Source organism: Ruminococcus sp. AF17-1AC, assembly GCF_003461385.1.
Classification (GTDB): domain Bacteria; phylum Bacillota; class Clostridia; order Oscillospirales; family Ruminococcaceae; genus Hominimerdicola; species Hominimerdicola aceti.
Genome location: NZ_QTWZ01000006.1, coordinates 1 through 57671, shown reverse-complemented (window position 1 = coordinate 57671; position 57671 = coordinate 1). Strand labels below are relative to the sequence as shown.

Genomic DNA, 57671 nt, shown 5'->3' with positions numbered 1-57671 from the left:
ATTGACTCTTATCTCTCCATATCCTTTGAGACAGGCTTATACGGCTTTGCTTCAATACCGTCCAAGGACTTATAAAATCTCTCCGGGTATTTGAACTTTTCCTCGTACTTACGAGCCAGTTCTTTCGGCATACTGAGGAACTTTTCCGACTCAATCGGTGCGTATGCAATGAAGAACTTGCCGGCAATAATGTCGAGCATTTCACGGTTGCTGTCGTCTTTCACATAACATTTTTCAATCTTCCAACCATCCTTGCCGCCGTGTTCATCAGCCATATACGCTTCCAGTCGCACACATTTATCCGAGCCGTCAAGGGAAGAAGCATAGATAGAATATCCTCCCATACCCTCAATGAAAGCCTTATTGTTACTGCTGACAACATAGGTTCTTTGTTCCTCTGTGTAAGGCTTGTCAAAGCTGTCATCCGTAAAAACAATATATCCGGTCGTGTGGTTTCTTTCTTTTTCTGCCTGCCGGAAATGAGCTTTCAACTGCGGATAACTCATCTCAACATTCTCAGGCTCGGAATAAACTGCCCTGTTCAACGGCAAGCCGTTCATCTTTCCTTCATCGTTGCAGATGATGGCAACTTCGTCCTCAAAGGGCATATATTCTTCAATATCTCCCTCCACAAGAGACTGCATTGCTTCAAGCGTATCCTCGATTTCAATGAGCTTCGGATACCTGCCCGGCTCAACAAGAATGACGGAAATCTTCTCAGGTGCTTCTACCTTTTCAAAGGTATCCTCGTTAATATTCAAGGCGAGGGAGCTTCCGTTTTCCCAACTCATATGAATCTGTCCGGCGTCGTCAACGAATTTAACCGTTCCTTTCAGACCGTAGGGCATTTGACTTTCGCCAGCCATTTCAGTGAGTACAATCTGCGTTCCCTCCGGGTACATTTCTCTGATTTCTTTTAGTTTCATCGTGCAAAACTCCTTTCGGTTTTATCTTTTATTCCCAAGCGTTTACAAAGAAAGTCGTTGACATCTTTCCCATATTGGGGAGGGTCGTCAACGACTTCATACTTATCTGAAAGAATCGTCTGCAACGCTTTGGTCGCTTTTCTTCCGGCAATATCATTGTCCAAATGAAGAACAATTCGCCTGATTGTTTTGTCCTTTTCAAGCAGCCTGCCGAGTGTAACAGGCACTTTCGAGTCCTCGATTTTCTGCTTTGGGGAATACACTCCCGCAAGAGAAACAAGGTTAAACTGTCGCCAGTCTTTGCCCTCCAGCTTCATCAAAGTTGCATAGGAAAGCAGGTCAATGGCACACTCAAAAAGATGAACCTCTCCGGTGTTCTCGGCAGTCAGGCGGAAAGAATATTGCTTTTTGCTTCCGGTGCAGTCGCCCATAATTCTTGATTGATTTGTTGCTCTGTATGCGGCGTATTTAGGTTCTTTGTTCTCGTCATAGCCGATAAAAACAGCATTATGATATGGGAGCGACTCGATGATTAGCTTCTGTTCCAAGCAGTAGTTGATAATTTCATAATCAATCCCACGCCCGAAAAGATAATCAAATACCACATCGGTAGTGGGGCTTTTTTCAGGCAGAAGCAAAGGCTGGTTCTCATAACTTTTGATGTTTTCACAAGTCGGAAAGCTGACTGAACCGTTTCCCATAATGGTCTGAACCGCCTCCACAAAATCCATTCCACGGACTTTGATAAGGTAATCGAGGGCAGATTTGCCCCCGATACCTCTCGACCACCACATCCATTTGCCGTTGGAAATCTTCAAGCTGTCGTGGGTTCTTGTGGTGTAGGTGTTACTTGAAAATTTAACAAGCTCGCCCGGTTCATACTCTCTAAGATAGGTTAATAAATCCATTCGTTTGGCTTCGGTTATGACTTCCGGTGCAATATACGGCATAATTATCACCGCCGTTCTACATCAGCAAATCGGCAACCGCTTTCTGTATCGGTTCGTTGATACTGAGCTTTGCAATGATAATGAGTATCTTATCAACAGGGCAGCCGATGTCATTCCAAACAGTCCAAGCACCTCCCGCAAGGTCGTCGTTTTCATACAAAGCAATGATTTCTTCCGGCGAAAACACCGTTTCAATGCTCTGTCGAACCAACTCTCCGTAGAAAGAAAGCTTTGCATTTCTAAGGGCAAATTCTGCTTCCTTTGCGGGCGGTTTGCTTCTTTTCAATTCGAGATATGCTTTATCAAGTCTTCTGACCACAACCATCATCATTGCGTCAAAAGGGTTAATGATTGCTTTTCTGCAAGGGCAGTTTTCTCTTTCCTTATCGGGTGTCATTTTATCGTTCATAGGTTTTCTCCTTTCGTGTGTTCGGCACTTCGCCCTCATCGGGTTCGCCGCCGACAATTTCGTTTTCTCGCTTATCCATATTGAGCAAGATATTCAGCTCGTCCAAGCGGGCAAGCTTTGTCTTTAGTTCTTCCTCTTGGATAAACGGTTTTTGGACTTCTTTCTTTGCGGTTTCCAACTGATTTGTGGTGTTCTCAAGGTCATTTTCCGCAAGCGACAAGCTCTCGGCAAATCTCTCAATGCCGTTATCAAGACGGATAATATTGCCGTGTGCGTCATCACCGAGAGGAACATTTCTGCTTGTCGCACCTTTCAGTCGAACCTCATAATTTCGCTCTGCGGTATTAAAAAGCAGTTCCGTTTCAAACCCTCGGTACTTGCCGAGAGGAATAGGGTCGGGGCTGTTCATCTGCTTGCAGGCTTCAATGATTGCTTTACCGGCGTCGGCTTTTTCGGAATAAAAAACACCCTTAACCTCCATACCGACAAATCGGTCGTCCGTTGGTTTCGGGTGCTGTTTCGCAGTTTCTACATCTTGCTTCAATCCTTCAATACGGTTTTCCAAAGCTGTAATTCGCTGCGGATAATATTTGATTATCTTATCTTCCAAAGCGTATTTTTCAGATAGAAAGTTGGATTTTAAGAGCTTCAGCTTTTGAACTTGAATGTCCAAATCCATCTTCTCCTTAATATACGGGTTGCCGGTGGCAAGCATTTTAATCTCTGCATAGGAAAGGGCGGTTTCATCAATATCCTCGGCAGAACGCACCGGGGATTTGCTCGTCATAATCTGACTGGCGAACTTTTGCTTTCCCTCTACAAGCTGATAGAGATATGCGTCAAAGGTCTGCTCCGTTACATAGCGGTAAATATCTACATCAGGATTTGAGTTACCCTGACGGATAATTCGACCGGAACGCTGCTCCAAGTCTGACGGTCTCCACGGGCAATCCACATCGTGAAGTGCGATAAGTCTGTCCTGAACATTCGTGCCGGCTCCCATCTTTTGCGTAGAGCCGAGAAGCACTCTGACCTCGCCTTTACGGGTCTTTTGGAACAGTTCTTTTTTCTTCACATCGGTATCTGCTTCGTGGATAAAGCGGACTTCGCTTTCGGGGACACCACGCTCTATGAGCTTCTTTCTGATGTCGTTATATACCGAGAATGTTCCGTCATTCTTTGGAGTTGAGAGGTCGCAGAACACAAGCTGTGCCGATTTTTTATCGGCTGTTTCCTCCCAAATACGGTAGATGTTATCGACGCAGGCGTTGATTTTACTGCCCTCAAAATCAGGCAGCATATCGTTAAGCATACGCTGGTCAAGTGCTAACTTCCTGCCGTCGTTTGTAATTTTAAGCATATTATCTACACTCGAATCTACACCGCCGCCACGGACTTTCTCGGCTCGTTCCGCAAGGGAAGCAACCATCTCTTTCTGCATTTCCGAAGGCTTGACCGCAACATTGTGGAAGTGTGCTTCCGGCACAGGCAGTTCCAGCATATCCGCCGTCTTGATGTCGGCGACCTCCTTAAACATCGCCATAAGCTCCGGTAGGTTGTAGAATTTCGCAAAGCGGGTTTTCGCTCTGTAACCCGTTCCCTCCGGGGTAAGCTCAACGGCTGTTACAGTCTCTCCAAAGGTACTTGCCCACGAGTCGAAGTGCTGCAAGTTGTTTTTGACAAGCGTGTTGTACTGCAAGTATCGCTGAATGGTATATAGCTCCACCATACTGTTTGAGATAGGAGTACCGGTTGCAAATACCGTTCCTCGACCGCCTGTAAGCTCGTCAAGGTATCGGCACTTCATAAACAGGTCGGAGGATTTCTGTGCTTCCGTTTGAGCGATACCGCCCACATTACGCATTTTGGTGTAAAGATAGAGGTTCTTGTAATAATGACTCTCGTCAATAAAAAGCCTGTCCACACCGAGTTCTTCAAAGGTAACAACATCGTCCTTTCGGCTTTGGTCGTTGAGCTTTTCCAGCTTTTGTTTCACGGACTTTTTAGACTTTTCAAGCTGTTTAATGGAGAAGTTTTCTCCACGGTTTCGCTTCAAATCCATAATACCGTCTGTCAGTTCTTCAAGCTGCTGCTCAAGAATTGCCCTCTGTCTTTCAATGGACATCGGGATTTTCTCAAACTGAGAATGACCGATGATTACGGCGTCATAATCTCCCGTGGCAATTCGACCGCAGAACTTTTTGCGGTTCTTTGTCTCAAAATCTCGCTTTGTCGCTACGAGAATATTCGCCGCCGGATAGAGTTGTAAGAACTCCGCCGCCCATTGCTCGGTTAAGTGATTTGGCACTACGAACAGCGACTTATTGCAAAGTCCCAGTCGTTTGGACTCCATAGCGGCGGCTACCATTTCAAAGGTCTTGCCCGCACCGACTGCGTGTGCTAACAGCGTATTACCGCCGTACAGAATGTGTGCAACCGCATTTTTCTGATGTTCACGGAGTTCGATTTCCGGGTTCATACCGTTGAAAACAATGTGGCTTCCGTCGTACTCACGGGGTCTTATACTGTTGAACTTTTCGTTATACATCTTCGTGAGTTTTTCTCGGCGGGCAGGGTCAGCCCATATCCAGTCCTGAAAGCCCTGCTTTATGAGTTCCTGCTTTGCCTGTGCGATTGCCGTCTCTTTTTTATTGAGAACGGCTTTCTTTCTGCCTTCCTCATCTTCGATATAGTCAAAGATTCGGACATCTTTCAGGTTCAGTGTTTCCTCAATTATCTTATATGCGTTGATGCGGGAAGTACCGTATGTGCTGTACGCTTTTACATTGGAACGGTCGTAGCTCTTTCCCTCAATGTTCCATTCGCCGGTAAACTGAGAGTAGTGAACCTTGATATTCCATTGTGCATAGCGTGGGGTGTCGAGAAACTCAAACATAAACTGTTGGAATATTTCGGGCGGTATCCAAGTCGCACCGAGCCTTACGGAAATCTCGCTTGCCGTCAAATCCTTTGGCTGCACCTTTTCAAGTGCCTGCACATTGACGGTGTAATCTTCGGGATACAGTGCCGCAGACCTTTTGGCTGTCGCCAGCTTCTCACGAACATTGCCCGACAGATATTCGTCTGCCATCAGATACTTCGGCTCATAGGAATTACCGTACTCATAAAGGGGATTTAAGAAGATTACACCCTTTAAGTCAGCGAATAATTCCTCCTCACTTTTGCCGGACAACTCCATCATATATTCCATATCAATGGCTGCTTTTTCGCCCATAGAGACAGCGAGAGCCTCGTCTGCGGTGTCAACCTCCGTTACCGGCTTGTGCGGTTTAATCGTCCTTTTGAAGAACATATCCGCCTTGCGTTCCAGTTCGCCATCTTCATTGATAACCTCAAGAGCGGAGAGCAGAGCATAGGAGCTGTCGTCGGAAAAGGCAGAAGTATTGGCACGGCTGTTAATCAGTCCGTACTTCTTTGTAAAGCTGTCATACAGTGTGTTCAGCTTATCCTGTGCCTGTTTGATTTCGCTGTCCGGGTAATCCTCGGTTTGCAGTTCAATCAAGTTACGGACGCAATCTCTTATCCCAATCATACCCTTAATGCGGTTCTCAGCGGTTGCAGATACCTCCACCGGGGACATACGGGAGTTCTCACGGAAATAGATTTTATCGTCTAAAACAGTGTAAGAGAAGTTCCTTACCATAGGGTCTGCCGGGATAGAATTATCTTCTTCCTCCAGTTCGTCGGCAACCTCGTATTCGGAGATTTCTCCGTGAATGTTTGAGACTGCTTCGTTCAAAAGCTCCGAAAGGTCGGCATTTTCAAACGGTTCACAGGTTGCTTCCGGTCCGAAGCGACCGCTTACCATTTTCATTTCGCCGAGTATCATTTCCGGGTGCTGAACAAAATATGAGTTCATCCTTATACCGTTTTCGTCGGTGTCAAGATGAACCCAATCCGGCTCAATATCTATGAGTCTGTCTCGCTTTTGCAGAAACAGAATATCGGATACGACCTCTGTCCCGGCATTACCTTTGAAGGTGTCGTTCGGAAGTCTGATTGCTCCGAGAAGCTCCGCCCTCTGTGCGATATATTTACGCACATTGGAGTTTTCCTTGTCCATAGTTCCTTTGCTTGTCACAAGAGCCATCACACCGCCGGGGCGTAACTTATCAAGCGATTTTGCAAAGAAATAATCGTGGATTAAGAAATTGTACTTGTCGTATCGTTTATCGGAGACTTTGAAATCTCCGAAAGGCACATTGCCGATAATGCCGTCAAAGAAGCTGTCGGGGACATTTACTTCCTCAAAGCCCTGTGCCGCAATGGAAGATTTCTGATAAAGCTGCTGAGCGATACCGGCTGAAATGGTATCAAGCTCAACACCGTAAACCTTTGCGTTTTCCATTGACTTGGGCAGCATACCGATGAAATTACCGATACCGCAGGACGGCTCAAGCAGGTTGCCCTCCTGAAATCCCATCTGTTCCAACACCTTGTAAATGGCGGTAGATACTTCGGGCGGAGTGTAAAATGCAGTCAGTGTGCTTTCTCTTGCCGACGCATATTCCTCCGGCGTCAGGATGTTTTTCAGCATTGCATACTCTGTATGCCAAGCTCCTGCTCGTTCGTCGAAGGCTTCGGGAATACCGCCCCAACCGACATATCTCGACAAGATTTTCTGCTCGTCAGGTGTTGCAAAACGGTTTTCGTTTTGACAATCTCTCAGGACTTTTATTGCTGCATAGTTTCGGTGGAAGCGTTCTTTCTTGTTCACTTCTTCAACCTGATTATTGGCAAGGTCAAAGTTGTGTCGTTCGGACATAGGAATATCCGGGTGGAGGTCAAAGCTCTTTACTTTTGACTTTTTCTTTTGCTCCCAAGCGGGGACAATCGGTTCAGGCTCTTTGTCGTAACCGTTGCCGATACGAACACCCTCGTTATACATTTCCTCATCGCTGTCAAAACCGTTTTGAGTAGCAACGATTTCTCTGTAATCCTCAATCGGTACATTCCCGATATTTGTTGCCACCATATCAGCTCTTTCAGTGTTTTCAATAAGAGCTTCCATTGTGGCAGAGGTACAGTCGGTCAAATCCGGTGTCCTGTGAAATTCTCGGTCTGCGTCCACAAACCATTCCGTACCTACATCGGCAAGCTCCTGATTTGCAATGCTACCGAGATAATCAAAGAAATCCTCTGCCGAGTCATACTCCCGTGCGACTTGCTGTATCTCGTCAAAAGAAAGAGTATTTGTAACATACTGACCTCCGGCATTGCTGTCGGGGTTATAGTACATCCAAGTTACACTTTCATTGTCCCGGTCAATAAAGAAGGCGTCGTCATAACCGGTTTTCGGACTGAAATCCGGTACGGTTTCAGTATCGTTTTGAGCTTTATTTTCGCCTGTAACGGTTTTTTCTTCCGCCGGTAATACACTGACCTTCAAGTGGTTGTTCATCGGATTTTCACGCACTTTGCGGTCAAATTCTTCCCTTGAAAGTTCCTTGTTGAATAAGGGCATATCGAAGTCATAGAGCATTACACGGTTTTCATCAAAGGACAAAATCTCATACTGAGAAGCCCCAATATACACGCTGTCGCCGAGATGATATTCATACTGCGCTTCCGGCTCGTCCTCTTTGTTTTCAGGTTCAGGCGGTGCGGTAGAAAGTATCTCACGGTTTTTTCTCTGCTCTGCAAGCTCGGCTCGCCGTTCTTCCTGCTTTTCAAGCCATTCAGGGTACTTTTCTTTTTCCTTTGGGTTTAGGTATCTGTCCATACGGATAAGGTCTCCGATACGCTTTTCCACCTGAGACCAAGAAAGAGTAATGTGCGGCTTGTCGCTTCCGATACCTTTTGAAATTGTGATACCTTTTCCGTCGTGCTGTTCGTCAATGCCTGCACCGATGATGACCGGATAAGAGCCGCCCCAACCGTATTCGTTTTTCAAGAAGTCGGCGTTCTCTTTTGCGGAAATGCTCTTTTCAAACTGCTCATAGATACGCATTTTACCCTCGGAAACTCCGCTTCCACGGGTCAATACAGCGTCTATGATTTCCTGAGAAAAAGTAAAGGCAGAGGTTTTTTGTTCCTCTGCCTGATTTCCCATAATGAGAGTCAACTGACCGTCCATAGACGGAATCGGTTTCATTGTATCGGTCAATTCTCCCAAAAGTCTCATTGCTTCAAAATGCTGTGCGATAACGCCCCAGTCGTAGAAACTCTGAGCGGTTCTGTTTTCGTATTCACCCTCCCACAAGTGGAGGACATTCTGAAATGTTTTGTATCCCACAAGCCTGCCGTCGTTTAAGGTAAGCCGGGTGTAGTCGTTATTGAAGATACCCTTGATATATTCGGTACGGGTCGCATTGTCCGTATTTCTCTCATAGAAGTCTTTGATTTCTTCCTTTGAAGCGGACAAATGCGGGGTAGTACCGAGTATCTCTCGGATAGTATCATCGCCACCGAAAAACGGCAGGCTCTTGTCCTCGTGGTTTCTGTCGTAATACTCTAAGCGAATATTACCTGATTCTTCACGATTTCCTGTGCCGAGTTCCTGATGTTGTTCATCAGGCGAACCCACTTCATCATATCTTCCGCTTTCATCTGCTCCGTCAGCCCGGCTTTCTGTGCCATCTGCTTCACGAGAGTTTCCTCCAGTTCGCTGGCTCTCTGCTGAACCTCCGCCAAGTGACTGTTCAGAATCCCTTTCGTCAGAAGATTGTAGTACAGGATTTTGTGATGTTCCTTCAGATAAGTTCTCCTCATCTGCGACCATCTGCCGAGAGTCACTTCCGTCTGCTCCGGCAGTTTCAGGTTCGGAAGATTGTAATCTCCCACCATCGTGTATGTGATTTCGCTCATCGCTTTGACTCCTTTCGTCTTTGATGTCTTTATTGTATTCGGATTGCTCCTGTTCATCAATTATGCGATTTTCCTTGCTGAGCGTGCTGATTGTTCTGCTGACAGGGAGCAACGCCATTTCTGCAATGTCGCTTGTAGCAATACCCACCGCATTGAGAACTTCCTGTGAATTAAAACTTGAAATACCGGCAAAGTCATCGGGAGAATAGACCTTGTCTGCGTTCAGTCCCAATCGTGCCATAACCATATATGATACGCTGTTTCTGACAAGCTCCAAATACAAGGCATTTGCTTCGTCGGCAGACAAATACTCAATATCGCTTCCTGCACCCAAACTCATAAAGTCGGAGATATAGTCTGCGATGTTATCCTCAACGGCATTGGCAATGCTCTCTTTGACGACATTTTCAATACTCGTTGTATCGTTTACCGCACCGAAAGTATTTTCAAGTGTTTCAATAACTTCTGCTTCATATTCGGGTCTCATCTCCCAAATCGGAACAGGGCGGGAATGTCGACTTTCGTGGGTGTCCGATATATCAAAGTAATGAATCAGCCTTTGACGGCTTCTGTCTGTGTCCTCAAATACGGCAATACCCTTTGCTCCTCGGTTTACCCAGCGACCGAAAGTACCGTTCCATCGTTCGATTTCAAGCACGGCTGTTGCGTCGGGTCTTTGGGCATAAATGAGAAGCTGTTCATCAAATCGGAGCCTGAAATTTCTGCCTGCTGTTTTCAGAAACGATTGCCAGTTTACCGGATTGTCTGTAACTGCAAAACAGGTTCTTTCATACAGCTCTGAAATCAGGTCAAATTTTCTTGCCACCTCGTCTGCACCTCCTTATCGTGTTTTTTCTTTGTCCTTTGCGGATTTCGTGTTTTCTTTTGCGGCTGGTTCTACGGTATGACCGTTTCTCTCGCAAAGCTCGGCAAATTCGCAGATATGGTAGAGATTTGTGCCGACCTCCAAATGGTAGTCGTCGATATATCTGCAAGTTCTCTCCATTGTTTTGCCGTCGCCGAGCTTGATTGAGATTTTTTCTCCGTCCGCAATGCGAAACTGCTCCTGATAGTGCGGGTTGATAAATCGGATACCTCGCTCAGCGTTTTTCAAGTGGGCATTTAGCCACTCTTTCTGATAGCAATAGCAGTACAGATTGTACTCGCCCCTGTTGGGGTTAAATCTCATAAGATAGCTGTACTTTCCCGTATCAAGACGGATGCCGTAGTGGTTGCAGTCATCATTAAAGGAGCTGTCGGGAGTGGAATAACAGTAAGAGGACATAGCCTTTCTGCCGGACAAAACATCGCCGTCACGCAATCCGTTTATGACTTCATCAAATTCAGCCTTAAATTCATCGGTTTTCAAGTCTTTTCTGAAATCGTTCCAAGTCGTCCAAAACTCGTTCCCGTTAGAACCGAAGTCGGCTCTCAAATATCCGATAAGACCGGTCTGCATAGAGAGCTGCTGACTTTGGCTGAAGGTGTATTTACGCTCTGCTTCGGTCAATACTCTGTAATCCATTTTCATCACCTCGCTTGTTCGTTTGTTTGTCTTTGCTTTGGAATAGGAAAACCATAAACTCCGGCAATGTCATCGCCGAGCCTTTTGGTAACTCGTGTGATGTCGGCTCTTGTGGCTTTTCCGTTATAGATTTTATCTTGCAGATTTTCAATCTGCGTATCGGTAACACCGTCTTTGAATACACGGTAAAGATAATGGTTTGTACCGTCGTGATGAACGGCGTCGGCACGAAGGTCGCCGTACTTATCCACATACCATTCGTTGTAATCGGTATCGGAATAAAGGCAGTCCTTAATGTTGCCGGAATCAATCATCTTGTAGCCCGACACTCTGCCGTTCCATCTGCCGAGGTCGCCGATAACAATAATCGGCTGTGAAAGCTGAATATTGAGATTTACTCGTTCATCATAAAGATTTTCGGCATTGGATTTTACCATAATGTCGTAAAGCTCATCATCGGAATATCCGGGATACAGTTCCTCCAAAGACTCTCGCCAATCATCAAGGTCAAGGCTAATGTCGCTCCAAATGATATGGCGGTCATTCTGTTCCTGCCTGCTCATCAGTGCCACCTCCCAAATAAGAGAACAGCTTATTGGCTTTGGTCTGCTTCTGAAACTCGATAATCAGACTCATATCCGGAATAGTGATACCCGGAATTTTCAAAATGCTCTCCATGTCGAGCTGCTGCAATTTCTTTTCGGTATTGCAGCCTGCGTCAAACAGTTTCGTCAGAAGCTTTGTCTTTTGCTGAAAAGTGAAATTTTCCTTCATTGCTTTGTCCTCCTTATCGTTCTTTGTCTTTATTTCGCTTCTTGTTTGAAAGCTCTTGTGCCTTTTCCTTTGCCCATTCAGGCAGACGCTCAGGCTTTATTTCGCCCATAACATCCATTCTTTCATATCGGGTTGATTTGCCGGTGTGAAGATTGGTACAAAACACGGCACTTCCACGGCTGTTTGCCGACGCACCGAAACCACCTGTAACATAGTAGAGCTGTCTGTCGGCTCTCTGAAATTCAGGCTTTAATACCTTGGGGTCAATGGCTATGATTTTGCCGTTGATGTCTTTGGAATAGTGGTCGGGGATACAGTCGGCTTCTGTTATGAGTGTGATTGGAATATCCAGTTTTTCGACCTGTTCCTTGAAAAGCTCCGCTTCATTTGCCACACGGCTTCCGAAAAGGTGTACGATTTCGATATAGTCATCGCTTACCATACATTCCGAACACAGTTCAAACAGGTCGTTTCGCTCTGCAAAGCCGCACATAAATTTATCGCCGTTTGTACTTTGCTCATTGGAAGCCAAGATAACTTCCTTTTCGCCCACATTGACCGAGCAAAGAACAGTGTATTCACCGATTTTTCTTTTTCCCTCGTTCATATCCACACCTCAGCTTACTTCAATCACAATTCTGATGTTTCCGCAGTCGCAGCCACTGCACTGCCTTGACAGTTCGGGAAATAGGGATTGCACTCTCTGTCTTGCTCTGCGGATAGTCTCAAAGCACGGCAAGCCGTAGCCTTTATAGTTGTTGACTATATCCTCAAGCGGTAAATCTCCGACTCTCATATAGCTGTATCGGTTGTAATAGCAAAGGATAAGCTGCATATCGTCATACCTCGTTTCGGGGCATTCTCTGAGTATTGCAAGCACCTTGCTGTCAACCGTCTTTTGCTTATTCATAATGCACCTCCGTAAAAGAACGGTGGGCGAAGTTTTCACTCCGCCCACACAAGCGTTCCTTATTTCTTTCTGTTCTTAATCTGCAAGAAGATAAAGCCGCCGATAATAAAGGCGACTAATACAACTGCTACGATTGTTTTAGCGTCCATTACTCATTGTCCTCCTTCTTCTTTTTTCTGTACGCAACAACGGCTGTGCCGACAATACCGAGGGCAGAAAGTCCCGCAAGTGCCGTCCACAAGCCCACATTGCTGTTATCTCCGGTCTTTGGTGTATCTCTCAGCTCATTGTGCATTTCCACAACGGTAGTAGAACCGACCTTTACGGTTGCAATCTTATCCGCAGGAAGCACATAGGAAGCAGAAACACTATCCTGAACCTCGGAAATGGTGTAATCGCCGATACGAAGTCCCTCGATAATGATTTCGCCGTTCTTATCGGTCGTGAAGCTTCGGTCGTAACCGTTTACTCCTGTAACTCTGAAAGTGAAGCCTTCAACCTTACCGTCAGAGGAAGTTTTAACGATTTTCAGGTTTCCTTTCATAGCTGTGTTAATAAAGCCGACGCCGGCTTTGTTTTCTACCTCGTAGGTGGTTTCATCTTTTTCAATGAAAACAGAGTACACACCCTTATCAAGCTCAAAGCCATCCGGTGCTTTGGTTTCTCTTACAAGGTATTTTCCGTAAAGAAGTTCCTTCATCTCGTAAATACCGGTAGAGGTTTCGGAGAGAGTTCCGATAAGCTCGTCGGCGTCATCCAGTTTACCGTCGCCGTTTACATCTTTGTAAACCTCAAAGGTCGCTCCTGTCAGCTTGTTGTCCGGGTAATCTTCATCGACCTTAGTCAACTTGATATTGCCGTGAACATACTCATTGACGATTTCGACCTCAATGACCTGAGCGACCTCGGAGATTTTAACTTCATAAGAAGTTTCATCAAGCACGAAGCCCTCCGGCTGCTCGATTTCTCTTACAAGCCAGTTGCCATACGGTACTTTCTCAAAAGAAAAGCTACCGTCTTTTTGGGAGGTAGCAGTCATCAAAGCATTTTCTTTTGTAAATTCGGTTTCATCAGCCTTAAACAGACCGATTACAGCACCTCCCAGTGCTTCGCCGTTTTCGGTAATCTTCTTACCGGAAACAGAACCGTAAATGAGCTTGTTTTCAATCGGCTTGCCGTCATTGACCGCAATCTCAACATTTGCGGTATCCTGACCGGCATAGCTGAAAGTGAACGGATACTTGGCGTCGGTAAGGATATAATGCTCATCGGTGGCAAGTTCCTTTACATAGTAGCTTCCGAAAGGAAGGTCGGTTTTGATAACAGCCTTGCCGTTCTCGGAAAGTGAGATAATCTCAATCAGTCCGTCTGCCGGAATAGAAGTACCGCTTGCAGAAACAAGTTCTTCTGCGGCGAAAAGTCCGAAGCTGATATTCTTCATTTCATCGCCGTTGCCGATATTGAAGATGTCGTTCTTTTCAATAGTCTTTTCAAGACTTACCGCTACTTTCTGCCTGTCGTTTACAAAGCTTGTGGCGGTTTCGGTTACAGACACTTCCTGACCGGCATAAGTCAGCTCAACATCGTGAGCTTCTTTGTTGATGACCATACCCTCCGGTGCAGTAATTTCAACCACCGTATATTTTCCGAGATAAAGCTCCTTACTCTTGGCAAGTCCGTTTTCATCTGTGGTAACAGTATCTACTACCTCGCCCTTTGCATAACGGAGTGTACCGTCGGGAGTGATAATATCTTCTGCTGCGCTAATCTCATAAACTGCACCTGCAAGACCTTTCACTTCATAGACAGGCTGATAAATCACATCGGCGTTTTCCACGCCGGAGATATTTACCCCTGAAAACACCTCGCCGGTCTTTTCAATGCTGACTGTACCTTTCTGTGCCATATTAGGCTTATCGACCTTAATCACGGTAATACCACCCTCATCGGAAGAATGTTCCTCTGCCACATCAAAGTACACCGGTGTGCTGTCAAGCACATATCCGTAAGGAGCCTGAACTTCTACAAGAGAATATCCCTTGCCGTATTCCAGTTTTTCCGGTGTCACAAGCTGTCCGTTTGCGTCGGTGTAGAAAGTATCAATCGTTGTCGGAGTAGGATAAGTGAAGGTCATTGTTACCTGATTGCCGTCAGGGTCAAAGATTTTGAAGCCTGCACCGGCATAAGGAATGTTTTTACCGCTTTCTGCGTCCACCTTGACAACCTTGATATAGCTTTCAAAGTTTGCGTTGTTGATAAGATAGCGGTAGGTCTGTCCGTCCTGAGCAATGAACACATCAAAGTTCTTCATCAGCTCACGACCTTCCCAACCGGAGGTCTGATGAACGGTATATACGCCGTAAGGCATATCCTTTGTCTGCCCGAAACCGTTTTCATCACAGACAATGACATCTCTTTCATCTTCTTCTGATGCGTCAAAACTGCCGGAAGATTTGAGATAGATTTCAAAGGTTGCTCCGTTTTCCGGTGTTTCAATCTGAGTTTCGCCGTCATCGGTGTGCTTGATAATGGCGATATTGCCTTTCATAACCTGTTCGGTAACATCATTTGCTGTCTGATTGTGTTCCACCGTATAAAGCTGCGGTTCAGCACCGACCTTGTGAACAGTCGTATCAAGCAGATAACCCTCGGACGGCGTGATTTCACGGATTGTCCAGTCATTATCACAGACATATTCCTTTGTGGTAAACTGCCCGTTCTTATCCGTCACATACTTGTCCACAAGGGTTTCGCCTTTATAGATACCGTAAACTGCTCCGGCAAGGGTAGCGTCGCCCTGCGGTGTGCCTTCCTCTCGGTCGCTCTTTGTTACGGTTACGCTGAACTTTTTGAGAATGTTCGTGAAGTTTCTTGTGGTTACTTCTTTCCAGTTAATCGGTGCGGTCTGATTTGCAGGCACAACATAACGGATTGCGGTATCCACTTCCTCAATGGTGTATGGGGTAGTGCCGCTGATAAGCACATCATCAAAAGAAGCAACACCGTTCTTATCTGTCACGGCATACTCATCGACAGCAATACCGGAAAGAGATGTGCCGTAAAGATGGAAGGTAACGCCCTCAACCAAGTTATCCTCAGAAGATTTGATGACCTGAAGATTACCTCTTTTGAGAACATTATTGAAATTGACCTTTGACACCTGACCGGCAACAACAGTTACTCTGTGAACCTCCTGCGGAACATATTTGTCGATAGACTGTTCTGTTACCGTGTAAACACCGGGCATAAGGTTATCCAGTTGGAATTTACCGCCGTTTGCGGTTGTTACAGTCTGATTGACACCGTTACCGCTTATGGTAAACTGAATGCCGTCAACCTTTCCGTCCTCACTTGTCTTTACAATCTGACAAGAGCCGTAGCTTACCTTCATTTTGACAAAGCCGCTGACAGGGTCACTGACCTCCTGAGCATAAGTGACCACATCCTGAATGCCGTTTCCGTTCTGATGGATACCGTCAGACCATACGACAACACCTCTGCGGACACCGTTCTTTTTTGCGGCTGTGATGGTAAATTCCTTGCTCGGAGCTTTCTCCATCGAAACAGTCAATTTGTTTCCGCTGACAGAGAAAGAAACCCCGTCAATGTTTGCCGAGAAGTTGTAATTGCCAAGCACACCGTTTGTATCGGTGAGAGTAGCAACATACTTGCTTCCGTTCCATTCAAGCTCGTTTACCTTTGCAGAACCGCTTGACCTTGTGCAGAAGCTCGGCACTTTGGTGTGATTCTGAACACTTGTTACCATACTGTTGTAGTACGACAAGATTTTACTGCGGAGTGGGTGTGCAGTGCTTACACATTCAAGCACGGCATTGTATCCGCTGGTAGAAACGTGATTAAAGCCTGCGTCTCTTTCTCCGACAATCGTTTCCCAAATCAAAATCTGAGTGGCATAAGCGTGTGCGATGCAGTTTGCGTCGCTTTCATTCTGCGACTTCCAGCTTGTCGAAATACCTCCACGGTAGCCGTACTGCAAGATACGACCGATAAGCAGGCGAATGTCATCGCCGGAAATCGTTCCGTTCGGGCTGATGTTATTAAAGAAGTTCTCGTCCTTTTCGGTGAGAGTATCTCCAGTCCGCTGACCTGTACCCGGTTCAATACAGTAGGCAATATTGCCCGAATACGAACCCATTGCACGAAGTCCTGTATATTTTGTGGACAAGCCTTTCCAACCGTTCATATAGTTGAGATTGCCGTGTCCCCATTCGCCGTTGTTATTGGTATCTCCGCTTCGGGGATAATCGACGAGGTACACATCGGCTTTTTCTCCTACGGCTGCAAAGGCTGTCGTTGCCCCAATGCCCGTAAAAGCAGTAAGGCTCATAACCGCCGCCAACATAAGCGAGACGGCTTTCTTGAATTTTGTTTTAACCATTGCGTTTTCCTCCTTGAAATGCAAAAACGCACCGATTTTACTCAGTGCGTCCGCTTAAAATTATTTTGTTTTAGCAGTAGCCGATATAGATGTTGTAATCCGTATCGGATAGCTTTTCTGTCCATATCCACACAGCGGTAAAACCCTCGCTGTTCTTGTATCGGTTCAGTCTGCTTTCAATATCAGACTTGATACCGCTTCGGTTAGGATTTGCGGATATGGGGTTGTCCCAACATTCTGTCGCCGTGATGTCAAGAGAAAGCCCTATGCTTACCGAATACTCTTTTGCGTAACTAACATAAGGGCTGACATCGAATGTCTGCTTGTGCGGCTCTGTCGGTTTCGGTTCTGCCGGCTTTTCAGTCGGTTTTTCAACCGGCTTTTGTTCGGCAGTTGTCTGTTCTTTTGGCTGTTCCGTTTGTTTTTCGGGTTCAGCCTGCGTGGTTGTCTGCTTCGGTGGCTCTGCCTTTGGCTTTTCGGTTGCAGGAGTATCAGCCGTTTTTTCTTCCGCCGGTTTTGTCTGAACAGTCGCAACCGTCTGCCTTTCAGCGGTTGATTGGCTTTCTTCTGCCGTAATCGGTGTTTCTTCCTGAACTGTCGTGCTTTCCGGTTCTTCTGCCGTTTCTTCCTGAGAATCTGTTTCGGTATTACCAGCCGGAAAAGAAGTCTCTGTTTTCGTAATCTCCTGTGCAGCTTCTTTGGCTGTGTTACCGTTACAACCTACGAGGAAAATCATCAGGCAGGCAAGAACACAAGGTATCAGCCTGTTTTTCATATCCATCGCTCCTTTCTGCCTTAATCGTAATCAAAACCGGTCAAAACATCAAAGGTGCGATTGGCTGAACTTTTTATCGTAGCAGACATTTTGCTTTTGCTCCAAATGTGCGAACCCTTTTATAGACAGCTATATGTTATTAGAGATAGATATACTCAAGGGAGATAGAGTATATTTTTCAGCAGGTTAATAGCCGGTATATATAGGGGTTAGAGTGTGAGAAAGGGGGAAGGCTATCGGCTGTCACGGTCGGCTCTGCTTCGCAGAAACTTGTTGTAATGCTCCAATGCCTTGCACACAAAATCCTCCGTTTGGCTTATGGGAATATTCTTCGGGATAAGCTGTCGAACCCTATCGCCCCTCAAAACAATTTTCTCCCTTTGGTTTGGTTTTTCCTCCGACATAATCGCTTGGATTGCTTCGGTTGTGAGCTTGCCCTCCTCAAAGAACTTTCGCATACGGATTGTTTGGTCGTGGGACGGGGTTGCGTCGTTCAGGTCGATTTCATCAACCACATCACGCTGACTGTCCTCATCGAGAAAAGACAATTCAACCGCCGGTCGCATTTTAATTCGCCCCTCATCAACATATTCCAAAAGTTCGGGAACAAGGTTTGTAAGGCGAATATATCTGCGAACTTGGGTTTGACTGTCACCCGACTGCTCTCCAATTAGTTGTGCTGTTTCTTTTCCGCTTGACTTCCAACCCACTGGGTCGGAAGTTAGGTCTGTTCTTTTGCCTTGTCTGCTCAATGCTTCCAAACGCATTTTGTAGGCATAGGCTTTTTCCGAGGGAAGTATCTGCGACCTTTGGTAGTTGCTCTCAACCATTAAAATCGTGGCTTCGTCTCGGTTCAGTTCAACGACCTCACAACGGAGAGTATCAAACCCGGCAAGCTCACAGGCTCGCTTTCGTCTGTGTCCCGATATGAGTTCGTATCTGCCGTCCTCTTTCTGCCTTACCGTCGCCGGAGTGATTACCCCTCGTTCCTTAATACTCTCAATGAGCTGTGCCATATCCTCGTCATCACGCACCTTAAAAGGGTGGTCGGGGAAATCGTCAATCTCAGTCAAGGGAATATCTCGGATTTTTGAAAGTTTTTCTTCATCTCTCTGTTCCTGCGTCGAGAATAAGTCATCGAGCTTCGTGAGAGTGAAGTCGCTCTTTCTTCCTGCCATCGGCTAACACCTCCTTTGTAAATTCGGTGTACGCTTTTGACACCGTGCTGCCCGGTTCGTAGGCAAAAATGCTCTTGCCTTTGGAAGAAGTCTCTGCGGCTTTTACGGCAATCGGGATATATGTTCGATACATCTTGATTTGACTACCGAAGTTCTCTCTCAGAGCTTCTACCGTGCTTTTGGCGAGGTTGGTACGGCTATCCACCAAAGTGAGAAGCATACCGTCAATCTTTAAGCCCGGATTGATACGCTTCTTAACTCGTGAAATGGTCTGAACAAGCTGCGTCATACCTTTTGCCGGTAAATACTGAGCCTGAACAGGAATTATTACGCTGTCTGCCGCAGATAGAGCATTGATTGTTACCATTCCGAGGGAAGGCATACAATCTATTAAGATATAGTCGTATTTCTCCTTCACTTCGCTGAGATAGTTTCTCAATGCCGTCTCTCTGCTCATTGCGTTGACAAGGTTAAACTCCATTGCTGAAAGCTCAAGGTTTGCCGGAATAAGGTCAACACCTTCGTCGTGGTGCAGAATACCGACCGTAGGGTCATTCATCGTTTCATTTATGACATCTGTGAGTTTCGTTGCAAGCGTGATACCCAAGTTGTCTGTATCCTGCCAACCGAGACAAGTGGTTAAGTCGCCCTGTGGGTCTGCGTCTATGAGCAGCACTTTCTTTCCCTGCATTGCAAGACCGACGCCGAGGTTTACCGTAGTGGTCGTCTTTCCAACTCCGCCTTTTTGATTGCATATCGCAATCGTTTTGCAGTTCGACACTTTGTGCGTCCTCCTTTCGTGAAATTCATAGCCATCGCAGTATGGCTATGTACTTGACCGGCTCATTTCCTAACCGGTCGGGCAATATTTGTTCTCAACACCCCTTGCCGAGCAATAAGCTCACGGGAAGTCACTAAGGAACAGACTGCTAATCTGTATCATAGGAATTTCACCTCTGCCGGGTACTCCGCCAGCTCCGTAGAGAAGTATCATTATCCTTCTGACTGTCATCGCCGTAACAGGGGCAACCTGTTACCTATACCGGGAGTTCTCGCTGTTCTGCAATGCAGAAGTCACGGCGTACCCGATAAGGTGGCTAAAATCATCAGAATTAAAGTCTTAGTGAATGGTTTATTCAGTTGTCAAAATACAAGTGAAAGGGCTGACCTTTTCGTGGCTCGGAATTAACCCCTTCACTTGTTTGAAATGGGAGAGCGTTTTTGGGGGGTGTTTTTTCAAAATTTCTTGAAAATTTTTTTGCTAACAAAAAAAGCCACCTACTTTCCTCTTAATTGAGGTCAATAGACGGCGGGTAGAAATATTCATAATTTTGGTGTATAATAGGAAATTAAGAGAAAGACAAATTTGAATTTTTTGTGGAGGTGTTTATATGATATTCCTAAAGGTATTGGCTGTAGTTCTGGGATTGGCATTCCTTCTGTTTGGATACTTCATTTACTTTAAAAAGAAATACAATCTTATCAACGGTTTTGAGGCGGATTTCAAAGCCGGTCGGAAGAAAGAAGAATACGCAAAGAAAGTGGGAATGATAGAGTTTGTTGTTGGTATAGTTCTGCTTATCACAGGTGTTGCACTTATTCTGTTTGCCTAATAAATTCCAGTTTGTCTAACTTACTCTAAATTAGCAAAGACCGCTTACAAAAGTGTAGGCGGTCTTTATTCGTGTTCAGATATATTTGATTTTGAACTTTCTTTTCTTGGCTGAAAGCACCTTGCAAAGAATATCATCTGCTGCGTCCGTGTATCTGCCTTGTGCTATCAGGCTGTTCTTCAAACGGATAAGTGATTGCAGCACTTCGCTGTATTCGTCCTTGGAAAGGTATAAATGATATTTTTGTTCTTTCAAAACAACCACCTCCTGTTACCGCAATTATATAATAAGAAATGGCATAGAAGTAGTGTGCGATTGTCGCTTGACCACCCCTAAATGAACGAATTAACAGGGTAACGAACGCCTTATTCATTAGCAGGAATTTTGCTCGAATTTTTCTGCCATTAGCAGAGAGGGCATTTTCATTAGCAAAATAGCGAAAATCCTGCTAATTTTTATTAGCAAGTCGTTCACCTGAAAGGCGGACGACATTCGTCCTAATTTCCATTAGCTGACGGAGATTTTGCTAATGAAAATCTGTGAATTTTACGATTTTTCACTTTTTCCGTAAAAATGAAAAAACGCCGGAAACCCTTGATTTTACTGGGTTTTCCGGCGGAGTTTTTGGCGTTCCCGAGGTGATTCGAACACCCGACCTACCGCTTAGGAGGCGGTCGCTCTATCCAGCTGAGCTACGGAAACATCTTTAAAATCTATTCAATTTTAGTCTTAAACTTACTCAATGTCAATCGCCTTTGCCCGAAAGGCGGTCGTTATAACATATTCTTAGGAGGCGGTCGCTCTATCCAGCTGAGCTACGGAAACACATTACAATCGTTATTATATCACAGTTTTGCAATTTTGTCAAATGTTTATTTGACAAAAAAAGTTGACTCGCCATAGCAACAAGTTCGGCTCAAAATATAAGAGCAAGGCAGAAACAGCAGGCGGCATTATACTCGTTTTGATCGTGCTGAAGATCTTTCTTGAGGAAGTTGGCATACTCAAATAGCATAAAAACAAGGGCGGAAGTTTTCAAACTATCCGCCCTCTTGTTATGTCTGTTAGTCCCGCCGACTATGATGTTTACGCTTTTGCGTGTACATCTCACGATCTGACGCTTTCATAAGATCGTCGATCTCTTTCAATGTTTTCGGCTTTCCCACCTTGTAGCCACAGCTTATCGACACATCATATGGCGACTTGCTTCTGCGATTGTACTCTGCAATGCTGCGGGATATCTTTTCGTAAAAGCTGTCTGCACCGTCTGTTTCAGCGATAACAGCCACAAATTCATCACCGCCGAAGCGTGAGCATATCCCACCTTCTGCAGTGCATTTTGTCATCAGCGACGCCACTGCCTTTATCGCCTTGTCACCCTCGTTGTGACCATAGAGGTCATTTATCTTTTTAAGGTTGTCCATGTCAATGGAGAATACCCATACGCCTACGCCCTGTTTCTCAGCCTTTGAAATAAGCTTTCTTACGTTCTTGTAAAAGCCCCTGCGATTATATATCCCCGTCATGGGGTCAAGCATATGTATCCGTGCAAGCTCTGCATTTGCCCTTTCAAGCCGCTGGCGGTTTTTAAAGCTCTCCATTATCTGATTGGTGTTGTTTATAAAACGCCTTGTGTTCTGGAAAAGAAAATATATAGGATTATATGAATTTGCCGCATATCCTATGACCTCGTCCTGAAAATGGAGCGGTGAGAACATTAAGCAGTTATGGCGTCCAAGGACTTGCTCCATATCAGGCAAAAGATCCTTGGTGTCAAATACTTCACCGGTCTTGTATTTGTTGTCAAAAGTCTGCATGAAAACTCTCATCTGCTTTGTAAAGCTGTTATTAAAGCGTTCTCTCTGCCTCGTGTTTGACAGAAAATCAGAGTTTGTGCATACCCAGCTATAATAATCTCCCGAACGTGCCATTACCTTTGCCATTTCTTCTACAGTGTGACATTCCACTGTTTTTGCAAGATAAGAGAACATATGCTGTTCGTGACCATCAGAATTGTTCATTCTGTGGTAAAGCTCAAGGATCTTGTCGCCTACTTCTCTCGGGTCTATTTTCTTACAGCCGCAAGACTGGGATATCCTCATGGTGTAGTTGACCTCTATTTTTTCAGGAAGAGGAATTCCGTTCATCATATGGTCTATGGCGTTTATTATCTTTTCGCCAAGCACATCATTGTCTACAGCCGCCGTTGTAAGACGAGGGCTGTTATACTGTTCAAGCTCGATGCCGTCAAAGCCCGTTACAATAACGTCTTCAGGCACTTTTATGCCGCGTTCTCTCAGTATGCTGCAAGCTGTTATCGCCATAGCGTCGTTTGCACATATTATCGCCTGCGGAAATTCTAAATCGCTTTCCAAAAATTTCTGCAATACTCCTTTTGTTGGCATATCCCAGAAGTCACCATAGCCAAGACGCTCAGGCTCAAATTCTATGCCGTTTTCTGCAAGCACCTTTTTGTATGCTTCTATACGCTCTTCTGAGAAAGCATTGCCCTTTACGCCAGCGATGAAATTAACTCTTCTGCAGCCGTGAAATTCGATCACATGGCGAACTATCTTTTCAAAAACGTCAGAGTAATTGAATGTCACACTGCAGCAATTATCCATTGTGCTGTCAACGCATATGACAGGAACACCGTGTTCATGGGCACGCTTGCTTATCTCGTTGGAAATGCTGTCTCTTTTTATTGCCTCGGGCATTATTATAAGTACGTCAAGAATGTCATAATTTATAAGGTCAAAAATGCTTGCTTCACCATGGTTGTAGGAGCTGTTGTTATAAAGGTCGCAAAAGGTGTTGAAAAGAAGCACCTTGTAGCCCTCTTTTACACCTTTTCGGCTTATGGAAGATACTATCTCTCTCACATAGTCAGATTGTACGCATGAAGTGCAGATACCTATTATTTTATATTTCGCTGTATCGCTTGTAAACATAGCTTGCTCCTTCGTCAGGGTCATGACGACCCACCACTATCTATATAAAATAATTGCTTTTTGCTTTGATATGTGACTGCTATTAGAAAATATTCACACACCGTTAATTTTACCATATCCGCATTCTAATGTCAATAGAAAACCCACAAAATTCACAAAAATCTTCTTTTTGAAAGCATTTATTCTGTTGCAAAAAATAACAGACTGACTTCCGGCGAAAAAAGCCGGAAGTCGGTCTTTGTTTATCGTAAAACATATCGAGCAAGGGGCGCCAGAGGCCGCCCCTACACAAAATAGCGTATTTTATGGGCTTTTTTATTCAGCTACCCACTGTTTTAAAGCCGCAGAAAGTCGTCTGTCGATATCCTTTCTTGTCTGCTCGCACTCCTTAGGATAGTCCTTTGCAGCCTTGAAAATAAATTTCATTACGAATTTAAGTCCCACAGGAAGTGCTTTTCTGAGCATTGTCTCAGGAAGCACAAAGTGCGTTCCATGCTCGTAAGTCAGGGCTTCGTAATCGCACTCGTGAGGGCGTTCTTTCAAGCGCTTATCCATGCGGCGGACGTATTTTCCTGCCTCCCAGAAGCTGTCGTCATCAGCACCCACCATTATAAGCTTGCCCTTGATGTTCTCAACCTTTATCATTTCTTCCTCTGTATGTTCTCTTGACTTTTCAGAGTCGATAAAAAGGTGCGTGCTTCGTGTTATATCTCCCGAGCCTTTGGTTTCTTCTTCTATTTTGTGATAGTATTCAGGGTGGGCATAAACGAACGGCATATAGGCAAGCGGCTTGCCCTGCCATGAAAGTGTGGAAGCGTCAGGGATAGGCCATTCCTTGCAGCCGTCTTTTTCGCCCTGCTCAAAGCCCTGCCATACAAAGTCGCTTGGCGTAAGACCGAAAGTGAGTGTTATGTCAGGGAAATATGAAGCTGCCACAATGGAATCCATTCCTGCCGTACTCATTCCCATTATGCCTATTTTCTTGTTTCCATGGCTTTTGAGCCACTTTATAGCGGTCTCTATCCTTTCAAGCGGGAAGTTCACATGGCCGTAGTTCTTCACGTCAGGTGACATACACATAACGTTCACGCCATTTTTGTGAAGCCATTTTGCTCCGCACTTTGCCATAAAGTCATTAGGATCGTCGCCGAACAGACCTATCATTGCGCAGTTTGCACCCTTTGGATTTTCATAATATGTACCATAAAAACCGTCTTTCTCATTGCTAAAAAATTGTTTCTTCATAATACCGACCTTTCTAAGTTGGTTTTCTTTATAAAGTTAGACCGAACTAACCATATCTCAAAAAACAAGGTAGATAACTTCACCCTAAGCTATATTATATCACATTTTTGCTTATTTGTCAGGTGTATTAACGAAAAAAGTCAGATGTATTGTAAATTTTTGATTTTCTTAGTGTTGCTTATATATTAATAAAATGGCGGAGAACGCATTTTATTTGCAGTTCTCCGCTATTTTTATGCCTTATTTTTTTCCGCATCTGCTGTTACAGTGTGAACAACAGCCGCAGCATTTACCTTTTTTCTTTTGCTTTGATATACTTATTGCCGCCGCCACTGCCCATAAAAGCAGAAGTATCACCACTATCCAGTCGGCTGTATTCATAATAACGCTCCTATCTGATATACCGCACAGCCGCAAAGCCATGCCACCATGCACTGCATTATCACAACGCCTACTGTCTGTATCCTTGAATCAAGTTCTCTCTTTATGGTCGCCACCGCCGCAACACATGGGGTGTAAAGCAGGGTGAATACGAGAAAGCTCAGTGCGGAAAGGGTGGAGAATGCTCCAGAAAGAGCAGTGCCAAGGTTTGCAGTGCTTGTGTTCATCAGTACCGCCATTGTGCTTACTACCGCCTCTTTCGCAGTGAAGCCCGATATAAGCGAGGTGGTCACTCTCCAATCTGCAAAGCCCAAAGGCTTGAATATTGGCGATATAGCCTGACCGATAAGAGCGAGCAGGCTGTCGGAGGAGTCTTTCACAACGTTGAGCTTTGCGTCAAAGGTCTCCAAAAACCATATTATGATAGTCGCAAAGAATATAACTGTGAAAGCTCTTTGTATAAAGTCCTTTGCCTTGTCCCAAAGAAGAAGTCCTACGCTTTTTGCCGAAGGAAGACGATAGTTTGGAAGCTCCATTACAAACGGCACAGGCTTGCCACGGAAAGCTGTATTTTTCAGTATCAGTGCAACTATTATCCCAAGCACTATGCCCGTTATGTATAAGCCTATCATCACAAGCGCCTGATATTTTTTGAAAAATGCTGCACAGAAAACTGCGTAAATAGGTATCTTTGCCGAACAGCTCATGTAAGGGGTAAGAAGTATGGTCATTTTTCTGTCACGGTCTGATACAAGCGTTCTCGTCGCCATTATGGCAGGCACTGAACAGCCGAAGCCTATGAGCATAGGCACAAAGCTTCGTCCCGAAAGACCGATCTTTCTAAGAAGCTTGTCCATTACGAATGCCACTCGTGCCATGTAGCCCGTGTCCTCCAGTATGGAAAGGAAAAAGAACAGCGTCACTATTATAGGCAAAAAGCTTAGAACGCTTCCAACGCCTGCAAAAACTCCGTCTATTATAAGGCTGTGCACAACAGGGTTTATGCCGTAGGCTGTAAGCCCTTTGTCTGCTAGGTCGGTGAGCTTGTCTATACCAAGGGAAAGCCAATCGGAAAGGGTCGAGCCGATAACATTGAATGTGAGGAAAAATACAAGAAACATTATCCCGAAAAATACAGGCAGTGCAGTGTATTTTCCCGTTAGTATGCGGTCTATTTTTACGCTCCGCTTGTGTTCTCGGCTCTCGTGGCATTTCACAACGCTTATGGCAACGACTTTCTCGATAAAGTCGTATCGCATATCTGCAAGCGCCGCATTTCTGTCAAGCTTTGATTCGTCCTCCATTTCCACTATGCAGTGTTCGAGAAGCTCCAGCTCGTTTTGATTAAGCTCAAGCTGATCCTCGATATTCTTATCACCCTCAATAAGCTTTGAAGCACAAAATCTCGGCGGTATGCCCACTCGATTAGCGTGATCCATGATGAGATGAACAACTGCGTGTATACATCTGTGAACAGGGGAGTCGTCAGCACAAAAGTCTGTGACAACAGGCTTTGTCTTGTTTCGGGCAGTTTCTACAGCCTTATCGATAAGGTCTGAGATACCCTCGCCCTTTGCCGCACTTACCGGTATAACAGGTATGCCAAGTGCGTCGCTCATCATTTTTACGTCTATCGTTCCACCGTTGGCTCTTACCTCGTCCATCATGTTTAAGGCAAGCACCATTGGCACACGCAGTTCAAGAAGCTGTAAAGTGAGATACAGATTTCGTTCTATATTGGTGGCGTCAACAATGTTTATAATGCCGTCAGGCTTTTCATTTATTATGTAGTCACGGGTGACGATCTCTTCCTGCGTGTAAGGGCGCAGTGAGTATATTCCCGGCAGATCCACCACAGTGCAGTTTTTCTGCCCCTTTATGTCACCGACCTTCTGCTCGACTGTTACACCGGGAAAGTTTCCAACGTGCTGATTAGACCCTGTAAGGGCGTTAAAAAGCGTGGTCTTTCCACAGTTCTGATTTCCTGCAAGGGCAAATCTCATATATGGTCATTCTCCTCTGTTTTTTCTATCTCTATGTTTTTTGCGTCCTCTATCCTGAGCGTCAGCTCGTAGCCTCTCAGCACGATATCAAGAGGGTCGCCCATTGGCGCACGCTTTAGCATTTTCACCTTTGTTTTGGGTATAAGTCCCATGTCGAGAAAACGCAGCCTAAGCGCACCCTCGCCGCCTACCGCTTTTATTACGGCAGACTCACCCGTTTTAAGCTTATCAAGAGTCATTGTCTTTTCCTCCATAGCTATATTTTATTCTTATGTTTCATCTAAAAGAACTTCACAAAATAAGTTTACCATGGCTAACTCTACTTGTCAATAGTATATGTCATATATTTTATTCGATTGTTATCTAAAAATTTTATTCAAATAGATAACTTCCAATTGACAACGCCAACAAATCGTGCTATCATAAAGTAAGACAAAGTACACTTTTACATTACGGGGGTGTTTTATGGATACCCGTGTGGCAATACTTGCAATAATCGCACACGATAACGGTTCTGCGCAGGAGATAAACGCAATTCTTCATGAGCATGCCGAGTATATAATAGGACGAATGGGTCTGCCATACCGAGAGCGTGGCATGAACATAATAAGCGTGGCAGTTGACGCTCCGCAGGACGTTATAAATTCACTTGCAGGCAAGATAGGCAGGCTTGAGGGAGTGACCGCCAAGACCCTTTATTCGCCACAGTAAAAATCTAATAAATATTTGTGACCCTGACGCCGAAAACGAGTTTTCTCCTTTAAGGCGAAAGAATACACATCAAGCAGAAAACTGCACTATCGTGTGGTCTTGTTTTGCTATAGAAAAGCTGTATCCATAGGGGTATGGCTTATTTTTTTGAGAGGAGCTTTTGCAATGGGACTTAATGACGCACCAAGCGGAGAACGTATACATATAGGATTTTTCGGCAGACGAAACGCAGGAAAATCAAGCGTTGTGAATGCAGTAACAAATCAGGATCTTGCAGTGGTATCCGATACGAAAGGCACTACCACCGACCCTGTTACAAAGGCAATGGAGCTTTTGCCCCTTGGCCCTGTTGTGATAATAGATACCCCAGGCTTTGACGACGAGGGCAAGCTTGGAGAGCTTCGTGTTAAGAAAACTAAGCAGATACTAAACAGAACAGATTGCGCAGTTCTTGTTACCGATTGCACCTTGCCCCTTGGCGACTGCGAAAAACAGCTTATCTCAATATTTAAAGAGAAAAACATACCTTTTATCATAGCCAAAAACAAAGCCGACCTGCTCACTGATATCCCAAAAGAGGAGGGCGCAGTGTACGTCAGCGCAAAAGAGAAAACAGGCATAGAGGAGCTTAAAAACGCCGTTGCAAAGCTCACTGAAACAGACACCATGACAATGAAGCTTGTGGGCGACCTTATAAAGCCTGACGATATGGTGGTGCTTGTCACCCCTATCGACAGTGCCGCACCAAAGGGTAGGCTTATCCTGCCACAACAGCAGGCCATAAGAGATGTTCTTGAAGCAAACGCCTGTGCAGTGGTGGTAAGAGAAACTGAGCTTTCAGGAGTGCTTGGCAGGATAGAGAAGCCTGCGCTTGTTATAACGGATAGTCAGGCTTTCGCAAGAGTTTCAAAGGATGCTCCCGAGGATATCCCTCTCACCTCGTTTTCTATCCTTATGGCTAGATATAAGGGCTTTCTTGACGCCGCAGTAAAGGGCGTGAAAGCTATCGACGATCTTAAAGACGGTGACAAGGTGCTTATTTCAGAGGGCTGTACACATCACAGACAGTGCGGTGATATAGGCTCTGTGAAGCTTCCGAACTGGCTGAAAGAATATACAGGCAAGAATCTTGAGATAGTGCTGTCATCAGGTCACGGCTTTCCAGAGGAGCTTTCAGACTTTGCGCTTTGCATACACTGTGGCGGCTGTATGCTCGGCTCAAAAGAGCTTACCTACAGAATGAAATGTGCTTGTGACGCAGACGTGCCGTTCACAAATTATGGCATTGCAATTGCCTATATGAAGGGTATTCTCAAACGGAGCATCGAAGTGTTTCCACATCTTGTAAAGGAGCTTGAAGATCACAATGGCGGTCAGAGAACTTATTGATAAACTAAACTGCGAGAAAAAGCTTTCCCACGATGAATGGGTGAAGCTTATAAAAGAATATGACGAGAGCGACATAGCCTATGCCGCAGAGCTTGCAAGGGGCATTTCGCAGGGAATGTTCGGCAAGGATATCTACATAAGGGGCATAGTGGAGTTTTCAAACATCTGCAAAAACGATTGCCTTTACTGCGGAATAAGGCGCTCAAACGGCAACGTGAGCAGATACAGGCTTACCGCTGAGGAGATCTTGCAGTGCTGTGACGAGGGCTACGGCTATGGTTTTCGTACCTTTGTGCTTCAAAGCGGTGAGGACGCTTTCTATGACAGAGAAATGCTCTGTGGTATCGTCAGCGAGATAAAAAAGCGTCACCCTGACTGTGCGGTGACATTGTCCCTAGGTGAGAAAAGCCGTGATGACTATGAAGCCTTTTTCAATGCAGGTGCAGACCGGTATCTTCTCAGGCACGAAACTGCCGACGAGGAGCATTACAAAAAGCTCCACCCAGCCGAAATGTCTTGGAAAAACCGAATGGAGTGCCTTTCAGATCTTAAAGAGATAGGCTATCAGACAGGCTGTGGAATGATGATAGGCTCGCCTTATCAGACGGTGGAGTGCCTTGCTGAGGATATGGAGTTTATGTGCGATCTCAAGCCTGAAATGATAGGCATTGGACCTTTTCTCCCACATAAGGACACGCCTTTCAGAAGCTGTCCGCAAGGCTCATATGAGCTTACCCTCTTTCTGCTGAGCATTTGCAGGATAATGCTCCCCGACGTTCTTTTGCCTGCCACCACAGCCCTTGGTACTATAAACCCCAAAGGGAGAGAACAAGGGGTGCTGTCAGGTGCGAACGTCATAATGCCGAATCTGTCCCCTGTGGCAGTGAGAAAAAAATATATGCTCTATGACAACAAGATATGCACAGGTGACGAGTCTGCACAGTGCAGGGCTTGCCTTGAAAGACGAATGGAGTCCATAGGCTATAAAATAAAGATATCAAGAGGAGATCACAGATAATGATAAAGCTTGCTTTTTACGGAAAAGGCGGAATAGGAAAGTCAACGGCGGCATCAAACGTCAGTATTGCACTTGCACAAAAAGGGCTGAAAGTCATGCAGATAGGCTGTGACCCAAAGGCTGACTCCACCATATTTCTCCATGGTGGCGAGAAGATACCCACCGTTCTTGACCTTGTGCGAAAAGGCGAAAGCTTTGACCTTGAAGATATGGTAAGGGTAGGCTATAACGGTGTTGTGTGCGTTGAAGCAGGCGGTCCGGTCCCGGGGCTTGGCTGTGCAGGCAGAGGTATAATCGCCGCTTTGGAGGAGCTTGAAAAAAAAGGCGCATATGAAAAATATCAGCCTGACGTTGTTATCTATGACGTTCTCGGAGACGTGGTGTGCGGAGGTTTTTCAATGCCAATGCGAAAGGGTTATGCCGATAAGGTGTTTATCATCACATCAGGCGAGAGTATGTCTGTATATGCCGCCGCAAACATCGCAATGGCGGTGGAAAATTTCAAAAGCCGTGGATATGCTTCACTTGGCGGCTTTATCCTCAATAAACGCAACGTAAAAAACGAGGAGGAAAAAGCGGCAGAGCTTGCGGCTGATTTTCACAGCTCTGTGATAGCCGAGATAGACCGAAGCGACCTTGTGAGCGAAGCTGAGGATATGCGCAAAACTGTCATGGAAGCTTTTCCTGACAGCACTGCGGCAAAGCAGTATAAAGCCCTTGCGGATAAGATAGCCGAGCTGTGCGGTATTGGAGAAGAAAAATGATAAAAGAGAGCGGCATAAATATAACGAAGGCGGCTTTTCCTGCGCCTTTTGAAAGCGGTCTTGAATATAATCCCCCCACAAGGGGCGTGTGGAATATCGTCCATACCGGTATGCTTATCCCTGAGTCGCGGCAGATATTTGTCTGCGCACAGGGCTGCCTGAGGGGCGTTATCCTCACTGCGGCAGAGATGAATGCCATGGACAGAATGTCATGGGTGACTGTTTCTGAGCAGGATCTGTATGACGGCACAATGGAACAGGACATTATCGACGGAGTGAGGGATATAATAAACAGGCTTGAGGAAAAGCCAAAGTGCGTTTTGATTTTTTTAAGCTGCGTCCACCTTTTTGCAGGCTGTGACTTCAAAATGATAATAGACGAGCTTTCGGCATTGTTTCCGCAGGTGCATTTTATAGATTGCTACATGACGCCAACCATGAGAAAGTCTATCTCCCCCGACAGCCTTATGAGAAAACAGCTTTACGAGCCACTTGAAAAGTGCGAAAAGAAGCCTAAAACGGCGGCTATAATAGGCTGTGACAGAGCCACGGACGAAGCCTCCGAGCTTGTAAAAATAATAAACTCAGCAGGCTTTGAGCTTCTTGACATAACAAAGTGCAAGACCTATGAGGAGTATCTCTCCATGGCGGAAAGCTCTTTGAATATCACCTATATCCCCACGGCAAAGCCGTCAGGAGAGGAGCTTGAAAAGCGACTTGGCACAAAGCATTTGTATCTGCCCTTGTGCTATGGCTATGATGAGATAGAGAAAAATTACAGCAGGCTTTGCACCCAGCTTGGTGTGAAAATGCCTGACTTTTCTGCTGATAGAGAAGCCGCCGACAAGGCTCTTGCAAATGCCCTTGAGATAGTTGGAAATATGCCTATAGCCGTGGATTATACTGCTCTGCCAAGACCCCTTGGCTTTTGCAGACTTCTTGCAGAGAAAGGCTTCAATGTGAAGCGTTGCTACGCCGACAGCTTTTCAGAGGAGGAAAGGGCAGATTTTGAGTGGCTGAAAGCCAATTGCCACGACCTTGAAATTCTCCCTACTGTGAATGTGAAAATGGAGTTTTCACAGTGCGAAGAAAAATATCTTGCAGTAGGTCAGAAAGCAGCGTTTTTCTGCCAGACTGATAATTTCGTTGATATAGTCGCAGGGGGCGGGGGATACGGCTTTGAGGGCATAAAAAGGCTTGCAGAGCTTATGGCTGAGGGAGCAGTAAACAAAAAGGACAGACGTAAGGTGATACAACACAAGGGCTGGGGGTGTGAAAGCTGTCTATGAATGCAAAAGTGATATCCATATATGCGGCGGATACTTCGGGAGTATGCTCGGCGCTTTATGAGCTTGGTGGAATGACCGTCGTCCATGACGCTTCGGGCTGTAATTCCACCTACGCCACCCATGACGAGCCACGCTGGTATGACCGCAAAAGCATGATATATATTTCTGCACTAACAGAAGCGGAAGCCGTTATGGGCAATGACAGCAAGTTCATTCGTGATGTGGCGAAAGCGGCAGGTGAGCTTTCACCCAAATTCATAGCCATTTGTGGTTCGCCAATGCCTGCGATGACAGGCTTTGACTACAGTTCAGCCGCTGAGGAGATAGAGCGTGAAACGGGTCTGACCACATTTTTCGTTGATACCAACGGCACTCATTCCTATCTTCAAGGAGCAGAGGGGGCTTTTCTTAGTATCGCAAAGCTTTTCTGCAGTGAGGGAAAAGAAAAGCAGGCAAATTCAGTGAATATTATTGGTGCAACGCCTCTTGACTTTTCAGTGAATACAAGCGTAAGCTCCATAAAAAAGTGGCTTTTGGATAACAGCTTTTCAGTGCAAAGCTGTTTTGCTATGGACAGCAGTCTTGATGAGATTTCTACCGCACCACAGGCGGCTGTAAGCCTTGTTATATCCTCAGACGGGATAGCTGCGGCAAAGTATCTTTTTGATACCTATGGAGTGCCATATGTTGTGGGCGTGCCTGTGGGAAAAAGCTTTTCCAAAAAGCTTTCCGCTGACCTGAAAAGAGCAGCGTCAGAGGGCGTTTGTATAAATTCCTGCGGTGAAAAAGCTGTAGAGAATGCTCATATGATAGTTGCAGGGGAAAGCGTTTTTGCTTCTTCCCTTGGGGCTGAACTTGGCGCAAAAACTGTGGCGACAGTTGGCATAAGAAACAGCGAGGTGCTGTCAGGGACGGACATTTTCTGCGAGGAAGAAGCAGAGCTTGAAAAGCTTTTTTCACAGCATAAGACCGTCATAGCAGACCCGCTTTTCAGACCCATATGCAAAGAGGCAAGCTTTGTTTCACTGCCGCACGTTGCTTTTTCGGGAAGATGTTTTCTTAAAGATATCCCCGATCTGATAGATAAAGATGTAAGCAAAATACTTAACCTATAAAAAGGAGGAACGTGCTTTTGCACGGATACTTTTATGATAAAAATAGCCGTTTACGGAAAGGGCGGAATAGGAAAATCCACAGTTACGGGAAACCTTGCCGCCGCATTTGCAAGTCTTGGGAAAAGAGTTATACAAATAGGCTGTGACCCAAAGGCTGACTCTACCATAAATCTTCTTGGGGGCGAGCCTGTTATGCCTGTGATGAATTATCTCAGAGAGCATGATGACGAGCCTGAGAGCATAGAAGAGATATCAAAAGAGGGCTATGGCGGAGTGCTTTGTATAGAAACAGGCGGTCCTACCCCCGGACTTGGCTGTGCAGGCAGAGGTATAATCACCACGTTCAGCCTGCTTGAAGACTTAAAGCTTTTTGAAAAATATAAGCCTGACGTTGTGCTTTATGACGTTCTCGGAGACGTTGTGTGCGGAGGTTTCGCCGCACCTATCAGAGAGGGCTACGCTTCAAAGGTGCTTATCGTCACCTCAGGCGAGAAAATGGCATTGTATGCCGCAAATAATATAAACAGTGCGGTGAAAAACTTTGCCGACAGAAGCTATGCAAAAGTCCGTGGTATCGTCATGAACAGGCGAAACGTTGAGGGCGAGGAAGAAAAGGTCAGAGCCTTTGCAGAAAGCGCAGGACTTGATATCGTTGCGGATATTCCAAGAAGCGACGATATCATCAGATGTGAGGATAAGGGCATGACCGTTATAGAGGGCGAGCCTGACTGTCAGGCGGCAAAATGCTTTTTGAAGCTTGCCCGGACTCTTATTCAGGAGGACAACGATGACTAAAGCGTTTTGCATAACAGCGGCGGAGCTTGCCCAAAAGGGAAAGGATAATATCCCTGACGAGCTTCTTTCGGCAAAGCACCTTATCTACAGCTCCCCCGCAACATTGGCGTTCAATTCACCGGGAGCGCAGGGCTTTGGTGTAAAAAGAGCAGGACTTGCAGTGCCAAATTCGGTTATGCTTCTTGTGGCTCCTGCCTGCTGTGGACGAAACACCACTATGCTCAGTGCGGAAAGCGGCTACGGCGACAGATTTTTCTACCTGCTTCTTGACGATACCGATATCGTCACAGGCAGACACCTTACAAAGATACCGAAAGCCGTGGAGGAGGTACGTCAAAGCCTTGATTACACTCCCTCAGCGGTGATGATATGTATAACCTGCGTTGACGCTCTCCTCGGTACTGATATGGACAGAGTGTGCAGAAAATCCAGCGACCGAGCAGGCGTGCCTGTTGTGCCATGCTATATGTATGCCCTTACAAGGGAAAAGCGTCTGCCCCCTATGGCTTCAGTGCGAAAATCGGTGTATTCCCTTTTGAAATCTCGCAAGAGAAAGTCTGACGAGGTGAATATCCTCGGTTATTTCTCACCCTTGCAGGAGGATTGCGAGCTTTACAGTCTGCTGAAAAGTGCAGGCGTAAAGACCATAAGGGAGCTTTCAAGGTGCGATACCTTCGAGGAATATGAAAAAATGTCACAAGCGAATTTTTCCCTTGTACTCAATGCGGAAGCAAGATATGCCGCCCAGCAAATGGAGCAGGAGCTTAACATACCTTTTATAGAGCTTGCGAGAGTTTTTCAGGCTGACAAGATATCTACGCAGTATCGTCTGCTGGGTCAGGCGATAGGAGCGGAGCTTTGCGATAAAGAGTATTATGAGCAGACCATGGCTCTTATAGATGATTTCAGAGAAAAGCATAAAGGGCTGTGCTTTGCAGTGGGCGAGTTTTCAAACTGCGACCCTATAGAAATGGCATTGGCTCTTATAAGATACGGCTTCAAGGTGGCGGAGATATTCGGAACTGTGGGAGAGCGAAATTTCGGCTTTGTGAAAAAGATAGCACAGCTCTCACCTGAAACAAAAATATATTCAAACCTCTCCCCTACAATGCTCTTTTATGAGCCTGACGAGAGGGTGAACGTTTATATCGGCAAGGACTGTGCCTATTATCACCCTGACATAGCAGGAGCGGACTTTAATGACGAGATACAGCCTTTTGGCTATGCAGGAGTGAAAAAGCTGTTTTGCGACCTTGAAAAGGCACTTGACAGGAAAGGAGCGGAGGATAAATGAAAAATCTTTTGAAGCTTTTGTCACCCTTTGCCCCTGACCAATCAGGTGCGTCGGCAGTGCTTTACGAGCTTGGAGGACTAATGGTAATATGCGACGCAGGCGGCTGTGCAGGCAACGTCTGTGGCTTTGACGAGCCAAGGTGGTTTACCAAAAAGAGCGCAGTTTTCAGCGCGGGGCTTCGTGATATGGACGCAATTTTAGGACGTGACGACAGGCTCATCGAAAAGCTCTCCAAAGCCTGTGAGCAGATAAGACCAGCCTTTACCGCCATAATAGGCACACCTGTGCCTGCTGTCATCGCAACAGATATGAGAGCGTTGAAACGAATGGCGGAAAAGAAAACCGGTCTGCCTTGCATAACAGCCGAGTGTACAGGCACGAACTATTACGACAGTGGCTCAGAGCCGGTGTGGATAGAGCTTTTCAAGACCTTTGCCACTGAGAGCAAGCCTGTTCAGAAAGGCAGGCTTGGCATTATAGGTGCAACGCCTTTGGAGCTTAGTATCATAAGCCCCGAGAAGATAGTGGCGGAATATAAGGCAAAGGGTTGGGAGAATGTTATATGCTATGGCATGGGAAGCACCCTTGATGATGTGAAAAATGCGGCTGCGGCAGAGATGAACATAGTCTGTTCAGCGGCGGCAATAAAGGCGGCGGAGTATCTCAAAGAAAAGTTCGGCACGCCTTATGAGATAGAATATCCACAAAGCTGTCTGCCTGAGGAGATAGTGCAAAAAGCTGATAACTTTGCGGATAAAAACGTCCTTGTGATACATAACCAAACAGCGGCTGACGCTGTAAGAAAGCTTATCACAGAAAAAAGCGGCAAGTGTCATTGCACATCGGCAACGTTTTTTATGCAGAAAAAGGAGCTTTTGCAGCAGAGTGATTTTTTCCTTGCAGACGAAAGCGACCTTTGCGACAATGTTGGTGATAACTATGACGTTGTTATCGCAGACAAGACCCTCAGACGTGTTATGAAAAATTTCAAGGGCGAGTTTGTAGATTTTCCACATTTTGGACTTTCGGGCAGACTTTTGCAGGGAGAGAGTGAAAAGATATGACAGAAGAAATTATAGAGCGTCTTGAAGAATATCTCGGCTCAGAGGAGTTTGAATATGAAGCCGAAAACTGCATGGAGGGGCTTGACGAAAGCGGCGAGGGCATAAACGCAGTTTTGCCTTTGCTTAGATTTCTCGAAAGACACCCCATGGCTGATATCAGCATGACAAGTGCCGTGGTGAGATATATGGAGCAGTTTTACGGCAGAGGTTACGAGAACATTCTCATGGACTCCGTTCGTCGCAGACCTACAGTGCATACTGTGAGAATGTTAGGCAGGCTCAGAAATGCCGCCATAGATGAGGGTCAGGACGGTGAGGAGTTTGAGGACGTGCTTATAGACGTTCTCAGCAGTGAAGCAGAGGACGAGATAAAGGACACCGTCAGGGAGCTTATCTGATGAAAACTGAGATGATTCGTGTTTATGGTATCGTTCAGGGCGTGGGCTTCCGACCTTTTGTTAGCCGTGAAGCGTCAGACCTTGGACTTTGCGGCACTGTGGCAAACAAAGGCTCTTATGTTGAGATACACGCACAGGGCAGTGAAAAGGCTGTGGAGGACTTGAAAAAAGCCCTTGAAAGCCGTCCCCCTGAGCGTTCGGTGATAATGGAGATAATTTCCGCCCATGCCGACGAACCGCCTTTTGACAGCTTTGAGATAATCGACAGCGAAAAGGAAAAAGGGGATATTTTCGTATCCCCTGACATTGCAGTGTGCGAAAAATGCAAGGAAGAGCTTTTCGACAAAACAAACAGAAGATACCACCACCCTTTTATAAACTGTACTCAGTGCGGTCCAAGGCTCACTATTATGGACTCTATGCCCTATGACAGAGAGCGTACAACAATGGCTGACTTTCCAATGTGCAAAGACTGCGAGGAGGAGTACACCGACCCTGCCACAAGGCGTTATGACGCCCAGCCTGTGTGCTGTAACAAATGCGGTCCGGAGGTCTATATCATAGGCAGTGAAAAGAAAGGCGCTGAGGCTATCACCGCCGCAAGAGAAGCCGTCATGGCAGGGAAGATAATCGCTGTCAAAGGCATAGGCGGTTTTCACCTTTGCTGTGACGCAAAAAACGAGAGCGCAGTGAAAAGGCTCAGAGAGCTTAAAAACCGCCCTGCAAAACCACTTGCCGTTATGCTGAAGGATATTTCTGCCGCAAGGCGTGAGTGCGATTTTGGCGAAGCGCAGGAAAAGCTTCTCACAGGCTGGCAAAAGCCTATCGTGCTTCTTGATAAAAAAACTAGCGGAAGCCTTTGCGAAAGCGTTGCACCCGATAATCCTACAGTGGGAGTAATGCTCCCCTATGCCCCTTTGCACCTGCTTCTTTTTGATTACGATGACGGCGTGGAAATGACCGACCGCCTTGTTATGACCAGCGGAAACGTCCGTGGCGCACCTATATGTCGAAGCGACGAGGACGCACTCAGCGAAATAGCGGGCTTCTGTGACCTGATATTATCCCACAACAGACGTATCTTGATACGCTCAGACGATACTGTCATGGATACATTTGAGGGCAAGCCTTACATAATAAGGCGTTCAAGAGGATATGCACCATTGCCTGTTATGACATCGTGCAGTGATAAAGGTCAGACCCTTGCCATAGGCGGTGAGCTTAAAAATACTTTCTGTATCAGAAAGGGAAGCCTTTACTATCTCTCTTCCTACGTTGGCGATATGGCTGATATCCGCACCGTAAAGGCGCTTGAGGAGTCAGTGAAGCGTATGTGCGAACTTCTGGAAGCAACACCGCAAAACGTAGTCTGCGATATGCACCCCAAATACAATACAGTTGCATTTGCCGAGGGGATTGACCTGCCTCTGAAAAAAATCCAGCACCACTATGCTCATATCCTATCCTGCATGGCAGAAAACGACTATAGCGAAAAGGTCATAGGTGTATCATATGACGGCACAGGCTTTGGCACAGACGGCACCATATGGGGAGGAGAGATACTTCTCTGCGACCGCACAGGCTTTGAACGCATGGGAAGCATAAAGCCCTTCATGCAGGTGGGCGGCGATCTTTCCTCTAAAGAGGGCTGGCGTATCGCCGCAATGATAGCAGGCTCAGCCTATGGGGAAAGGGGCGGAGAGATCTGTGAAAAGCTTGGCATTTGTACAGCGAAAGAGTACAAGCTTCTGTTCGTAATGGCAGAGAAAAAAGTAAACGCAGTAAGCTCCACAAGCGCAGGACGGCTTTTTGACGCCGCTTCTGCGGTGCTTGGCATAAGGCGTTCTTCTACCTTTGAGGGCGAAGCTTCCATGGCGTTGCAGTTTGCGGCAGAAAAATTCAGCAGTGAGCCGTTTGGCATTTACGAGCCTATGGAAAAGCTCACTGCCGAAAAAGAGGGCAGGATAATGCTCTGCACTCAGGCTCTTATCAAGCGTCTTTGCCAGGGTATGCAAAATGGCGAGGACAAAAACCGCCTTGCCTATGAGTTCCACTCACTTCTTGCGGACATGACCGCACAGGCGTGCAGGACCATAAGCGAGAGAACAGGCGTAAAGGTCTGTGCCTTGAGCGGGGGAGTTTTTCAGAACAAGCTTCTGCTTAAAATGGTGAAGTGCCGCCTTGAAAAAATGGGGCTTAGAGTGCTTATCCACAGCCTTGTGCCTGCCAATGACGGTGGTATAGCTTTGGGACAAGCGTTTTATCTGAATGAGGAATGAGGAGTGAGGAATGAGGAATTAAGGTATCGCCTGCGGCGATGATTTTCTTATTCTGTAGGGGCGACCTTTGGTCGCCTGAGACTGTTGAAAAATACCAAAATAACAGGCGAACGCTGTTCGCCCCTACATATAAACAGCGTATTTACGCCAATTGTAGGGGACGGCGCCCTCGACGTCCCGCTTTTGTCGAACTTTTTCAATAAGCTGGGGCGACCTTTGGTCGCCTGTGTATCTCATTTCTGATTTTGTGATATAGATTAAATTTTTTTGGAGGTATTGATATGTGTGTAGGTTTATCTGCAAAGGTAGTAAGTGTAAACGAGGGCACTGCTGTTATTGACGCAAGCGGTGCAAAAAGAGAGGTATCTGCTGACCTTATCGACGATCTCGAGGTGGGGGATTATGTCATGGTACACGCAGGGGTGGCTATCGCAAAGATAACCTCTGACGATAGCGAAGAAACTGACGAGATAATGGAGAGTATCCAATGAACACTATAGAAAATGCAAAGGAGATAATAAGCTCCTACAAACGTGATGACGGCAAAAAGCTTCGCATAATGGAGGTCTGCGGTACTCACACCCACGAGATCTTCAGGCTTGGCATAAGAAAGCTCCTTCCTGAGAGCGTTGAGCTTATCTCAGGCCCTGGCTGTCCTGTGTGCGTTACCCCCATTGGCTTTATCGACGAAGCTTGTATGCTCGCTCTTGAAAAAGGTGCGGTGATATGCACTTTCGGCGACCTTATAAGAGTACCCGGTACAGAAATGAGCCTTGCAGGAGCAAGGTCAAAGGGTGCTGTGATAAAGACGGTCTATTCGCCCCTTGACGCAGTTTCATATGCCGAAAGCCATAGAGATGAGCAGGTGGTGTTCCTGGCCGTTGGCTTTGAAACCACCACCCCATCAGCCTGCCTTGCAGTAGAAAAAGCGAAAAAGCTGGGGCTAGGAAACTTTTCTATTCTTGGTGCAAACAAGACCATGCCAAACGCTTATAAGGCTTTGGAGGGAAGCGCAGACGCATTTTTGTATCCCGGTCATGTCAACGCTATCACAGGCACAGCCGTGTGCGAGGAGCTTGTGAAAAAGGGTGTTTCAGGCGTTGTTACGGGCTTCACGGCGGCTGAACTTCTTACGGCTCTTGCTGTTACCATAGAGCTTTCTCAGCGTGGCGAGCCGTTTTTCAGAAACTGCTATCCGAGAGTGGTAAAACCTGAGGGCAACCCTGCCGCCATAAAGCTTATGGAAAAGGTCATGACCCCCTGCGACAGCGAGTGGCGTGGACTTGGTATCATCCCAATGTCAGGCATGATACTCCGTGACGAATATGCCGACTTTGACGCACGAAAAAAATTCGCCCTGCCGAAAATAACAGGCAAGCCAAACCCAGCCTGCCGCTGTGGAGATGTTTTGCAGGGCAAGTGCAAGCCCTCAAACTGTAAAGTTTTTGGCAAGGTCTGCACACCGCTACACCCTATAGGTGCGTGCATGGTGTCAAATGAGGGCGCTTGCTCGGCATATTATCAGTATGGCAATTTGTAAAATAAACTATCCGAAAAGAGGAATAATTATGACAGATAAATTTGTTACCCTTGCCCACGGCGCAGGAGGAAAGCAGACCTCCGAACTTATCGACCGTGTTTTTAAGGAGCATTTCGCTAACCCTGACCTGACCGCCGACGATGCCGCCGTGCTTTCCATGGAAAAGGGCAAGATAGCATTCACCACAGACGGCTTTATAGTTTCCCCATACGAATTCGCAGGAGGAAATATCGGCAAACTCAGCATTTGCGGCACTGTGAACGACCTTTCCTGCATGGGCGCAAAGCCTTTGTATCTCTCATGTGCTTTCGTTATTGAAGAGGGCTTTCCAATGGATAAGCTTGAGGAGATAGCCGCCGCCATGGCAAAGACCGCCAAGGAAGCAGGTGTCGAAATATGTGCAGGCGACACAAAGGTGGCAGGAAAAGGTCAGGTAGACGGCGTTTTTATCACCACCACGGGCATAGGCAGGATAATGGACAACGCCAACACCTCAGGCAAGCTTGCCAAAGCAGGCGATGCCGTTATAGTGTCAGGTGATATCGGCAGACACGGCTGTACCATACTTTTAGCTCGTGACGAGTTCGGCATAGAGGCAGACGTAACAAGCGATTGTGCACCCCTTTGGGCTAACGTAAAAGCAATGTTCGACGTTACAAACGATATCCACGTTATCCGTGACGCAACAAGAGGCGGTGTAGGCACTGTTCTTTACGAGATAGCAGGTCAAAGCGGTGTGGGAATAACCCTTGACGCTGAGAAAATACCGGTGGCAGACGAAGTGAAAGGCGTGTGCGGTATGCTGGGCTTAGAACCATTGTATCTCGCCTGCGAGGGCAGACTTGTTATATTCGCACCAAAGGACAAAGCGGAGGATATCGTTTCTGCCCTGAGAAAATGCAAAAACTCAGAGAACGCCGCAATCATAGGCGAGGTCACAGAGGATAACGCAGGCAGAGTTGTGATGAAAACCGAGATAGGCTCACAAACCCTTCTTCCACAGCCGGGCGGAGAGCTTCTCCCTAGAATTTGCTGATATCAAATAATGTATGGGAGCAGCGCAATTTCTGCTTGGAAGAAATACGACGTCCCGTTTAGCGTTTGCCTGTTTTCCATGAATTTCTGCACTGTTACATCGTAGGGGCGAACAGTGTTCGCCCGCCTGATTTTCTCGCAAACTTATGTTGAAAGCCGCATTTGGGAATATTGAGCCAAAAATTGCGTGGATATCATGAGTTTGTCAGGCAAACAAAACGGGCGAACACTGTTCGCCCCTACATATATGGAATATAAAAAAGCGGAACTGTTCAGCATGATTTGAACAGTTCCGTTTTTTATCTGTAAGACCCTATCGCCTCAATAGTCTTTGCAATGTCCTCGTCAGTGTGAGCATAGGAAACGAACATCGCCTCGAATTGCGACGGTGCAGTGTAAATGCCGCTTTGAAGCATATGGCGGTAGTATCTGCCGTAGCTTTCCGTGTCGCAAGCCCTTGCCTCATCATAGCTTTTCACTCTCTCGTCATTGAAAAATACCGTCATGAGCGAGCCACAGCGATTCACGTTCAGACCCTTTTCACGCAGAACCTTTTCTATCTCTGCCGACTTTCTGTCAAGCTCCTCATAGAAGTTTGGTATGCTTTCTATCTGCCTGATAGTTTCTATTCCTGCCGCCACTGCGCATGGGTTTCCCGACAGCGTGCCTGCCTGATAAACAGAGCCTAGGGGCGCAACGCACTGCATTATCTCAAGCTTTCCCCCATAGCAGGCAAGGGGCATTCCTCCCCCCACTATCTTGCCAAGGGTGGTCATGTCAGGGGTAACTCCGAAATATTTTGAAGCTCCCCCATCTGAAAGCCTGAATCCCGTTATAACTTCGTCAAATATAAGCACAGTGCCGTGCTTTTTCGTTATCTCCCTGAGAAATTCAAGAAAGCCCTTTTCAGGCGGAACAACGCCCATGTTTGCGGCGCATGGTTCAACGATAAGTGCGGCTATCTCGCTGCCGTATTCCTCAAAAAGCTTTTCCACAGAAGCAGTGTCATTGTATTTCGCAAGAAGCGTGTCCTTTGTGCAGCCCTCTGTCACTCCTGCACCCGATGGGATAGCCTGCGTCATAAGTCCAGAGCCTGCCTTTACAAGCAATCCGTCCGAGTGACCGTGATAACAGCCCTCGAATTTTATTATCTTGTCCCTGCCTGTGAAACCTCTTGCGGCTCTTATTGCGCTCATGACAGCTTCCGTGCCTGAGTTTACAAGCCTGAGCATTTCCATAGACGGAAAGTGCTTTTTTATAAGCTCAGCCAAGGTTATCTCGCCCTTGTGGCAAGCACCGAACGTAAGCCCCTTGTCGCAGGCGGCTTTAACAGCATTTATCACAGGCTCACAGCAGTGACCGAGAATGTTCGGCCCCCATGAGCATACATAGTCGATGAACTCGTTTCCGTCCTCGTCCCATATCCTTGACCCTTTCGCATGGTCGATAAAAAGCGGAACAGTGCCAACCGCCTTGCAGGCTCTGACAGGGCTGTTCACTCCACCGGGCATAAAACCGCAGGCAGTTTTGTAAAGCTGTTCAGACTTAGCAGTGTTCATTACTTGTCCTCCTTTATCCATTTTGCGGCGTCAAGAGCATGGTATGTTATGATAATGTCCGCACCTGCACGCTTTATAGCAGTGAGATTTTCAAGAACGATACGCTTCTCGTCTATCCAGCCAAGCTGTGCCGCCGCCTTTACCATAGAGAACTCACCGCTTACGTTGTATGCCGCAATCGGCAGATCATATCTGTCCCTGGCGGCTCTGAGGATATCAAGATAACAAAGCGCAGGCTTCACCATTACCATGTCAGCCCCCTCCTCGATATCGTCCTCTATCTCACGGAGAGCCTCACGTCCGTTGCAAGGATCCATCTGATATGACTTTCTGTCGCCAAAGCATGGCGCAGACTCAGCGGCGTCACGGAATGGAGAATAATATCCCGACGCAAATTTCGCACTGTATGACATTATAGGAATATCAGTAAGAGCATTCTCGTCAAGCGCTGCCCTTATTGCCGCAACTCTGCCGTCCATCATGTCGGAAGGTGCGATAATATCAGCGCCTGCCTTTGCAAGGCTCACCGCCATTTTGCACAGAAGCGGCAAAGTGCTGTCATTGAGTATCTTGTCGTCCTTTACAACTCCGCAGTGTCCATGGCTCGTATATTCGCAAAGACAAACGTCCGCAATAACGAGCATATCAGGATAGTGTTCCTTGATGTATCTTATTGCCTGCTGTGTAACGCCCTTGTCATTGTAAGCCTCCGTTGCAAGCTCGTCCTTTTTCTCCGGTATGCCGAAAATAAGCAAGCCCGATATTCCGCTGTCTGCTATCTGCGGCAATATCTGCTCCAGATTGTCGATAGAATACTGATAAACTGTTGGCATAGAGTCAACAGGCTTCATGATGTCATTACCCTCTGCCACAAAAATCGGGTAGATAAAGTCTGCCGCATTTAATCTTGTTTCGCAAACCATTCTTCTCATTGCTGGGTTTGCCCTTAATCTTCTGAATCTTCGCATTTTTATCTTCCTCTCACTTATCTGAAAGTATCTTTTGTATTATTCCCTCTGCCGTGCTTTCTGTTGGAAGCAGAGGGCCATTTATACCGTATTTTTTAAGCTCTGCCGCCGTCACTTCGCCTATGGAGATACACTTTGTATTCTCTGATAAGCTTCCTCCGCCACGGAAAAAGCTCCTCACTCCGCCTGCACTGGCAAACACAGCGTAGTCATCATCTATCTTCTCGCCTGTGCTGTAAACAGGCTCGTAAATATGCACATCATCAAAGTTCAGCCCTTTTTCAGCCAATGGCTTAACAAGCTCCGCTGACCCCTCCGAGGAGCGTACTATAAGAAGCTTGTCCTCACAAGTAAGAGTGTCTGAGAGCATATTTCCAAGAGCCACGCTGTTGAATTTTTCAGGCATTATGTCTGCATAAAGCCCAGCCTTTTCAAGCTTCGCCCCAGTGCCTTTGCCTATGACAGCTATCTTCACTCCGCTTAGCTTTCTTATGTCAATACGGCTTTCTCTAAGCCTTTTCAAAAATATCTCCGCACCATTTGGACTTGTAAGAGCAACATGGCTGTAAAAGCCCTCTGAAAGCCGTGAAAAAGCTTTTTCCGTGACCTCATCGTGCAGCTCCCTAAGCTCAAATCCGCCACAGCGGTGAGCATACGCCCCAAGTGCATTGAGCGACTTTATAAGCCGCCTTGAAAGCCCCTTTGTGGCAGTGACAGCCACAGAAACTCCATAAAGTGGCGGCAGATAGGTAGGCGAAAGATCAAGCCCGGCGGTTTCTCCAACTATTATCACAGCAGGCGCAGGCAGATCCTCTCTCTTTACCTTTTCAGCAATGTCGCCAAGACAGCCCTTTACAGCCCTCTGCTCAGGGGTAGCCCCCTTTGATATCACCGCCGCAGGAGTATTTTCGTCCATGCCGTTTTCAATGAGCCTGCCTGCTATCTCAGGGAGATTTCTAAGCCCCATAAGAAAAATAAGCGTTCCGCCGCATTTTGCATAGCTTTCAAAATGCTCAGGTAAAAGGTCGTCCGCAGTGTGACCTGTTATAACATGAAAGCTTCTTGAAAGCCCCCTGTGGCTCACCGGTATACCTGCAAGCTCAGGCACTGCCACCGAGGAAGTCACCCCCGGTATAAGGCTGTATGGTATGCCTGCGGCTTTGAGTGCAGTTATCTCCTCGCCCCCTCTGCCGAACACAAAAGGGTCTCCGCCTTTTAGCCTGAGAACAACACCGCCCTCTGCGGCTTTTTCTACAAGAAGTGCGTTTATCTCCTCCTGCGTGGAGCTGTGTCTGCCTGCACGCTTTCCAACACATATTCTCTCCGCACCGTCCTTGCAAAAGTCAAGCAAACGGCTGTCTATAAGGCTGTCATATATCACCACGTCACAGCTTTTCAGAGCCTCATAACCTCTCATTGTGATAATGTCATAATCTCCACAGCCTGCCCCTGCTATTATAACTCTGCCGCTCATAGCTTATCAGTCAGCTCCTTAACAAGTTCAAATCTTTTTTCTATCTCTTTTTCGCCCTGAGCAAAATGCCCCTTGCCGTCTGAAACAGTGAGAGATATCTTTTCCCCGTTTATCTCGCTGTATGCCCCCACAGGCACAGTGCAGTCCGCACCCAGAAGTCTTATCACCTCACGCTCGGTTTCAAATCTGAGCATAGTTTCCTTGTGTGATACCTGCGAAATTATCTCAGCCGCCTTGCTCTCCTTTGCACATTCCACTGCAATTATAGCCTGACAAGGTGCAGGCAAAAGCTCCCAAGATTCAAACTCTTTTACCTCGTATTCCGAAAGTGAAAGTCCCAAACGCTCCGTTCCTGCCGCACAAAGTATTATGCCGTCATAAAGCCCATCAGAAAGTTTTTTAAGGCGTGTACCAACATTGCCTCTTATATCAGCAAACTTTGCGTTAGGATAAAGCCTTGCAAAGCCCCCGCGTCTACGCTGACTTCCTGTGCCAACAGTGAAAACATCACAATCGTTAAATGCAACGCCTTTTTTGGTCACAAGCATATCACGATAGTTCCCACGAGGGCAAACTCCCGATATCTCCAGCCCCTCGCCCAGCGTAACAGGCAAGTCCTTTGCACTGTGTACTGCAAAGTCTATTTCTCCGCTTTGCAAAGCCTGTTCTATCTCTGTGACGAACACACCCTTGCCGCCTATCTTGTCAAGAGGTCTGTCAAGCTGTCTGTCGCCCTTTGTGGTGAAGGTGACTATCTCGGTATCACACTCAGGAAATGCCGCCTTTATCATGTCAAGTACCATATAAGTCTGCGCCATTGCAAGTGGACTTTTTCTTGTGCCTGCTCTCAGTTTCATTTTCGCTCCTTTATCATCTCTATAAGCTGTTCCTCTGTTGGAAGCACGTCACTTTCAAGGCATTTTTTCAGAACCTCTGCCATAGCCTTTTTTCTGGCCTGCTCCGTGGATATATTTTCAAGGGCATAGTCACGGACTTTTCCCATGACATTGCATATATCCCCAAGCCTGCCCTCTGTCTGCGATTGGATCGTCTTTCTCAGGTGAGAAGCAAGGGTAGGGCTTTTTCCGCCTGTTGAAATGCCAATGCATACGTCCCCCTCTGTAACAATGGCAGGGAAGAAGAACGTACAGCTCTCAGGGTCATCAACTGCGTTGCATGGAATGTGCCTTTGCCTGCAAAGCTGAGAAATGTGCCTGTTTACACCGCTGTCCCCTGTGGCAGTTATCACAAATGTACTGCCGTCTATGTCGCTGTCCTTAAAAGCACGCTCAAAAAGTGTTATCATGCCCCTGTCTGCAAGTTCTCTTATCTCACCGCAAGCTTTTAATGCCACCACCTTTATTATAGGCGAAAAGTCAAGAAGCTTTTCGAGCTTTCTCAAAGCTACCTGTCCGCCACCCACCACAAGGCATGGCATATTCTCAATATTCGCAAAAAAAGGAAAGTATGGCATTGTCATTCTCCGTATTCTTTTATTACTTCTATCACCTTGCCGAAAGTCTGTGAATCAAGCTCCGACTTTAGTCTGAAAAACAGCTCTTTCGCCGAAACCTCGCAAAGTCTTCTGTCAAGGCTCTCAAACTGCGGAAGAAAATCATGGAACATAAGCTGCTTTTCAAGCTCGTCAGTTTCCTCTTCTATGATAAGCTTTGACCTCTCCACGCTGTCAAGCTTTTTGAGATTGTTTTCTTTGGCAAGCTCCGTGAAAAAGTCCATGTCTATAAGCCTAGCTCCTGCAAGCTTTTCCACGGCAGGGTCAATATCTCTCGGCACTGCAAGGTCTATAAAAAGCTTGTTTTCATTATCACTGAGCATATCCGCCGTAACAGTGTAGTGGGGGCTTGAAGTCGCCGAAATTATGCAGTCACATTCGCCAATGCGCTCATATCTCTTTTCGTATGGTATAAGCTCAAGCTTTGGATCGTCTGAAATATATTCCAGTGCATTTCTGTGAGAACGTGCCGTTGCAAGCACGGTTACGTTCTTGTATGAAAGAAGATTTTTCAAGACCAGCGAACCTATCTCACCGCTCGCTCCAAGAAGCATCACCATGACATTATCTTTGTAATGTGCCGCTTCCTTAGCTGCAAGAGTAGCCGTGGAAACGGAAGTCTTTGAAAGCTCCGTCTCCGTCTTTATTTTCTTCGCACAAGCGATAGCCCCTTGAAATATCATGTTCACCTCAGAGGAAAGCCCAATGTGTTCCCTTGAAAGATCATATGCACGGCGAACCTGTCCAAGTATCTCGTCCTCACCTATGACCACCGACTCTATGCCGCATGATACGCTGTAAAGCCTTTTTACCGCCGTCTTGTCTGTGAATATCATGACCTTGCGTTTGAGCTTTGCGATCTCCACTCCGCTTTGTTCGCAAAGAAGCCTTATGCCCTCCTCAGGTGTTCCACAAAAGTAAAGCTCCGTTCTGTTGCAGGTGCAAATAAGCACAGGTGAAAGGTCCTTTACGTCAAAAAGCAGCTTTTCACACTGAGCGCTGTCAAATGTGAAAAGGCTGCGAAAGGCTTGTCCGCAAAGCTTGTGATTTACGCTTATGCAGGTGAAATTTTTCATTTTTCTGTGTTATCTCCTGACTTTTCGGGATAAAGTGCGTCATAGTCAAGCTTGGTGAATCTGTGATATGTTATGCCGCCCAGATCGTCCTGCAAACAGTATCTACAGCCGTCAGGCTTTCCGTCTGGAAAGTATGCAAGCAGGTCAAATTCATCGTCAGGTGCAGCAGTTATAACAGCGTTCTTATTGTACTTTCTGAATATCTCAGCCGCTCTTTCAAGAGAACACCCCTCTTTTACCGCTCCGATAAACTCCACAAGAAACGGGCTTGCCTCCACCTTTTCGTGGATAGCCCTCACGCTCTCCTCTGACACCGTAACAGCTATCCTGCCGTCCTGAGCAAGCGAAGCCTTGCATGAAAGTATCTCGCTTTTGTATTCGTCTATGGCTTTTATCATTTTCTCAGCCGTAAGCTCGCCCCCTGTTATGGCGTTGAGGGAGTCAAGAGGATAAAAAAGCGTCACCGCATTAGGGGTAAACCCAAGCTTTATCTGCGACTCTTTTATAGTATCAGTTATATTCTGTTCAAGCTTTATAAGCTCTGTCATGAAAATTCTCCTTTATACATAATTCCTATAGGCTTTGTATGCTTTTATAATATCACATATTTCTCATGTTGTCAACCTTGTTTCTTCGCCTATATATTTTTTCAGTGCATTGATATAAAATTCCGTCAGTGGATTAGAAAGTACCTTTTTGTGAGTAACTATGCCAATGCGCATTGATCCCTCCGCTTCAAGGGGAACAGCTACGATATCACTGCCGTTGAGCTTTTCGTCAATAACACCGCTGCAAATGGTGTAGCCGTTAAGACCAATAAGAAGATTGAAAAGGGTCGCACGGTCACGGACACGGATATTCTTTGGTCGCTTTATGGTGCTGAATATCTCCTCCGAGTAGTAGAAAGAGTTGTATTCCCCCTGCTCAAAGGACAAATAAGGGTAGGGGAGCAGGTCGTCAAGGGTCACAGACTTTTTCTGCGCAAGAGGATTTGCAGAGCCTACAAAAACGTGTGGCTTTGCAGAAAATAGCTCCGTGAATTTAAGCTCTTTGGACTTTATCTCCTTTGAAAGCACAGGCTCGTTGAAATCGTTGAGATAGAGTATGCCAAGCTCGCTTTTCATTCTCGCCACGTCCTCTATTATCTCGTGTGTCTGCGTTTCACGAATACTGAAATCATATTCATCTCCGCCAAACTGCTTTATAAGGTCAACAAAAGCGTTCACCGCAAAGGAGTAATGCTGAGTGGATATGCAAAACTGCCTTTTGCCGTGTTGCTTTCCGCAGTATTTTTCTTCAAGAAGGCTCGCCTGTTCAAGCACCTGCCTTGCATAGCCCAAAAAGACTTCACCCTCTTTTGATACCGTTATGCCCTTGTTTGTGCGTATGAATATAGTGATATTCATTTCCTTTTCAAGCTCACGGATAGCGTTAGTGAGACTAGGCTGAGAAATAAAAAGCGACTGCGCCGCCTCGCTGACAGTACCTTTCTCCGCCGTAGCCACCACATATTTAAGCTGCTGTAAGGTCATATCTCCACCCCTTTTCAGATATATCCTTATTATATAGCGTATTTATGAAATTTTCAAGTGGAAGAACGCTCCCAAACAATATAAAAGATCCGCACAGCGACACTCTCTTGTACGCAATGCGGATCAATTTTTTCTATCTCATCATCTCAATATCCTCATAAAGCCCCTCTATCTCATCTTTCAGCCGTCTTATCTCATGAAGACGATGTCGGTATTTTTCGCCGATCTCTCTCTGCTCCTCCATAGTCGGCAAAGGTATCTCACACTCCTTTAACCCCTTTGTGTGCAATACCCTTAGTACCTTTCCGCTGCGACAGCCGTCAAGCATAGCCTTTCCCTCTGCCGATGAAAGATAAGCCGCAATATAGTAAGGGTCAGCTTTCTCCTTGTCAAGTCCTATCCTTATAAGCGTTGGTGAAACAAGAAGCTTTCTGTCCCCCATATCGCCTACACATATCACCTTGAAATTCTTGTCCGTGGTAGAAAGTATCACATCTCCGTCCTTTATGGCATATTTCTCAAAACGCTTGCTGTCATAAACTATCTCAATGCAGTTTTCCTCAATAACGCCGTCGTCAATGTCCACAAGCCTTAGATATTCGCATGGCTTAGTAAACTCATTGTCCGAAATGTAGCTCTCCGCCATAAGTCCATGACTTATCTCCTTTATGATATCTCCGAAATTAACTGTATTTACATTCATTTTAGTCACCTCTCTTGATTTCCATACATCTCAGACAATGCCGAGATCTCTTCTTTTACAATATCCACAGCCCTCTTTGGCGAGGTCAGCTTCACAGCTTTTCTGTTAGCTATTGCCCAGCGTACAGCCGTCTGGATATTTGCCCTGAACGTCACGTCATAGATATCGTCATTACCTATGACCTTATTGCAGGTGAACTCATTTCCGAATGTATCAAGCACAAGACTTATGTCTTTCTTTTTTATGTTGATATGTACACGCTCCACAGTCCCGTCAAGCATATACCTGTTAAGATTTTTGTATTGCACAGGCTTTAGATCCCTCGGAACATTGCTAAGCGTCTTTACATCTCTCATAGAGCCGTCCTCTTCGCAGATACTCGCCTTTAGGATCTTGTCTATCCTGAAATGACGAAGATCATCGTAACGAACATCACTTGCAAGGAGATAGTAAAAGCCGTCTGCCATAACGATGCCATAAGGGCTGAGCATAACACGTTGAAGCTTTATACCGCTCTGTGGGTCGCTCTTAGTGAGAAGCTTGCCGTTCTTGTCATAATCGCTTATGGTAACATCAAGCTTCCTGTTGGTGTTCATAGCCTCTTTGATATTTTCTATCACCAAAAAAATGCTCTTGTTGCCATAGTGAAAGGTCTCTCTGAGATTGGCTTCCTTGCTCTTTGTGTTACCCGTAGATAAGATGTTTATCTTTTTTATCAGATCCCTCACATAGTCCGCAGGGAGCATTGGCGAGTATATGATGCTGTCTGCCAGAAACTCATATTCCTCAGCGGTGATGTCAGAGGCGTAGTAAATATCTGTGATGTATTTTTTATCGCTTTTATCATCATCATCGTTGTCATTGTCTGCGATGAAAACATTGCAGCTCTCATCGCCTATTATGCTCTTTAAATGCTGAGCCACCGTCTTGCGGTTAGGCTTTATGCCAAGCTTTTCCTCAAGATAACCGCAGATCTGCTGCTGAGTAAGGGGGTGCTTTTCGTCACTGTGTTCTTTGAGTATCTCAATGATCTTGTGCGAAAGCATATCTGTTTTTGTATATGACATTTTTGCCCTCCTGTTCTGTGATATCTTTCTTTCAATATATCACTTTTGCTTTATTTTGTCAATTGCGTGCCGCTAAGTTTTTGTATCATAAAAGGATACACCACCTGCTTTAGCACCCTAACAGGCAGCCTGTGCCCGAAATCCGCCGTCAGCATATTTTCCTCGCCGCCATTTCTGCGGTGTATATCTTGCTCTTATCCATTGTATCAAGTCCTTTCATTTTGTGTTGCTCTTATCATACCACCCACCATGGGTAAAATTTCGGATATTAAAAACTTCCGCTATGTCCACATTTTTGAACATTCCGGGTGCTATAATGCAGATACAGACGAAAAACAAGAATGAGAAAAGACCACGGAGGCGGATTTTTATGCGTTGTTACAGAGCAAGATGTATACTCGAAGAGTCTATTATCAGAAGAACAAGAGATAATGAAGAAGAGTACGATACATTCTTTGATGAGAAAAACCAGCTTATAAACGAGTTCAATGAAATGGCACGCACCATGTCCAACAGAAGCTGTGCCTTTATATCAAGCGCCGTAAAAGATCAGGCGATCATAGGGGTAATGATGACAGACATTGAAGCCGACGTGAAAGCCTATGTAAAGAACTTCTTTTCATTTATAAAGCTTGAGTGCGTGGATATAAGCTTCGAGGAAATAACAGTGGAAACGTTCAAAAGAATGATCCCCAACGGCTATCATGATAATTTCAAGTTCGATGAAGATCTGCTGAATGACTATGAACTGGACGACCTGTTCAGTAACTATAGAAGATCGTACATAAGCGAAAATATCACAAAGACCATTGATAAAAAAGACGCTCTCGCCGTAGCAAAAAAATATCTCTGCTCAGATACCTTTGAGCCTGAGCTTAAAAGAATATTCAGAAAGAACAGCGTCGGTGTAACAAAAGGCATACCGGTACATTATTTGGTCCAAAGCGATAATGCCCATAGGCTTGCCAATACCCTTGTAAGCTCCCTGTATTCAAATAACAGACTAGGCTGTGCAAGATATACCGTCCTCGACCTTTATAATTTATCAGCCCGAAGCTCAGATATCCGTGAACTGTTCCGTGTCTGCAGCGGCTCTACCATCATAATGAATTGTTGTGGTTTAAAGTGTACCAACAGCGATAATTGTACAGCCGATGAAACTATCCCCGATATCCTCTTTGACCTCATCAATGACTACAAAAACGAGATACAGTTTATTTTTACCTTTTCAAATGACGGACCTTCTCTCCCTGACGCTGTGGAAGAAAAGCTCGGCGCTATCACATTCGTGAAGCTTGCGGACGATACTGTAGAAAACGAAGATGCACATAAATATCTCAGAAAGCTTTGCAGAGAAGAGAATACCTCCTGCGATAAAGACCTCCTTTCCCTGTGCGCAAAGGATACGCCATATAGAGCAAGCGAGCTTATGGGTATGTACGATACTTGGTATTCAAATGTCCTGAAAACAAAAATCTATCCCCAGTATTCAAACTTCAAAAAGCTTTATGACAGGGAAGAAGCCAAGGAGATAAAAGGCTCTGCCTACAGCGAGCTTCAGGAGCTTATCGGACTTGATTCCGCCAAGAGCGTTATTGAAAAGGCGATAACATATTCAAAGGCACAGAAAATTTTTGCCGATAAGGGCATGAAAGAAAGCCGAACAGCCATGCATATGGTGTTCACAGGCAACCCCGGCACAGCAAAGACCACAGTTGCAAGGCTGTTTGCAAGAATACTCAAAGAAAACGGCGTGCTTTCCAAAGGCGACCTTATCGAGTGCGGACGTTCCGACCTTGTTGGAAAATATGTTGGCTGGACAGCCGTTCAGGTGAAGAATATGTTCAAGAAAGCTAAAGGCTCAGTGCTTTTTATCGACGAAGCCTATTCTCTCTGCGATGACCGCTCAGGCTCTTATGGCGATGAGGCTATAAACACTATCGTGCAGGAAATGGAGAACAACCGTGACGATATGGTAGTGATTTTCGCAGGCTATCCAAAGGAAATGAACGACTTCCTCGACCGCAACCCCGGTCTGAGGTCAAGGATAGCGTTCCATGTCAATTTTGAGGACTATACCGCCGAGGAGCTTCTTAGTATCGTCCATCTTATGGCTAAAAACAATGAACATAAGCTTGCCGACGACGTTGACGAAACGCTCCTGCCTTTTCTTGAAAGGGTCTGCAATAAGCCGAATTTCGGCAACGGCAGGTTTGCAAGAAATCTTATAGAGGGAGCACTGTTTGGTCAGGCACTCAGGCTCACAAGGCAGAATTTCAGTACCATGACAATGGACGATATCGTGACCCTAAAAGCCCGTGACTTTGACCTCACCGAGGACGATACCCTCGAAGAAGAGCCAAAGCATATAGGATTTAACAGATAAAGATATGAGTATAGACCAACAGACCGCTATATCCCCGACCTGAACACCGCCAAGTGCTTCAAACGGCATTATGATAACGAAAAGTTTCTTTCCAAAATAAGAAATAAGCTTGTCTATGAAATGTGGCTCTGCGGACATTTCCATTTAGATCGTACTGTGGGCAACGTGAGATTTCTCTATGACGATATCTATGAGATAAAATAAAGCGCAGGCACTATGGAGCATACGCTCTGTAGTGCCTGCTTCCGTCATTTTTGACCCTCACAAAATCAAGCTCATCAAGCCCGAACAGCCTTGTAAGCTCCGCCAACATCTCCTCACTGTTCAGCGCAGGATTAAGATATATCACAGCCTTGCCACCCTTTATCTCCACTCTGCCCCGAGGATAATAATTGTACTCTTTCCCATGTGTTACGTTTTTCGGCAGTCCCTCCCAAGTCAGCCTGTGATTGAAATTATCCCCCGACTTTGAGTTAAGTCCACTGCCGTCACCAATAACATTTCCCGATTTGTCGCACTCTAACTTCTTTGTATATAATTCACCCTCGATAAGCCAGAATATTCCCTTGTATATCATATTATTCACCTCAATATGATAATACCGCTTCCTATGTCCAAAATTGCACACATAGGTTGTGATATTATAATATCAGTGAAAGGGGCGATACCATGGTAACATCAAAATCAGTTGAAAAGAACAACAAAGAATGGTATAACAAAACCGTGCAGATATTTGAACGCTCGTACCGCACAGACGCAAGCTTTGTGATATCTCACATAAAGTCTGCTCAGAAAAAGTTCACCTGCCAAGGCTATCTTATCACAGCCACAAAAGGGAAACCCCTCAAAGTCTTTTCAGGCGAGAGTGAAGCCGTAGAAAAGCAGTTGCAAAACAGCAAGATACCATATTCACAGCTTATCACAGTGCAAAATAACAGGTCCTTGCAAACTGCCTATATAGCCTATACCAAGGATAAACAAAAGCTCACAGAAGTCCTGAACAACAGCGGCTTCACCGCCATAGAAGATGTGGACAGCTTTATGTCAGACTATGACAAAGTAATGATAAGAGTTGCCGAAAACATCTCACAGCGTCATTTGTTTGACAGCATAGGGCTATGGTAGGGAGGTGACAACATAGTGACGATCCACCGCGAGCGAAGCCCACCAGATTTGGTGTGCTTGACTAAAAAATCCCCCGCCCTTGACTTTCATTTTATGAGTACGGCTATTTTTATATTCTGATTTTAATGACAAAGCTTTCTAAAGGTATCCAATTAATAGCATTGTTAACAAAGCAGAAATCAAATAACTTTTATTCTTCCGGCTTATATACTTTTACTAAATTGTAAGAATCATCAAACAAAGTTATTCTGCCACATTTTTCGCAATGCCAAACATTATAGCGAGGATAGGGAATGTCCAAAACGTGTATGTATTCGTTTTTCTGTATCTCACACCATTCTCTGTCTGAATAAACATAATATTCCGTATCGTTAGGGTCAAGCTGATTTGTAAGCATATTTCCACATCGACAATATACTCTCATTTTCATCCCTCCTATGTATTATATATTACTTTTCCTTCTATTGTCCAAAATTCAATTATGCCAGGAATACCACCGTTATATTTACCACATACACGATGATATATTTGTTCGACTTCTAATTTTGTAAGTCCACCAGGACGAACATCATAAATTAAAGCGTCAGCTCCTTGTTTGCCAAAAGCTTTATCAATTTTACTTAATGTGGTATTCAAATTGTGATTTTTAAGAGTTTTTAGTTCTGTTTTCAAACCATCCACAACAAAATCAGGAGAACTTGTCACACCTTCTGGCAACACTTCAATTGATCTACCTTCCTCTAATAATTCACCAACAACTTTCCTTTCATTAGCATTTAATCTTTTTGTATCACCTCTTAATAAACCCATTCTTTTTGCATTGACGACATTACCTAATGTCCGTTCTTGTTCTAAAGACAACTTATAATCTGAAGAATAATCCCATTCAGCCCAACCTTGCTGAATCAAACTGGAAACATTAAACAGCCATATTTGAGCAACCATTTTCATATCATTGCTCCATACATTCCAAGACAGTTCAATGAGTTGAGAGAAGCTCATATTATTTTTATACAATTCATACTCGGAGAACAGCATTGTGGAAGGGTTCCCATAATGTCCGCACAAAAATTGCATTATTTTATCTATAGGCTTTCCGTTTTTTGGATTTGACATTATACCTGCAGTAATCATCTCATTTTCGATTTTCTTAAGGTCTCGATCAACTAAATGTTTCCTGCAAATTTTAACACATTCTATGCCTTTGAGCGTACCTAACTGCTGTATCCAAGGATTTTCAAGTACATATCTTATTTCATAATCTTCTGCATTATTGAAAAAGTCATATATATTTCGTTCATCATTCGATAGAGGTTTGATTGGATCAAAATCTTCCATATCGTCCAGCCCATCCCCATCAGTATCAGCTTTAGAGGGGTCAGAATTCATATGATGATAGTATTTGAACGTTGAAGGATTGCCCTGCTTGCCAGGTATTTCAACCTTCGTAAGCTCAACATCAACTTCTTCATTGTCATCAAGGCCGTCATCATCCGTGTCAGCTTTCATATAATCGGTATTAACAATTTTGCAATTTGAGCTTACAATAAGTCCGCTCATTTCTTCAATATCTGTAAAACCGTCACCATCAGTGTCTGTTTCTCCAACAAAGGTCTTAGAACCTATTTCATTGCAGCTTTGATTTATTTCAGCAGCGGTCTTAGCAGAGTATACCTTGCCGCCTGTCAGCTGTGCATAACCTATCAATGCAGCTGTATTAAAATCACCAATACAGAAAAAGTAAATAGGTATCTTGTTATTAATTGCAAGCTTAAGAAATCTACTGTCAACTGATACACTGCTGTCAGTAATAAAAATAATTTTAGAGTTATACCCCATAGCCTCATCATTGAGTATAACTGCTGCTAAACCAATTCCATAACTAGCATTAGCAGTTCTGCTGTAATAAATCGGATCCCATTTCAACGCACTTTTGACACTCGTAAAATCGGTGTTCATTCCACCAGCATTCTGGTAGGTCAAAAAGCTCATAATATCTGAATCCGACATTGAGTCTACAATATTACTAACTATAAGTTCATTTCGATTTGCGTTATTAACATTATATATATTTGAACTTTTTGATAATACTCAATTGCATCTTCGTATCTGCTGAGTGACATACAAACATTTGCAGCATACTGATACGCATCTGCACAGTTCTCATCGAGTTTTATAGCTGATAAAGAAAGACTGAACGCCTCTTGTAATTGCCCATTATAAAAGGAAGTTTCCGCATTTGAAATTAATTCTGCAAGTTGATCTTTTTTGTCCATTGGCATCCAAATCATCCCCTTACGTAACATCGGTTTTTTTCAGTTCGTTTATTAGCTCTATATCATAATCATTTGGAGCATCACTGAATGCTTTTTCTGCTAAAGTGACAGCTTCTTTTGAAATCGTAACCTCATTAGCTAAAACGTTCTCCAAAAAATTTTCAAGAGCCACCCGTTTTTCTCCATATTTCGCCAGTTCTTCAGCATCTTCCACAAGAGCATTCACAAGAGAGCCGTCATGAAATTGCATAGAGATATTTTTGAAGAACATATCATATGCGTCTTTTACCATTTTAATCTCCTCTCATAATTAGCGATTAATAGGAAAGCCAGTTACTATCCCTTCACCGCCTGGTTCAACAATCACTCTAATATCTAAACTATAACACAAGATATGAAGTTTCGTCAATCCTTAATGAATTACGCAAAGAAAT

54 protein-coding genes and 1 tRNA gene are annotated in these 57671 nt (G+C 45.4%); 18 read left to right on the top strand and 37 right to left on the bottom strand.

What is annotated here, in order from left to right:
* Window positions 1-8: 8 nt before the first annotated feature.
* The 14 genes from DWW81_RS05860 to DWW81_RS05800 form a co-directional block, all read right to left on the bottom strand.
* Window positions 9-926: a DUF3846 domain-containing protein gene (locus DWW81_RS05860; protein WP_102364678.1), complete on the bottom strand. Its 918-nt coding sequence runs from the start codon at window positions 924-926 to the stop codon at window positions 9-11.
* Entirely contained in the window at window positions 923-1876 is a 954-nt protein-coding gene (locus DWW81_RS05855) for a DUF3991 and TOPRIM domain-containing protein (protein ID WP_024721691.1), read from the bottom strand. Before DWW81_RS05855 ends, DWW81_RS05860 begins: the two co-directional genes overlap by 4 nt.
* A 16-nt stretch (window positions 1877-1892) precedes the next feature.
* Window positions 1893-2285: a hypothetical protein gene (locus tag DWW81_RS05850; RefSeq protein WP_014635901.1), complete on the bottom strand. Its 393-nt coding sequence runs from the start codon at window positions 2283-2285 to the stop codon at window positions 1893-1895.
* Entirely contained in the window at window positions 2275-6843 is a 4569-nt protein-coding gene (locus DWW81_RS13550; RefSeq protein WP_242989552.1) for an SNF2-related protein, read from the bottom strand. The genes DWW81_RS05850 and DWW81_RS13550 overlap by 11 nt, the downstream gene beginning before the upstream one ends.
* A 1916-nt stretch (window positions 6844-8759) precedes the next feature.
* A complete protein-coding gene (locus DWW81_RS13545) occupies window positions 8760-9092 on the bottom strand; it encodes a TnpV protein (RefSeq protein ID WP_229105187.1) in 333 nt (110 codons plus the stop codon).
* Window positions 9093-9954: 862 nt separating this feature from the next.
* The gene (locus DWW81_RS05840) at window positions 9955-10638 is read right to left on the bottom strand and encodes a hypothetical protein (protein ID WP_015573070.1); all 684 of its coding nucleotides are present in this window, start codon (window positions 10636-10638) and stop codon (window positions 9955-9957) included.
* A 5-nt stretch (window positions 10639-10643) separates the two neighbouring features.
* Window positions 10644-11201, bottom strand: a complete 558-nt coding sequence (locus tag DWW81_RS05835; protein WP_024721694.1) for a hypothetical protein — start codon at window positions 11199-11201, stop codon at window positions 10644-10646.
* Window positions 11179-11412, bottom strand: a complete 234-nt coding sequence (locus DWW81_RS05830; RefSeq protein ID WP_015573071.1) for a hypothetical protein — start codon at window positions 11410-11412, stop codon at window positions 11179-11181. The genes DWW81_RS05835 and DWW81_RS05830 overlap by 23 nt, the downstream gene beginning before the upstream one ends.
* A gap of 13 nt (window positions 11413-11425) precedes the next feature.
* On the bottom strand, window positions 11426-12019 hold the full coding sequence (locus tag DWW81_RS05825) for a hypothetical protein (RefSeq protein ID WP_015573072.1): 594 nt from the start codon (window positions 12017-12019) through the stop codon (window positions 11426-11428).
* A 9-nt stretch (window positions 12020-12028) separates the two neighbouring features.
* Window positions 12029-12322, bottom strand: coding sequence for a hypothetical protein (locus DWW81_RS05820; protein ID WP_003525240.1), 294 nt, complete (start codon window positions 12320-12322; stop codon window positions 12029-12031).
* Window positions 12323-12470: 148 nt separating this feature from the next.
* Entirely contained in the window at window positions 12471-16721 is a 4251-nt protein-coding gene (locus tag DWW81_RS05815; RefSeq protein WP_117896538.1) for a SpaA isopeptide-forming pilin-related protein, read from the bottom strand.
* 70 nt (window positions 16722-16791) lie between these two features.
* Window positions 16792-17496: a hypothetical protein gene (locus tag DWW81_RS05810; protein ID WP_117896537.1), complete on the bottom strand. Its 705-nt coding sequence runs from the start codon at window positions 17494-17496 to the stop codon at window positions 16792-16794.
* A 233-nt stretch (window positions 17497-17729) separates the two neighbouring features.
* Complete coding sequence (locus DWW81_RS05805; protein ID WP_024721697.1) at window positions 17730-18674, bottom strand: ParB/RepB/Spo0J family partition protein; 945 nt, start codon at window positions 18672-18674, stop codon at window positions 17730-17732.
* Window positions 18631-19455 (bottom strand): ParA family protein, encoded by an 825-nt coding sequence (locus tag DWW81_RS05800; RefSeq protein WP_024721698.1) that lies wholly within the window; start codon window positions 19453-19455, stop codon window positions 18631-18633. Before DWW81_RS05800 ends, DWW81_RS05805 begins: the two co-directional genes overlap by 44 nt.
* 610 nt (window positions 19456-20065) lie before the next feature.
* On the opposite strand from DWW81_RS05800, the gene DWW81_RS05795 reads away from it, so the two are divergent.
* Complete coding sequence (locus DWW81_RS05795) at window positions 20066-20287, top strand: DUF3784 domain-containing protein (RefSeq protein ID WP_015573075.1); 222 nt, start codon at window positions 20066-20068, stop codon at window positions 20285-20287.
* A 75-nt stretch (window positions 20288-20362) separates the two neighbouring features.
* Here the strand turns inward: DWW81_RS05795 and DWW81_RS05790 are convergent, their stop codons facing one another.
* Complete coding sequence (locus DWW81_RS05790; RefSeq protein ID WP_102364675.1) at window positions 20363-20542, bottom strand: hypothetical protein; 180 nt, start codon at window positions 20540-20542, stop codon at window positions 20363-20365.
* Between the two features lie 370 nt (window positions 20543-20912).
* A tRNA-Arg gene (locus DWW81_RS05785) sits at window positions 20913-20989 on the bottom strand.
* A gap of 187 nt (window positions 20990-21176) precedes the next feature.
* Between DWW81_RS05785 and DWW81_RS13540 the strand changes: the two genes are divergently transcribed.
* The gene (locus DWW81_RS13540) at window positions 21177-21299 is read left to right on the top strand and encodes a hypothetical protein (protein WP_278307781.1); all 123 of its coding nucleotides are present in this window, start codon (window positions 21177-21179) and stop codon (window positions 21297-21299) included.
* 52 nt (window positions 21300-21351) lie between these two features.
* On the opposite strand, the gene DWW81_RS05780 is transcribed toward DWW81_RS13540, so the two are convergent.
* The 5 genes from DWW81_RS05780 to DWW81_RS05760 all read right to left on the bottom strand — a co-directional run bounded on the left by DWW81_RS05780 (window position 21352) and on the right by DWW81_RS05760 (window position 27106).
* Complete coding sequence (locus DWW81_RS05780; protein ID WP_181982678.1) at window positions 21352-23238, bottom strand: GGDEF domain-containing protein; 1887 nt, start codon at window positions 23236-23238, stop codon at window positions 21352-21354.
* A 315-nt stretch (window positions 23239-23553) separates the two neighbouring features.
* On the bottom strand, window positions 23554-24483 hold the full coding sequence (locus DWW81_RS05775; RefSeq protein WP_117896535.1) for an acyl-CoA thioester hydrolase/BAAT C-terminal domain-containing protein: 930 nt from the start codon (window positions 24481-24483) through the stop codon (window positions 23554-23556).
* A 240-nt stretch (window positions 24484-24723) separates the two neighbouring features.
* Window positions 24724-24864 carry a FeoB-associated Cys-rich membrane protein gene (locus tag DWW81_RS05770; RefSeq protein WP_181982677.1) on the bottom strand — a complete coding sequence of 47 codons (141 nt, stop codon included), beginning with the start codon at window positions 24862-24864 and terminating at the stop codon, window positions 24724-24726.
* Window positions 24861-26867, bottom strand: a complete 2007-nt coding sequence (feoB, locus tag DWW81_RS05765; RefSeq protein ID WP_117896533.1) for a ferrous iron transport protein B — start codon at window positions 26865-26867, stop codon at window positions 24861-24863. Before feoB ends, DWW81_RS05770 begins: the two co-directional genes overlap by 4 nt.
* Window positions 26864-27106: a FeoA family protein gene (locus tag DWW81_RS05760; RefSeq protein WP_022287113.1), complete on the bottom strand. Its 243-nt coding sequence runs from the start codon at window positions 27104-27106 to the stop codon at window positions 26864-26866. Before DWW81_RS05760 ends, feoB begins: the two co-directional genes overlap by 4 nt.
* 226 nt (window positions 27107-27332) lie before the next feature.
* On the opposite strand from DWW81_RS05760, the gene DWW81_RS05755 reads away from it, so the two are divergent.
* From DWW81_RS05755 to hypE, 14 genes are all read left to right on the top strand, one after another.
* Window positions 27333-27578: a TM1266 family iron-only hydrogenase system putative regulator gene (locus tag DWW81_RS05755; RefSeq protein ID WP_022287112.1), complete on the top strand. Its 246-nt coding sequence runs from the start codon at window positions 27333-27335 to the stop codon at window positions 27576-27578.
* A gap of 165 nt (window positions 27579-27743) precedes the next feature.
* Window positions 27744-28967 (top strand): [FeFe] hydrogenase H-cluster maturation GTPase HydF, encoded by a 1224-nt coding sequence (hydF, locus tag DWW81_RS05750; RefSeq protein ID WP_117896532.1) that lies wholly within the window; start codon window positions 27744-27746, stop codon window positions 28965-28967.
* The gene (gene hydE, locus DWW81_RS05745; protein WP_117896531.1) at window positions 28945-29985 is read left to right on the top strand and encodes a [FeFe] hydrogenase H-cluster radical SAM maturase HydE; all 1041 of its coding nucleotides are present in this window, start codon (window positions 28945-28947) and stop codon (window positions 29983-29985) included. The genes hydF and hydE overlap by 23 nt, the downstream gene beginning before the upstream one ends.
* Window positions 29985-30749 carry a nitrogenase iron protein NifH gene (locus DWW81_RS05740; RefSeq protein WP_117896530.1) on the top strand — a complete coding sequence of 255 codons (765 nt, stop codon included), beginning with the start codon at window positions 29985-29987 and terminating at the stop codon, window positions 30747-30749. Before hydE ends, DWW81_RS05740 begins: the two co-directional genes overlap by 1 nt.
* Window positions 30746-32038 (top strand): nitrogenase component 1, encoded by a 1293-nt coding sequence (locus DWW81_RS05735; protein ID WP_117896529.1) that lies wholly within the window; start codon window positions 30746-30748, stop codon window positions 32036-32038. The genes DWW81_RS05740 and DWW81_RS05735 overlap by 4 nt, the downstream gene beginning before the upstream one ends.
* On the top strand, window positions 32035-33153 hold the full coding sequence (locus DWW81_RS05730) for a nitrogenase component 1 (protein ID WP_117896528.1): 1119 nt from the start codon (window positions 32035-32037) through the stop codon (window positions 33151-33153). Before DWW81_RS05735 ends, DWW81_RS05730 begins: the two co-directional genes overlap by 4 nt.
* A 33-nt stretch (window positions 33154-33186) precedes the next feature.
* Window positions 33187-33948: a nitrogenase iron protein NifH gene (locus DWW81_RS05725; protein WP_117896527.1), complete on the top strand. Its 762-nt coding sequence runs from the start codon at window positions 33187-33189 to the stop codon at window positions 33946-33948.
* Window positions 33941-35242, top strand: coding sequence for a nitrogenase component 1 (locus DWW81_RS05720; RefSeq protein WP_117896526.1), 1302 nt, complete (start codon window positions 33941-33943; stop codon window positions 35240-35242). Before DWW81_RS05725 ends, DWW81_RS05720 begins: the two co-directional genes overlap by 8 nt.
* A complete protein-coding gene (locus tag DWW81_RS05715; protein WP_117896525.1) occupies window positions 35239-36306 on the top strand; it encodes a nitrogenase component 1 in 1068 nt (355 codons plus the stop codon). The genes DWW81_RS05720 and DWW81_RS05715 overlap by 4 nt, the downstream gene beginning before the upstream one ends.
* Complete coding sequence (locus DWW81_RS05710) at window positions 36303-36704, top strand: hypothetical protein (protein WP_117896524.1); 402 nt, start codon at window positions 36303-36305, stop codon at window positions 36702-36704. The genes DWW81_RS05715 and DWW81_RS05710 overlap by 4 nt, the downstream gene beginning before the upstream one ends.
* A complete protein-coding gene (gene hypF, locus DWW81_RS05705; RefSeq protein ID WP_117896523.1) occupies window positions 36704-38983 on the top strand; it encodes a carbamoyltransferase HypF in 2280 nt (759 codons plus the stop codon). The genes DWW81_RS05710 and hypF overlap by 1 nt, the downstream gene beginning before the upstream one ends.
* A gap of 281 nt (window positions 38984-39264) precedes the next feature.
* Window positions 39265-39474, top strand: coding sequence for a HypC/HybG/HupF family hydrogenase formation chaperone (locus DWW81_RS05700; RefSeq protein ID WP_022287101.1), 210 nt, complete (start codon window positions 39265-39267; stop codon window positions 39472-39474).
* Window positions 39471-40523 (top strand): hydrogenase formation protein HypD, encoded by a 1053-nt coding sequence (gene hypD / locus DWW81_RS05695; protein WP_117896522.1) that lies wholly within the window; start codon window positions 39471-39473, stop codon window positions 40521-40523. The genes DWW81_RS05700 and hypD overlap by 4 nt, the downstream gene beginning before the upstream one ends.
* A 28-nt stretch (window positions 40524-40551) precedes the next feature.
* The gene (gene hypE / locus DWW81_RS05690; RefSeq protein ID WP_117896521.1) at window positions 40552-41559 is read left to right on the top strand and encodes a hydrogenase expression/formation protein HypE; all 1008 of its coding nucleotides are present in this window, start codon (window positions 40552-40554) and stop codon (window positions 41557-41559) included.
* A 298-nt stretch (window positions 41560-41857) separates the two neighbouring features.
* Here hypE and hemL read toward each other — a convergent pair whose 3' ends face one another.
* The 10 genes from hemL to DWW81_RS05640 all read right to left on the bottom strand — a co-directional run bounded on the left by hemL (window position 41858) and on the right by DWW81_RS05640 (window position 51450).
* Complete coding sequence (hemL, locus tag DWW81_RS05685) at window positions 41858-43117, bottom strand: glutamate-1-semialdehyde 2,1-aminomutase (RefSeq protein ID WP_117896520.1); 1260 nt, start codon at window positions 43115-43117, stop codon at window positions 41858-41860.
* Window positions 43117-44085, bottom strand: coding sequence for a porphobilinogen synthase (gene hemB, locus DWW81_RS05680; protein WP_117896519.1), 969 nt, complete (start codon window positions 44083-44085; stop codon window positions 43117-43119). The genes hemL and hemB overlap by 1 nt, the downstream gene beginning before the upstream one ends.
* Window positions 44086-44098: 13 nt before the next feature.
* Window positions 44099-45559 (bottom strand): uroporphyrinogen-III C-methyltransferase, encoded by a 1461-nt coding sequence (gene cobA, locus DWW81_RS05675; protein ID WP_117896518.1) that lies wholly within the window; start codon window positions 45557-45559, stop codon window positions 44099-44101.
* The gene (hemC, locus tag DWW81_RS05670; RefSeq protein ID WP_117896517.1) at window positions 45556-46416 is read right to left on the bottom strand and encodes a hydroxymethylbilane synthase; all 861 of its coding nucleotides are present in this window, start codon (window positions 46414-46416) and stop codon (window positions 45556-45558) included. The genes cobA and hemC overlap by 4 nt, the downstream gene beginning before the upstream one ends.
* Window positions 46413-47033, bottom strand: a complete 621-nt coding sequence (locus DWW81_RS05665) for a bifunctional precorrin-2 dehydrogenase/sirohydrochlorin ferrochelatase (RefSeq protein WP_181982676.1) — start codon at window positions 47031-47033, stop codon at window positions 46413-46415. The genes hemC and DWW81_RS05665 overlap by 4 nt, the downstream gene beginning before the upstream one ends.
* A 2-nt stretch (window positions 47034-47035) precedes the next feature.
* Complete coding sequence (gene hemA / locus DWW81_RS05660; RefSeq protein ID WP_117896515.1) at window positions 47036-48148, bottom strand: glutamyl-tRNA reductase; 1113 nt, start codon at window positions 48146-48148, stop codon at window positions 47036-47038.
* The gene (locus tag DWW81_RS05655; RefSeq protein WP_117896514.1) at window positions 48145-48696 is read right to left on the bottom strand and encodes a DUF3877 family protein; all 552 of its coding nucleotides are present in this window, start codon (window positions 48694-48696) and stop codon (window positions 48145-48147) included. The genes hemA and DWW81_RS05655 overlap by 4 nt, the downstream gene beginning before the upstream one ends.
* Before the next feature lie 63 nt (window positions 48697-48759).
* Entirely contained in the window at window positions 48760-49680 is a 921-nt protein-coding gene (locus tag DWW81_RS05650) for a LysR family transcriptional regulator (protein WP_117896513.1), read from the bottom strand.
* Between the two features lie 133 nt (window positions 49681-49813).
* Complete coding sequence (locus tag DWW81_RS05645; protein ID WP_117896512.1) at window positions 49814-50383, bottom strand: restriction endonuclease subunit S; 570 nt, start codon at window positions 50381-50383, stop codon at window positions 49814-49816.
* A 5-nt stretch (window positions 50384-50388) separates the two neighbouring features.
* Window positions 50389-51450: a WYL domain-containing protein gene (locus DWW81_RS05640; RefSeq protein ID WP_117896511.1), complete on the bottom strand. Its 1062-nt coding sequence runs from the start codon at window positions 51448-51450 to the stop codon at window positions 50389-50391.
* Window positions 51451-51820: 370 nt separating this feature from the next.
* Between DWW81_RS05640 and DWW81_RS05635 the strand changes: the two genes are divergently transcribed.
* Window positions 51821-53836 (top strand): AAA family ATPase, encoded by a 2016-nt coding sequence (locus DWW81_RS05635; RefSeq protein WP_181982675.1) that lies wholly within the window; start codon window positions 51821-51823, stop codon window positions 53834-53836.
* On the opposite strand, the gene DWW81_RS13390 is transcribed toward DWW81_RS05635, so the two are convergent.
* Together DWW81_RS13390 and DWW81_RS05630 are read right to left on the bottom strand one after the other, a co-directional pair.
* Window positions 53759-53980 carry a hypothetical protein gene (locus tag DWW81_RS13390; protein WP_147339761.1) on the bottom strand — a complete coding sequence of 74 codons (222 nt, stop codon included), beginning with the start codon at window positions 53978-53980 and terminating at the stop codon, window positions 53759-53761. The genes DWW81_RS05635 and DWW81_RS13390 overlap by 78 nt on opposite strands.
* 70 nt (window positions 53981-54050) lie before the next feature.
* The gene (locus tag DWW81_RS05630) at window positions 54051-54413 is read right to left on the bottom strand and encodes a hypothetical protein (protein WP_022287084.1); all 363 of its coding nucleotides are present in this window, start codon (window positions 54411-54413) and stop codon (window positions 54051-54053) included.
* Between the two features lie 92 nt (window positions 54414-54505).
* Between DWW81_RS05630 and DWW81_RS05625 the strand changes: the two genes are divergently transcribed.
* Window positions 54506-54961 carry a hypothetical protein gene (locus DWW81_RS05625; protein ID WP_117896509.1) on the top strand — a complete coding sequence of 152 codons (456 nt, stop codon included), beginning with the start codon at window positions 54506-54508 and terminating at the stop codon, window positions 54959-54961.
* Window positions 54962-55151: 190 nt separating this feature from the next.
* Here the strand turns inward: DWW81_RS05625 and DWW81_RS05620 are convergent, their stop codons facing one another.
* Genes DWW81_RS05620 through DWW81_RS05605 form a run of 4 tightly spaced genes read right to left on the bottom strand, consistent with a single transcriptional unit; the run spans window position 55152 to window position 57529 of the window.
* The gene (locus DWW81_RS05620) at window positions 55152-55385 is read right to left on the bottom strand and encodes a hypothetical protein (protein ID WP_038670746.1); all 234 of its coding nucleotides are present in this window, start codon (window positions 55383-55385) and stop codon (window positions 55152-55154) included.
* An 11-nt stretch (window positions 55386-55396) separates the two neighbouring features.
* On the bottom strand, window positions 55397-56971 hold the full coding sequence (locus DWW81_RS05615; RefSeq protein ID WP_147339760.1) for a hypothetical protein: 1575 nt from the start codon (window positions 56969-56971) through the stop codon (window positions 55397-55399).
* 20 nt (window positions 56972-56991) lie between these two features.
* A complete protein-coding gene (locus tag DWW81_RS05610) occupies window positions 56992-57243 on the bottom strand; it encodes a hypothetical protein (RefSeq protein ID WP_117892762.1) in 252 nt (83 codons plus the stop codon).
* A gap of 13 nt (window positions 57244-57256) precedes the next feature.
* Window positions 57257-57529, bottom strand: a complete 273-nt coding sequence (locus DWW81_RS05605) for a hypothetical protein (RefSeq protein WP_117896507.1) — start codon at window positions 57527-57529, stop codon at window positions 57257-57259.
* Window positions 57530-57671: the final 142 nt, after the last annotated feature.

Coding starts and splice junctions, on each gene's coding strand:
- DWW81_RS05720 (WP_117896526.1), top strand. CDS start 33,941: ATGACTAAAGCGTTTTGCATAACAGCGGCGGAGCTTGCCCAAAAGGGA.
- DWW81_RS05820 (WP_003525240.1), bottom strand. CDS start 12,322: ATGAATAAGCAAAAGACGGTTGACAGCAAGGTGCTTGCAATACTCAGA.
- hypE (WP_117896521.1), top strand. CDS start 40,552: ATGACAGATAAATTTGTTACCCTTGCCCACGGCGCAGGAGGAAAGCAG.
- DWW81_RS05650 (WP_117896513.1), bottom strand. CDS start 49,680: ATGACCTTACAGCAGCTTAAATATGTGGTGGCTACGGCGGAGAAAGGT.
- hemL (WP_117896520.1), bottom strand. CDS start 43,117: ATGAACACTGCTAAGTCTGAACAGCTTTACAAAACTGCCTGCGGTTTT.
- DWW81_RS05760 (WP_022287113.1), bottom strand. CDS start 27,106: ATGACTCTTGATAAGCTTAAAACGGGTGAGTCTGCCGTAATAAAAGCG.
- DWW81_RS05700 (WP_022287101.1), top strand. CDS start 39,265: ATGTGTGTAGGTTTATCTGCAAAGGTAGTAAGTGTAAACGAGGGCACT.
- DWW81_RS05635 (WP_181982675.1), top strand. CDS start 51,821: ATGCGTTGTTACAGAGCAAGATGTATACTCGAAGAGTCTATTATCAGA.
- DWW81_RS05795 (WP_015573075.1), top strand. CDS start 20,066: ATGATATTCCTAAAGGTATTGGCTGTAGTTCTGGGATTGGCATTCCTT.
- DWW81_RS13390 (WP_147339761.1), bottom strand. CDS start 53,980: ATGGAAATGTCCGCAGAGCCACATTTCATAGACAAGCTTATTTCTTAT.
- hypF (WP_117896523.1), top strand. CDS start 36,704: ATGAAAACTGAGATGATTCGTGTTTATGGTATCGTTCAGGGCGTGGGC.
- DWW81_RS05840 (WP_015573070.1), bottom strand. CDS start 10,638: ATGGATTACAGAGTATTGACCGAAGCAGAGCGTAAATACACCTTCAGC.
- DWW81_RS05825 (WP_015573072.1), bottom strand. CDS start 12,019: ATGAACGAGGGAAAAAGAAAAATCGGTGAATACACTGTTCTTTGCTCG.
- DWW81_RS05725 (WP_117896527.1), top strand. CDS start 33,187: ATGATAAAAATAGCCGTTTACGGAAAGGGCGGAATAGGAAAATCCACA.
- cobA (WP_117896518.1), bottom strand. CDS start 45,559: ATGAGCGGCAGAGTTATAATAGCAGGGGCAGGCTGTGGAGATTATGAC.
- DWW81_RS05805 (WP_024721697.1), bottom strand. CDS start 18,674: ATGGCAGGAAGAAAGAGCGACTTCACTCTCACGAAGCTCGATGACTTA.
- hydE (WP_117896531.1), top strand. CDS start 28,945: ATGGCGGTCAGAGAACTTATTGATAAACTAAACTGCGAGAAAAAGCTT.
- DWW81_RS05860 (WP_102364678.1), bottom strand. CDS start 926: ATGAAACTAAAAGAAATCAGAGAAATGTACCCGGAGGGAACGCAGATT.
- DWW81_RS05835 (WP_024721694.1), bottom strand. CDS start 11,201: ATGAGCAGGCAGGAACAGAATGACCGCCATATCATTTGGAGCGACATT.
- DWW81_RS05735 (WP_117896529.1), top strand. CDS start 30,746: ATGATAAAAGAGAGCGGCATAAATATAACGAAGGCGGCTTTTCCTGCG.
- DWW81_RS05605 (WP_117896507.1), bottom strand. CDS start 57,529: ATGGTAAAAGACGCATATGATATGTTCTTCAAAAATATCTCTATGCAA.
- DWW81_RS05630 (WP_022287084.1), bottom strand. CDS start 54,413: ATGATATACAAGGGAATATTCTGGCTTATCGAGGGTGAATTATATACA.
- DWW81_RS05780 (WP_181982678.1), bottom strand. CDS start 23,238: ATGTTTACAAGCGATACAGCGAAATATAAAATAATAGGTATCTGCACT.
- hydF (WP_117896532.1), top strand. CDS start 27,744: ATGGGACTTAATGACGCACCAAGCGGAGAACGTATACATATAGGATTT.
- DWW81_RS05640 (WP_117896511.1), bottom strand. CDS start 51,450: ATGTCATATACAAAAACAGATATGCTTTCGCACAAGATCATTGAGATA.
- DWW81_RS05625 (WP_117896509.1), top strand. CDS start 54,506: ATGGTAACATCAAAATCAGTTGAAAAGAACAACAAAGAATGGTATAAC.
- DWW81_RS05715 (WP_117896525.1), top strand. CDS start 35,239: ATGAAAAATCTTTTGAAGCTTTTGTCACCCTTTGCCCCTGACCAATCA.
- DWW81_RS13550 (WP_242989552.1), bottom strand. CDS start 6,843: ATGCTGAAAAACATCCTGACGCCGGAGGAATATGCGTCGGCAAGAGAA.
- DWW81_RS05770 (WP_181982677.1), bottom strand. CDS start 24,864: ATGAATACAGCCGACTGGATAGTGGTGATACTTCTGCTTTTATGGGCA.
- DWW81_RS05730 (WP_117896528.1), top strand. CDS start 32,035: ATGAATGCAAAAGTGATATCCATATATGCGGCGGATACTTCGGGAGTA.
- DWW81_RS05810 (WP_117896537.1), bottom strand. CDS start 17,496: ATGAAAAACAGGCTGATACCTTGTGTTCTTGCCTGCCTGATGATTTTC.
- DWW81_RS05855 (WP_024721691.1), bottom strand. CDS start 1,876: ATGCCGTATATTGCACCGGAAGTCATAACCGAAGCCAAACGAATGGAT.
- feoB (WP_117896533.1), bottom strand. CDS start 26,867: ATGAGATTTGCCCTTGCAGGAAATCAGAACTGTGGAAAGACCACGCTT.
- DWW81_RS05665 (WP_181982676.1), bottom strand. CDS start 47,033: ATGCCATACTTTCCTTTTTTTGCGAATATTGAGAATATGCCATGCCTT.
- DWW81_RS13545 (WP_229105187.1), bottom strand. CDS start 9,092: ATGGTGGGAGATTACAATCTTCCGAACCTGAAACTGCCGGAGCAGACG.
- hemA (WP_117896515.1), bottom strand. CDS start 48,148: ATGAAAAATTTCACCTGCATAAGCGTAAATCACAAGCTTTGCGGACAA.
- DWW81_RS05620 (WP_038670746.1), bottom strand. CDS start 55,385: ATGAGAGTATATTGTCGATGTGGAAATATGCTTACAAATCAGCTTGAC.
- DWW81_RS05645 (WP_117896512.1), bottom strand. CDS start 50,383: ATGAATGTAAATACAGTTAATTTCGGAGATATCATAAAGGAGATAAGT.
- DWW81_RS05830 (WP_015573071.1), bottom strand. CDS start 11,412: ATGAAGGAAAATTTCACTTTTCAGCAAAAGACAAAGCTTCTGACGAAA.
- hemB (WP_117896519.1), bottom strand. CDS start 44,085: ATGCGAAGATTCAGAAGATTAAGGGCAAACCCAGCAATGAGAAGAATG.
- DWW81_RS05655 (WP_117896514.1), bottom strand. CDS start 48,696: ATGACAGAGCTTATAAAGCTTGAACAGAATATAACTGATACTATAAAA.
- hemC (WP_117896517.1), bottom strand. CDS start 46,416: ATGAAACTGAGAGCAGGCACAAGAAAAAGTCCACTTGCAATGGCGCAG.
- DWW81_RS05755 (WP_022287112.1), top strand. CDS start 27,333: ATGGATACCCGTGTGGCAATACTTGCAATAATCGCACACGATAACGGT.
- DWW81_RS05710 (WP_117896524.1), top strand. CDS start 36,303: ATGACAGAAGAAATTATAGAGCGTCTTGAAGAATATCTCGGCTCAGAG.
- hypD (WP_117896522.1), top strand. CDS start 39,471: ATGAACACTATAGAAAATGCAAAGGAGATAATAAGCTCCTACAAACGT.
- DWW81_RS05610 (WP_117892762.1), bottom strand. CDS start 57,243: ATGCCAATGGACAAAAAAGATCAACTTGCAGAATTAATTTCAAATGCG.
- DWW81_RS05775 (WP_117896535.1), bottom strand. CDS start 24,483: ATGAAGAAACAATTTTTTAGCAATGAGAAAGACGGTTTTTATGGTACA.
- DWW81_RS05850 (WP_014635901.1), bottom strand. CDS start 2,285: ATGAACGATAAAATGACACCCGATAAGGAAAGAGAAAACTGCCCTTGC.
- DWW81_RS05740 (WP_117896530.1), top strand. CDS start 29,985: ATGATAAAGCTTGCTTTTTACGGAAAAGGCGGAATAGGAAAGTCAACG.
- DWW81_RS05815 (WP_117896538.1), bottom strand. CDS start 16,721: ATGGTTAAAACAAAATTCAAGAAAGCCGTCTCGCTTATGTTGGCGGCG.
- DWW81_RS05615 (WP_147339760.1), bottom strand. CDS start 56,971: ATGTCGGATTCAGATATTATGAGCTTTTTGACCTACCAGAATGCTGGT.